A 44,820-nucleotide genomic window follows, 5' to 3' on the forward strand; every position below is an offset into this window, starting at 1 on the left:
ACCCCGCCACCGATCAGAGTGGAAGCGGCGCGACGGTCAGACTCGTCCCGGGAAAAGCCCATACCGTCATAGGCTGCGGCGATCTGCCATTCCGCGTAATCCAGATAGCTCTGCGCCTTGTCGCGGAACTTCGGATCAACCCAGTCCGGGATGCCCAGCGTGGTAGTGCCCACCCGCAGCGCGTGCGGGTCTGCGGGCTGCACCTCCGGCCCGGCCTCGGGCTGCTCGCCCTCGGGATGCTCGGTCTGGGGCTGCACCAGGGTGTCGGGCTGGGGGCTGGTCTGTTGACGCGGGCGCGGACGAGACGGCGGGGCAGGCGGATCCGGTACATAGTCCGCCAGGCTCGGCGCGGCGGGCGGCGACGGTGCGGTACTCAGTCCCGGCTGCCCGTCCCCGGGCACCGCCAGGCCGGGCTGCCCCGGCGCTGCGACGGCCGCACCTTGACCAGCGGCCAGCATCAACGGAAGTAGCGACAGGGCAGCGTATCTGCGCGGCATTCTCTATCCCCCGGATCGGATTGCGCGATGATCACATGCCCGCCGATCCTACGGCCGCCAACCGTCGCCCGGGTGGCCGGCGGTCCCCGTGATCGATCTATCCGGGTAGTAGATCCGCGGTAGCCCTTCGCAACTCGCGCGCGGGCACCCTCCCCTCTCTGTGCAGGCCAGGCCTCGCCGAGAGCAGGGGTCCGGGGGCAGCGCCCCCGTGTGCGGCCGACCGGCCGCAGTCATCCCGGAGAGGAAACCCCACCACGACGGCCGTGCGGAACAACGGCGCGAGCTTCGCTCGCGGAACAACGCGCGATCTCCTGCACTCGCACAGCATTTCGGTTCGCACTGGAAATCGCGCACCACAGACTGGCCGTCGGCCGCGTCAGGAACCGATCGCGGCACACGAGTCAGGCGCCAAACCGCCGCGGCCATGCACGTCGTGCCCAGCAAGCCGGAGGTGACCCAACTTAGGGCCGCTGGCAACAGCGTGGCGAACGAAGGCCGCTCGCGGCCGACTTCGACACGCTAGCCCGGCCCGGAACCACCTACCCAACGCAACATAACCACCCAACCCAACCACCTACACAACTCATCGATTCTCCCCGGATACCTACCCTCACCTACCACCAAAAGAGTCCCCACCACCACCCAATGGAGAGCACATGCACACGCAGTGGGTATGTGCTCTCCATTGGGTGGTGGTGGGGACGGACACCCCCGAAACCCCAGCTCAGGGTAGGTATCCGGGGAGAATCGATGTCGAAATAAGTCGTGAACTGCGTTCACGACTTATTTCGATCTTCTTTCTAGGTCCTCATCGATGACTTGTTGAAGATCTTTTGATGTCAGCTGATCGCCATGAGCTTGCCGCTCTAGGCCCTCGGAAGCCGTCCCACGGGGCCGCCGGCCCGCTCCCTCAGCGGAGATTGTGGCCGATTGTCCGGGTGCCTCAAGGGCGCGTACGCGTCGGCTACGCCGATGCCCTTCGAGCACCCTTGACCCACCCGGACAATCGGCCAGAACGCTTTCGGAGGGAGCGGGCGAAGAACAAGCTAACAGCAGTTGGCACGATATATGAGGACACGAAACAGCCCCCGACCGGTCAGGTCGGGGGCTGTTTCGCTGCGGACTATGGCTAATCAGTCCGGCGGTACCGATCGAAGTGATGCGATCCGATCGGACGGGAAGACTCGGTAGTTGAGAAAGAACGAGCAAGGGGCCTGGCATCGACGACCGTACCGACGCCGGACCGGCTCACCGCTGCCGAACGCGCACAGTTCGAGCAGGTACATGCCCGAGGCGAGGTGCTGGAGACAACGCATACTTCGACTCGAAGAACGTAATCGACGGCGACATGCCCGGCCAGGTCCAGAGATGGCGGACACACCGCGCGACCGGCAGACCGGACAACTCGACCTACGGCACAATCAATCGCGACAGGGTGACGCATAATGTTTCGCCCCCTCCTCAGGGGCCGCTGTAGCCGGGGGGACCACGATCTGAACCCGGAGGTAAAAATGGCTGACTACAACAATGTCGTTTCATTATCCCGCGAGGAATTCGAGCGTTTAGGGCCGAGCGTAGCGGAGCTGAGAGATCAGACGAAGTTCACGAAATCAGACGATGAGGATATAGCGAAGATGGAGCGCCTTCTCGACTTGAGAGAGGGCGTTCTGGCCAATGATGAGTACTATCTTGAAAGGGTTATATCCAGGTGTGGTCGCATCCTTACCATGTACGACTTCGTATTCACCGCCCTGGTGGATGCGGGCCACTCGAAGTCGTTGATAGTACATACGTTCATCGGAAATAAGCTTGTTGTGAACGAGCCGCGGCTCATCAGATGTTCGGTATGCGCCGAAAAATGCCCGAGTCCCGTTTGGTACCGGATGCCCCAAAGTTATGGTTGCAGGCCGCTCGAGTGAGCGCCGAATATTAGTCCGTACGACACAAAGGACCCCCGGCTCAAGGGAATTGAACCGGGGGTCCTTGCTGTGGCGGGTTACGCGGAGGGTGGGATGTACTTCCCGTCGCCGTAGACGCGACCGGCGCCGCCGGTGGCCTTGCCCTTGAAGGTGAACCCTTCCAGGCGGCCACCCATGGCCACGGTCTTGACGCCGGCGGCTGCCAGTGCGGCGTTGAGCGCGGCCTTCACGTCGCGGTCCAGGCGCAGGAACCGTTGCCCGTCGTCGTTCTCGTCCTCCTCGGCGGCGGTCTGGAAGACCAGCACCGAATCGATGACCGCGGGCCCGGCCTCGACGGTCGACGGCTTGCGGTCCACCCAGAACAGCGGCTTGCCGTCCACCATGCGGTGACGGCGCTCGGCACCGATGATTTCCCCGGTCAGCTCGTCGCCCGGCTTCGCGTCACGGCCGAAAGCGTTGCGAGGGCCGACCGGCCCGGCCAACTCGGCGTTGATCGTGTCGAAATCCGACATGGTCATGATGTCCTCCAAAGGTAGTGAGAAATGCTGTGGCGTAAGGGAATTGAGGGGGCAGGCTCGCCGCCTGCCCCGTGGGCATTCGGTCAGCGAACGAGCTGGATCACCACCTCCGCCCCGTCGCCGCCCGACGCGTCGTTGTTCTCGGCTTTCAGGCGGGCCAGGATCTTGCCGACGTAGCCCTTCGACAGATCCATGGTCTCGGCGATCTCACGAAGGGGCTTGCCCTCCAGATGCATCGCCCAGATGCTCGCGTCGCGGTCCTCAGGGCGCACGATCGTCTCCTGCGAGACGGGTTCGGCGTCTCCTCGGTCATCTCCTGGAGACGAGCAGGAGACGGGCCGCGTCTCCTCGGCGTCTCCTCGCGGGCCTTCAGGAGACGGCCAGGAGGCGACAGGAGACGCAACAGCATCTCCAGGAGCCGCAACAGGAGACAGCTCCTGGATGGTGCCGAGATGCGGTGTGCGCGTGGTTCGCTCGGCGTTGACCGTCTGGGTGATCGGCTCGGGTTTGCGCGGCACCTCGATCAGGATCGTGAATCCGTGCATGACCGCCATCGCCGCGACCGGAGCCGCACCCGCGATCACAGCCGCGATGGTCGGCGTGACGGGGACCTTCGCGGCGTGCGCACCGTTGCCGATCAGGCTGACCAGCTCCGACGCGGCCAGCGTCCACCAGAAGAACCGCCGGAACCGCGGCTCCACGTGGACGCGGTTCTTGGCGCGGCGCTTGAGCACGACCAGCGCGATGGCCGACTGAAACAAGGGCCCGTCCACGATGATCGGGGCACCCCACGCCAGCCAGGAGGTGGTCCCGGCCTGCTGCGCCAGCCCGTGCAGAGCGATAGCGGACCACCCGCACGCGGCGGTCAGCACCCCGATCACCAAGATGACCGCTGCGGTCTCGACCCCGTCCCATCCCGAGGTTGTCTCCTCAGGCGTCTCCTGGGGTGTCTCCTCGGAACGTTCCACTGTCTCCTCCAACCATTCGGTTGTGTCCTGATGGGCTCGCCGCGTCTTCTCTGCCGCCTCGAACGAGGCGACAGGAGACGACGGTTGGTCGGTGTCTCCCGTGGGAGACAAAGTGGGCAGCAGGCCGGGCTCGGTCATCGCTCGAACCCGTCCCATCCGTTGTGGCCGCTGGGGATCGGCTCGAACTCGGGCGGCTCCGGCGGCTCGGGAATCCCGGACCAATCGGGAACCGGCTCCGCCTTGGTCATGTCCGACCGGTCATAGGCGGGCTGCTCGTCGCGATCGTGCGGCAAATCCTCACGATCGGGCTGCGCGGGAGCCTCCGGGCCTTCGGGAGTCTCGGGCCGCTCGGCCGCGCGGCGCTCCGGGCTGCCGTAGCGCTGTTCGGGCGGGGTGCGCCGGACCAGCTTGGCGACCGCTTCGTCACGCTGTCCCCGCGCGGTATTGCGCTCCCGCTCCGCACGCTCGGCCCGCTCCCGCATCTCCGCCAGGTCGCGCTCCAGCTTGTCGAGAACCTCCGACTGCACGATCACGACCGACCCGTCCGGGGCTTCGGGAGCCTCGGGCGCCTGCGGCAGATCCGGCGCTTCGGGCTGCTCGGGGACCGCGGGCTGCGGTGTCCCGTCCGCCCAGTAGAAGACCGGGATATCCGGGGCCGCCGGCGTCTGCGGTGCTTCGATCCGTTCGGGCAGTCCGCGGTCTTTGCGCTCGGCGGCGTACTCGGCGTGGCCGCCATTCAGATACCACTGCGAGAACACCGCCCGGCCCAGCGCCCGATCGTCGTGCCCGTCCATCGAGGCCATCACGTTGCGCTGGATCAGCGGCGAATTCACGTCCCGCAGCACCGCGTCGATACGGTCGGCGACCATTCGATGGTTGTCCAGCAGCCCCTCGCGCCGATCGTGAGCGAGCCATTCCGGGCGGTCCGGCTCGGCCACGTGCTGCTCCACGAAGTCGCGCCACGCCCGATCATCCGACCGCAGACGAGCGCGCTCGTCAGCGTCGAGGACATACGGCACCTTCTGATCCGGCCGCTGCGCGGCCAGCAGGTCCGCCGCCCTGGCGGCCCGCCGCAGCTGCTCGCGCGTATCGCGGGCCTCCTCGGGCGTGTGCCGGGCCTCGGCCCGTTCCACCCGCGCGGCGGCATTGCGCAGCTGCTCCTGCATGCTGCGGGCCTGCGCGACCGGATCGGTCCGCGACGGTTCGGGCCGATACTCGTATTCGGTGTCCCAGGGCGGGGTTTCGACCGACGGCCCATAACCCTCGTCGGTCCAGTCCAGTGCTTCTGGCTGCTGCGGAGCCTCGGGCGCCTGCGGACGATCCGGGGTGCCCGGGATTTCCAGGCCGCTCCACCGGTCGAACTCGGCGCGATCGACCACGGCCGCCCACAGGTCCCGGTCCGGCTGCTGGCCGAGCTTGGCCTCGGTCTCGGTGACGGTCAGGATTTCGCGGGCACGGGCGCGTTCATCGTCGTTCAGCGCCTCGTAGTGGTCGAGATCGAAGCGGACCCGCTCGGCCTCATCGCTCCAGCCGTCGTTGTCGCTCCAAGGCAGGGCGTTGCGCTGGATGTGGTCGAACCCTGCGTGCAGCTGCTCGCGGGTCAGTGCCCGCCCGCCGTAGTAGCGAGCCTCGTCCATGGTCCACACGCGCCCGGATTCACCGACCGAGTGGATCCTGCGGAAGCCTTCGCCAACGTTGCTGGCGCGCACCGACGCCCACGACCGCTGCCGGTCCTGGTTGAGATCTTCCAGACCCGGCACGGACAGGTCAGCGGGAATGCTGCGATCACGGGCGCGAGTCATCGACAGGTCGCGGAAGTACTCGAACCGGCGGTCCAGATCGGCATCGAGGTTCGCGTAGAGACCCTGCAAACTGTCGATCGCGAACCCGCGCACCCGATCGTTGGCGTCGAGCGGGATAGCCCGATCCCACACGATGATGTTGACGTTGTCGTGCGGCTCGGCGATCCAGGACATCTTGCGCTGGACCCAGTCGTACCCGGACTGCGGATAACCGAAGGTCCGCACATGCGCGGGACCCTCGCTGTGCTCGGCGTCGACGAGGAACATGAACCGGTCAGTGGCATCGGGATCGACCGGCTCCCAGCCCGGCGGCGGGTTCAGGAACTCGCGCCGCTGCTGCTCCTCACGCTGGGGGAAGTCGTGATCCCAACGCCGCAACGAGTCCGGGCCTGTCACCCAGTCCACGTGACGATCCCAGGAGTTGATCCGGTAGCGGTTCTCCAGATCCCACGTGCTCTGGCGCTCCAGCCACCGCTGGCCGGCCTGCCGCTCCGGGGCGTTCGGCTCGCGCAGCTGGAACTGAACCTCCAGCCAATCCTCCACGGGCATACCGGATCCGATGATCCGGTCGGAGATCTCGCGATCGAGCGCCGCGAGGTTGCGGCGGTGACCCTCGGCCATCTGCGCGGCATCGGGAGCGAACGACTCGATGCTGGCGCCGCGCTCACGCAGCCGCCGCGCCAGCAGATCCGCGTTCATCTCCATCTCATGGCGATCGGCGATCAGGTGCCGAAGCTCCCCCATGACCTGCTGGCGGGTCTTCGGCACCGCGGGCCGGTCCAGTTGCGGGCGGTGACCGGTCCGGCCGCGCTCGATGAGCCCGAGCCGGATCCGGGAGAGTCGCTCGACCGCACGTGCTTTGAGCGCCGCGACACCCGACAGCGGGCCGCTGGTCCGCACCCCGACCGGCTTGACCTTGGGCTGCCACGCCTGATGCGCGGAGGTCAGCGCCCGCACGGCCTGGCCGCGCTCGGCGGCCGAGAACAGGGGCGAGGCGGTGATGCTGCGCTCGATCTCGGCGCGGTCGCGCAGCAGTTCCCACTGCCGGCGCATGTGCTGGTCGTAGCTGGCGGCCGGGTTGTTGTGCCAGCTCAGCACGTCGCGGCGATGCTGGCCGACCCGCGCTTCGAGGTCCTTGTACAGGGCCTCGCGGTCGATCTTGCGCTGTTCACCCTCGGCGCGGACCTGTTGGCGCAGACGGATTTTCGCGTTCCACCGCTGGTCACGGTCGGCCAGATCCATCTGCTTCCACACCCCGCGCGGCACCTTCGTGGCGTTCGGGTTCGCGCGCCGCCACTGCTGGAACGCGTACGCGGCGGCGCTGCCGAACTTGGACAGCTCGCGGGTGATCTCGTCAACGGTCTTGTCGGACATGGGTTTCCACTCCTCGCGGGTCAGAAGTCGGTGGCGTTGCGGGCGGCGCGGCGGTCGGCGATCTCGGCGGCCGAGTCGTCCAGGAACCCGGACAGGCCGCCGCCCCAGAGCCGATCGACCGCGACGACCACCAGCGAGGGCGCGAGGGCAGCCAGCTCGTGGGCGGTGACGTCAGGCCATTCGCCGAAGTCGTTTTTGCAGATCAGCAGCCATTCGCGGGCGACTTCCACGACTGCGGGGTCAGCTGCGGCGCTGGCCCGTTCGATGCTGTTGGCGGACATAGGGATTCCTTCCAATCGGTGTTACTGAAATACGGAAATACGGAGGTCAGGCGGTAGCGGGACGCTGGTCAGTGCCCTGCTCGGGCTCGGCGCGGTGCAGCAGGCGCGACAGCATCGACCAGGCGGTGGACAGCAAGCCCCACACGGCCACCGCACGGCGGGCCGCCAGGGCGGCGGAGTCGCGGACTCCGGGGCGGCCGAGGGTGGTCCACAGGCCGAACACCGCCCAGCCCAGGGCGTAGACGATCAGCGGGCCGGTCATCGGGGCCGGGGAGAACAGCAGGACCAGGAAGATCACGGTCCCGGCCAGCGCCGGCGTCCAGGCCCGCAGCCGGTCACGCCAGGTGGTAACCGTTTCGAGGGTGTCTTTCACCCGGGCCTCGTGGCGTCCGCCGGTCGGCACACGCGGGGTGCGCATGGCGGCGATGGCCTGGTCGGCGTCGGTGACCTGCTCCAGCTGGGAGGCGAAGCTGGCGACCAGGATCTCGTCGTCGTGGGTTTCGTTCGGATCGATGCTCATGACGGGTCACGCAACTTCCTGGATGAGGCCCTTGTCGGGCTCGGGGGTGGTGGATTCGGCCAGCCCGGGCAGCGGGCGGACGGAGTCGGGATCCAGCGGGCAGATGTGGCCGAAAGTGGCCCGTCCGCCGACGATGTGGACGATGTCGCCCTTCTCGAACGCGGCCAGGATCTTCGGCGGGACGAGGAACACGTCCTCGGGCTGGACGTTGCCCTCGTCGCCGTGACGCAGGCCGTTGATCAACTTGCGCGACTTGGCGAATGTCGTTCGGGTGCCGATCTTTTCGGCCAACTGCCCAGCGCTGTAGGAACGCATTACAAACACCCCGCCCGAGCAGGAATCCACCAGCCGGTGACGGGCGTCGTCGTTGGCTCCCAAGCCCATCCAGGACTGCGCGAACCACAACGACCCGCACCCGGCCGACCGGAGCAGCTCCACGATGCGGGCCGCGCCGTCGTTGCCGCAGACCTGCGCGAACTCGTCGCAGAACAGCTGCACCGTGCGGTTGTGGTCGGTCTGGGCCAGCCCAGCGACCAGGGCGACCATGGCCCGGAACTGGGCCGCGGCGACCTCGGGGGCGGTGGTGCCTTCCAGGCAGCAATACACGACGTCGTAGTCGGTGATGCTGCGCTCGCCGTCGAACGCAGGACCCATGTCACGGAACAGGTTCGCGCACATCGCGCGGTCCGCCGGCAGCACCGGATTCTTCCCGCCGGTCACCGCCTCGATGTCGGACAGCTCGGCGTCGTGGCCCTTCCATCCCCGCCGCAGCGCGGCCTCGGTCATGCGGGCCAGGAACTCGGTGGAGGTGCGCGGCGGGTTCTCGCCCGGCCCAAGCCCTTTCGCGGGATCGGGCATGTCGACCACCAGGTGCGCGATGGTCTTGCGCATCTGCATGTAGTAGGCGGTCTCCGCCGACATGCCGTTGTCCGCGGACACGCCCAGCAGGGCCTCGAACCGCGGGCGCTGCTCGTCGGCGGTGCCGAAGAACAGGCTCAGCGTCTCGTCGGTGTTGTCGGGCCAGATCAAGATCCGCGATTCCGGGATGCCGAGGTTCTGGGCGGCTTTGCGGACGCGGGCGGCGGTGCTGCGCGCATCGCGAGCGCCCTTGAGGTCCAGGATCATCGCCATCGGACGGCCCGGCCGGTCCTTGCCCGAACGCCACCACTGCTGATGACGCCGCCACGCGGTCGCCCAGAACGAGATGATCGCCCGTTCCATCGCGGTGGTCTTGCCCGAGCCCGGGTTACCGATCCACACGCCGTGCTCGCGGAACGCCAGCCACGGCACCGTGAACAAGCTGTAGTGACGGCCGATCAGACGGCCCGCGGTCGACTTCACCGGGGCCTGCGACGTGCTGTAGGCAACACGGCCCAACACGAACTCCGGGCTGAAACTGCCCGAGGTCAGCGGGATCTCGGCCCGGCAGGCGAGAGTCGCGGCACGCATCAGCTTCATGTGCCGCGCCCACACCGCCCGCTCGGTCCTGTCCGGAGACCGCCGGCCACGTGTGTCCAGCAGATGCTCGGTACGCGCGGCCAGAACGGCAGCAGCAACCAGCCCGGCCGGGACCAGCGCGACCGAAGCACTCGCGGCGCCGGTCACGGGCATTCCGGCCAGTACCTCGCTCACACCGCGCACGACTTCCTCACGCGGGCCCGGCAGCCCGTCCAATACGACGGCCGCACCGGGCAGCGACGCCGACCCGAACGCGAAGTTCCGCAGCCGGACCGGGGTCCACGCCCACATCCACGACGCCGCCAACGCCGCCGCGCCGACCCCGGCGATCGCTACGCCGAAGGTGCCCGCGACCTCCAGACCGGCGGTGACCTCGTGAAGCGACAACTGCGGGAAGTGCAGGAAGTCCAGGTGTTCGGCACCCGGCAGCGGCGGGGCCTGCGGGGTGATCTGCGGAATCTGGTGTCCCGCACCCGGATCCGGGCTGCCCTGAGCCAGCAAGGTCGGGCAGTCGTGGCTGGTGAACACCGGCGTGCAGTCCGCGACCGGGGCGGGAGCCGAGACCGGTGCGGGCGCATTGCACTCGGCGCGGAAATCCATCAGCGCCGCGCAATCCGCAGGCCGGTCGGTGAACAACGGATTCGCGCTCATCGCTGGCCCTCCTCGCTGATCGCGGGGGCGGGCTTCATCGTGATCCGGCTGGTGGTCCTGCGGACATCGGCGAGCAGCTCGTAGACGCCGCGCAGCTGCTTTGCGGCCGTGCCGTAGCAGTCCGCGATGGCGACGGCGGTTCCGATGGCCTCGATATCCGCCAGATCCGGGTGCTTGTCCTCCACGTGGTGGGGGTGCAGTCTCAGGGCCTCGTCACTGGAGAAGTCCTCGAACCGCTTACTGAGCGCTTCGCACAGACCGCCGAGGTCCGCGCAGATATCGGGCAGATCGAACGTCGCCTTCCACGTGCTTTCGCTTTCCAGCACGGGAAACATGACGCCGCGGTTATCGCTGTGCCCCGCCTGACGCAGGTATCCGGTCAGGTGAATGATCAAACTGACGGCCAGGGCGACGGCTTCGTCCGTGCTCGGCGTACGAAGCGGGTACGCAAGATCTCTCGCGTCGTTGATCCATTCACGCACCTCAGCAGCGGAAACGGGGATCGACAGATTTTCGGTCATGATGCTGCACCTCCGGCAGCGGTCTGCTCGTCGCCGGTGGCGGCGAGGGGATTGAGGATCAGTTCGGCGGTGGAGGAGAAACGCAGCTCAGGGCCGGTCTCGGTGTGCTCGATGTCGTTCCACGCGGCCTTGACTCGCGCCTTCACCTCCGAAGAGGCGCAGAAGTAGAAGAGCTGGTGCGCGCCCGCGACTTCGGCGGTGTCGTAAGCGGCCTGCAGAGTGGTGCGCGCGTCGGCGGAGCCCTTGCGGGTCAACTCGACCTCGACCGCGTGCAAGCGGCCCAGGTCATCGGTCCAATGCCCGTCGTGCAGATGCGGCATCGGCTCCCCGGGCTTGGTGAGATAGCCGTTGCGGTGGCGCAGCTCGCGCTCCGACACCCAGGTGTCATGGGTCTTTCCGGCCGCCAGGTGCAGGCGCACCCGCATCACGGCGATGTCGTGGGCCGCCTTCATCGGCGACGGCATCCACTCCGGGACACGGATATTCAGCAGCCCGCTGGCGGTCTCCTTGGTCGGGACCACCCAAGACCGGCCCGGGACCGGGCGCGTCGGGTCCAGAAGTTTCCCGGCGGCCCGCCACCGCTGCGACACCCGATAGGCGTTGATCTCGCTACCGGACGACGTCGACGACGTCAGGGCCTCGGAGCGCTTCAGCGGCCACAGCGCCAGCAGGGCGGCGACGATATCCATTGGCGCACCGCCCATCTGGGCCAGCCACCACAGCGCCCACATGTCACGCGGGCCCAATCGCACCCCGCTCATCGGCCGAACCCGTCCCACTCGATGCCCGGCGACCATGCCCCGGTGCTCTCCAGCTCGGGAGCCTGGGGACGCTCGGGCGCCGGCAGCGTCCGCGGGGAAGGGGGGAACTTCCAGCGGCGCACGATCTCCGCCACCCGGATCGTCTTGCCCGCTCCCGGGTTCGCGATGAACGCCATGTGCTGGTGGGGCTCGCGCGGGGTACCGCGCCGCTCCATCTCGGCGGCCGTGGTCAGCCGCTCCATGTCGGCGTCGTAGACGTGCATGGACTCGCGGTCGAGCACGTCATCGGTGAGCCGCTTCAGCTCGGCGTTCTCGCGGCGCAACTGCTCCAGCTCGGCGGTCAGGGCCTCGAACCGGGCGGCGGACAAGTCCGCGGCGGGCCCGGCCGGGCGTACATCCATGCTGGTCATCACGCCACCTCCAATGCGGCGGCGACGCGCTCACCGAGGAAGCGGGCAACGTTCACGCTGACCGCGTTACCGATCTGCACGCGGACCTCGTCGACGTAGCGGCGGCGGCCGTTCTTCACGACCGGGACGCTCTTGCCGCAGAAGGTGTAGCTGTCCGGAAAGCCCTGCGCGCGAGCCTTTTCCCGGTTGGTCAGCAGCCGCCGGTACACGCCGGCATCGGTGACGGTCGCGATCCCGTGGTGGTTGCCACCCGCAGTGACCGTGGCCAGCTGATGCTGATCAGCGCGGCGGGCCCGGCCGTGGTTGCGGTACACCGTCAGGTGCGGCACGTCCGGCACCGCGATCTCGGCGACCTGCCCGGCCACATAGCCGTGGCTGGTCTTGAGCTCACCCAGGTCGGGATCAAGGATCGCCGTGGCAGGTGTGCGCGGCCCGGCAGTGACCTCCAAGTTCACATCGCCATGACGAGTGAAGACCGCATAGAAGCGGATCCGGTTCTGCGCCACCGGGTTCGGGCCGACCTCGGCCGAGTTCAGGGTGACGACCTGGTGCTTGTAGCCCAAGGCAGTCATGCCGTCGAGCCACCAGCGGTACAGGCCCCAGGCGGTGAACTCCGGGACGTTCTCGACGATCACCGCGTCGTAGGCGTGGACCTCGGTCGCAGCGATCACCGCGAAAGCCGTGGCCCGATCGACCGATCCCTCAGCAGTGCGCGCCAGCTCGGCCTGCACCGGCGGCTGCTTGCGGCCACCGGAACGGGCATGCCACACACACGACGGCGAGATCCACGCGATATCGGTACGCGGGAAACTGCGGAAGTCGGTCTCCGACAGATTCGCCAGCTTGTGCTCGGTGTGAGGGTGGTTGGCCTGATGCGTGGAAACCGCCGTAGGCCAATGGTTCGCGGCGATCACGATGTCGTACCCAGCCTGGCGCAAGCCTTCCGAGCTACCACCACCGCCGGCGAACAGGTCGGTTGCTGTCAGTGTCATCGGTCGAACCCCTCCCAGGGCGCAGGTCGTTCGGGCGGATCGGTCAAGAACTCCCCCGACAGCAGCCACTGCCCGGGTACTCGATGGGGGGTCTGGAGCTCCTGCGGCTCGGGGCGGTCCACCCAGATCTGGCGATCGGTGTGGCCCAGTCGCTTCGCGGCCTCGGCCAGATGCGGCAACTCGGTGATCGGCGTCAAAACCGACTCCTCCGGTATGCCAGCCACCGACCGCTCCGAACGCGGTACATCCATCGCTGGTGTGCCCGACGGTTTGTGCGAATTACGGCCGGTCGCACGGGATTTCGAGGTCATCGGTCGAACCCCTCCCACCCTCTGGCGGGCCGCTCGGGCTCCCACGCGTCGGTCTCGCCGACCTCGGGAACCTCCGGCGTCGGATCGATCCCGCGCCGCTCCATCGCCGCTTCGGACTGGGTGCGATGTCCCCGGGCCAGTGATTCCAGCTCTGCGGGTGTGGCGGGGCGCTTCGGCACCGCGTCCTCGACCCGGTACAGGTAGGCGGCAAGCGGTTCCCGCGTGCCACCACGCGGCCGGATCACCTGCGCCGCAACGTCCTTGCGGTCACGGGGCCGCAGCGGCGGGTCATGCTTCTCCAACTGCCGAACCGTCTCGCCCAGCCCATCCGGTGCGGTGCCCCAGTAGTAGGTGGGCACGCCGAACTTGCTGCCATCCGGGTCCGGAAGATCCCGGGTCCGCGCGTCCTTCGGGCCGATCACCGGATCACCCCCGCAAGCTGTGTGGGATCTTGGGCGAGCTGTCCCCGCGGAATGCAGTCGGTGCGGACACCGACCTCATCGGCGCGACAGACGTTCGGCGAGGGCACATAGTGCTGCTGCTGGATCCAGGCACCGGTACATCCGGCCATCCCGACCAGCACTGCCCCGGTCAACACCGCCAGGCGCAGCCCCAGCGGCAACAGCGACAGGCCGTAGCCCAGGCTTCGGGCCATCGTCACTTCGGTGCGCCCGAATTCCTCGGTCATCGCCACACCCCCCGGCGACCGGGCCGACCGGCGGCGCGGAGGAACCACCGCACACCGAACACGACCAAGAACGTGCTGAGGAAGATGCTGAACACGAATCCCGGCGCGACGTAGACCGCGATCATGAGCCCGACCAGAATGAACGGGAGCAAGGTCAGCCGGTTCATGAGCGCTCCTCCTCGGCATCGACGGGACGATCGATGTAGAGGTGGCTCAACTTCGCGGCAGCCTCGTCAAGGTGACCGATCAGCGGGCTCAGATCCATCCCGGCGTTCCACAGCCCCATGGCGGCATGCCATGCGGTTCCCGCCGCCCCGGCCTCCCACTCGGTTTCCGCTGCTCCAGCGGATCGTTCACGGGGGAATTGGTCGGAGGCCAGGTCCGGATTGCGCTGCAGGTCGCCAGCCCACGAGTGAAGCTGGTCGAGCACCTGCGAAGCGCGGTAGAACGCAGTGCGGAGATTCCAGACCATGGTGTAGACGTCGGCCGGATCGGCCAGCGCCTCAGTCTTGCCGGATCGGGTCGCGTGACCCAGGTACCGCCACAACTCCGCGATGGCGTCCGTGGCACTGATGACGGACTCGGCAGTGTGCGGGCCGTACCCGGGCCACAACGCCTGCACCATGTCGGCGCGGTCGATCTTGCGCGGGTCGCTCATCGCGCCACCGCCTGCAAACCATCGGCCACAAACTCGGCGTAATCGTGCTGCGCCAGCACCGCGGGCAACGCCTCCAACAGCGCTTGAGCATCGGCGATCGTCAGCCCGATGCGGACATCACCGACCTTGAAAGTCACCCGGGCCGGGATATCCGACAAGTACTGCGCGCTCTCCCCGTACGTGTACACACTTGCGGGCTCGTACTTGATTCCGTGCAACCCACCGAAGGTGATCGAGGCATTCACGAAGGACGACATCAGGCCACCCCGTCCTGACGGTTGCGGCTTCGACGCCGACGTGCCTGGGCCGAGCGCAACGCCAATCGCGTGTAGTGCGCCTTTCGGGCGTGCTCAGCACGAAGGGCGCGTTCCGCGGGGGACAACACCCCATCCGGGTCGACTTCACGCTCGAATTTGCTCGCGAGGGCCTGCCGGGCCTTTGCAGTACGCGCTGCACGATCCTCGGTCTGCGCCCACGACACATGAGCCGCGATCCGGGCCTGGAGCACTCGATCTTCGTTCGTGCTCATGCCGCACCACCCGACGCGACCGGCCGCACCAACGAGACGACCTCCGCCTGACTGACGAACAGTGCGCGAGACGGGCGCTTCCGATACTCCTTCAGGAAGCCGCGGGAGATCCAACGGCGAACCGTGGTCGGATGAACCTCGCCGGCAAGGCGGGCCGCCTCCTTCAAACTGATCAGGTCAGTGGGAAGCGAGGCGTGTTCCGATACGTCAGAGACTGCATACATTCCACATCCGCCCTGGTCACTGACCGAAAGCGCTGGACGTGCAGGATCTACACTGAACATGCTTCAGGGACTCCTATCCATCTGAAGTGCAGAAATGCTGAAGCGGGACGCAACCCGCTTTGGACAGAGCTCCTCGGCGGCGGCAACCGCCGGGGAGCTTTTTTGTGTCGTCGCTGAGGGTCGAATTTCGTCCAGCAACAACACATCTCACTATATATACACAACTGTGTATGCACAAGGCCTGTACATACACAGGTGCCCACGATCGCCGAAGAGCGGCGATCCATCGACACAGAAAGGCGGCGTGACCTGCACCGGAATCCATCCTGTGCATACACAGTTGTGTATGCTAAGAATGGTTTTCAATAAGAGAACGGCCCTCGCTCGGAAGGACTCGGTTCATGGCAGAACCTGCTTACGTCGCCATCGCTGCGGAGTACGCACGGCAGATTCGTGCCGGCGCACTCACCGCCGGCACTCAGATGCGAAGCCTGAACGAACTGGTTGAGCGGCATGGCGTTTCGAAGATCGTCATCATCCAGGCCATTCAGCTGCTCGAACGCCAAGGCCTTGTGCGCACGGTTCCGCGGCGCGGCACCTTCGTTACTGATCATCCGAACCTTCGTCGGGTCGCTCCCGAACGTCAGATGGAAGATCCTGAGGACACCTTCGGTCACGAATCAGGCGATGACGTCCAGATTGAGCGGGAAAGCCAACGCCTTCCAGCGCCGGAAGACGTTGCCGGCGAGTTCGCGATCTCCACAGCGGACGAGGTGCTTCACATCGTCACCCGAGCAACCGCAGACGGCCGCCCGATCTCGATCTCCGACACCTACCAACCGATTGGGGCCCCCGACATTTCGCACGCCACGGTGCTTGAAGAGACAGTGGCGGACCGGATTCCGCAAGAATCGCATGCAGCGTGGCTCGGCACTCCAGCGGGAGACCTGGTCAAATCGGTTCGCCAGCGGTACCTCGGTCCCGACGACCGAGTGCTGATGTTGTCGGAAATCTCCTACCCCCGGGATCGCTACGACGCATTCGTGTTCCGGATGGAGCTCACACAACAGTTGAAGCAGTCCCCCACCGAGTAGAGCCTACGGAGGAAGGTCAGCGCCGAACCCACCCTTGGGCCACATCGGCGAGGTTCCACCACGAGACGTATTGCGGATCTTCGGATTCCAGAATCCAGCTGGCCACTAGTTCATCGAAGAAGGCATCGTCGCCGGTCTTACCGCCCTTGGGTTCACCGATGAAGACCAGCCGCTCACCTCCAGCGCGACCGAACTCATCGAGCGCTGCCGAGGCCATCGCATTGCCCCATCCGGGTGGCCAGCACAGAAACAACACGTGGTCGGACCGGCCGCGGACTCGATCGGTGAAATCCTTGAGGTCGCCTACATGGTGCCAAACATCGCGTTGCCCGGACGATCCAGGAAACGAGACGTTCTCGGTCACGTCTGGCGGTTCCGAATCGTAGGCGTCAACGGCCACACCCGCTGCCGCGAGTTGCGCAGCCCAGTAGCCGCGCCCAGCACCGAGTTCAACGATGCCCCTGCCAGCACAGAAGTCCGTCATCCAGCTGATGGTTTCCGGCGACGGAATGGCGTAGGCGTAGGCGGCCTGAAGGATCGTCTGGGCGAAGCCAAGCCGAGCGCTGCCCCCGGGTCGACCTCCGTCGACGACCCGGCAACCGCCGCGGGTCGAGACCGAGGGGGCAACTATGTCCCAGTAGGGATTTCGGCTCTCAGCGCTATCTCCTGTCAGATAGTTCAGAAATCGGAGATCGAAGGCAGCATCAGCCTGTTCGTCACCACTGCCGGGCATCATCGGCGCCGTGTCCAGGTAGTCGGCCACCTTTGGATACTCGGCTCGCAGTCGCTGCTCATCACCGAGCAATGCGGCCAACCGATCTCGGCGATCTGGGGTGAGAACGAACCCGGTCATAACTCCATATTGCCGGTACATCTGGCTCTGTGGCGTTGTATGCACAACGTCGCATCCAGCAAGATCGGTACGTCACAGCTTGTCGCCGAGCCTTGCTCTGCGGTGTGCAGACTTTGCCCGCTCATCCGCCACCGACTTGCCATAGCGATCCAGCATCTGCCGTGATCGCCAACCAGCCAGCATCATCAGGTCCTGCTCTTGGCCACCATTGGCGAGCCAGTTGTGAGCGAACCAGTGCCGGAGCATGTGCGGATGGATGTGTTCGATGCCGGCCGCCGCCGCGCGGCGTTCCAGCATCTGTCGGATGCCGTGGTCGGTCATTGGTCCTTGTCTGCCGAGCCACAGACGTTCGCTCTTCGTGGCGAACGGATGCTGCGCCCGGATCCGGAGATACCGGCGCAGAGCGATCCTCGTTTTGTCGCCGAACGGAGACGAGCGTGGCCGATTTCCTTTGCCGATGACCAGTGCGGTGTCTTCTTCGAAATCGAGATCATCAACGTCGAGGTTGGCGACTTCCCCACAGCGGCAACCAGTGTCGGCAAACAGCCGGATGATCGCGTTGTCTCGCCGCGAGATGAAGTCCGTTCCGGAGCACTCGTCGAGCAGCGTTTTCAGAGACTCGATGCTCGGGACCGGCACCAGCTTGTCGGGGGCGTCCGGAAGACTCAGCCTGTCGAACGGGTCGACTGCGATGATCTCCTCAGCGGTCAGGTATTTGAAGAACTGCTGGAGACTTCGGTACTGGCTGCGCGCATACTGCGGCGACAGCGGCTCGCCGGTCCGCCGGTTCGTCCGCGACAGCAACGTCTCGATGTACCCGCCGATGTGGTCGCGGGTGATGGCGGGCGCGTCGATCGGAAGTGTCTCGGAGAGTAGATAATCGGCGAAGTACCCGATGTGCACCAGGTAGACCTCGATCGTCTTCTTGGCCCGGTTCTTGCGCCTCAATTCGGTCGCGAAGTCGTCTTTCAACTCGCGGATGTCGTCCAGCGAAGCGGTCCCCATGCCGCGATGTTACGCCCATAATCTATTCGTGGAAGAGCTCTGTTCTAGATTGAAACCTCTCCAGAAACAACAAAACCCCCTGCTCAGAGGGGGTTTGTGGGGCGGGCGGGGCTCGAACCCGCGACCAATGGATTATGAGTCCACGGCTCTAACCGACTGAGCTACCGCCCCCGACCGCTTCAGATCACTACGGGCTCCGCGAGATGCTACCGCCTCGGGAGGGTCGATGCCCAGTTGGACTCGCTATGCGGCGTAGCGGTCGGCGATCTTGTTGAGTTCGAGCTGGTAGTAGAGGATGCCGAGGCCGAGGATCAGGTTCAGGACGAAGCCGAGGATGGGGTTGCAGGTGCCTTCGAGGCCGGCGGCTTCCTGGGATTGGCGGATTCGGGTGCCGGTGCGCCAGAAGCTGATGATGGCGGCGATGCCGGTCCAGGAGAGGAAGAGCATGACCAGGAGGGGGCCCGCGACCGGAGCCTCGGGGTCGCGGCGGAGTTCGGCCATCTCCTTGTGGATCTTGTAGTACCAGACGAAGAAGTAGATGCCGAGGGTGACGAGCGGCCAGACCAGCCACACCAGCACCGGGTTGCGGGGCTTGATCGGCGTGGCGAGGGTGGTGGTCATGCGATGAATCCTTTTGTCGTCGTGCAGTTTTCGTAATCCCGGGTGAACCGGCTCGGGAAACGTATCCACAAGATCGTGACCGGATCGTGAAGCGTTAATCTGGGGCAGTCCACGACCGCAGGGAGGAACACGATGGCGAGTCTGTTCGCGAACGTGCTGAAGGCACATCAGTGGATCTATGAGAACAGCAACGGCCTGGTCGGGCACAAGCTGCTGTTCGGGAACCCGACGCTGCTGCTGCGCACCGTCGGCCGCAAGACCGGCCAGGAGCGCACCAATGCGCTCACCTACGCGCAGGACGGCAAGGACTACCTGGTCACCGCGTCCAATGGCGGGTCGCCCAGGCCGCCGGGCTGGCTGGCCAATGTGAAGGCCAAGGCGGACTGTGACATTCAGATCGGTACCAAGCGGATTCCGGTCACCGCACAGGCCACCTATCCGGACGATCCGGAGTACGCGCGCCGCTTCCAGCTGGTCGACAAGGTGAACCAAGGCCGCTACACCCAGTACCAGACGATGACCTCGCGGCCGATCGCCGTAGTGGTGCTCACACCGCGCTGACACCAGCGCCGGGTGGACCTCGTGGGTAAGGGTCGACTATCCTTCCTGACCTGAGGGGAGTACTTCCCAAGAATCACTCCGGTCAGTACGGGCCGCGCCGACGCGTCCCCCGGATGGTTGCCTGCGGCTGTGGCACTCGAAGACGCAGGTGAAGGAGACCTCGGCTGGTTTACCCTGCCCGAGGAGGTCCCATGAGTCCTACCCTGTCCGTTCTCGCGAGTTCCACCACCATCAACAGCGTCGGTACGCCCTGGCTGTGGGGCGGGACGATCGCCGCGGTGCTGGCGCTGCTGATCCTCGATTTCGCGCTCACCCGCCGCCCGCACGAGGTGTCCATGCGCGAGGCCATCGCCTGGACCGTCTTCTACATCGCCCTGCCGATCGCCTTCGGCGTGTTCCTGTGGTTCAACAACGGCGGCACCCCGGCCGTGGAATTCTTCACCGGCTACCTGCTGGAGAAGTCGCTGTCGGTGGACAACCTGTTCATCTTCATGCTGCTGCTGTCCGCCTTCGCGGTCCCGGCGGCGCTGGCGCAGCGGGTGCTGCTGTACGGCATCGCGGGCGCGCTGGTGCTGCGCGGCATCTTCATCGCGCTCGGTGCGGCCGCCCTGGCCACCCTGGACTGGGCGTTCCTGCTGTTCGGCATGATCCTGCTGGTGACCGCGGTGAAGCTGCTGGCCGACGCGGCCGGCGGGCACGAGCAGGAACTCGATGTCGCCACCATGAAGTCGGTGCGCGTGCTGCGCCGCATCTGGCCGGTCACCGACGACTACCGCAGCACCAAGATGGTGGTCCGCGAGGCGGATCCCGCCCAGCCCGGTAAGTTCCGCCGTGCCCTCACCCCGCTGGCGCTGGTGGTCGGCGCGGTCATGGCCACCGATATCGTCTTCGCCGTCGACTCGGTGCCCGCGGTGTACGGCGTCACCGGCGACCCGTTCCTGGTGTTCGCCACCAACGCCTTCGCGCTACTCGGTTTGCGCGCACTGTATTTCGTCCTGCACGCCGCGCTCTCCCGTCTGGTGCACCTGGCCTACGGCCTGGCCGCCATCCTCGCCTTCATCGGCGTGAAGCTGGTCCTGCACTGGGCGCACGGCATCTGGAGCGGCGTCCCCCAGATCCCCACGGCCGCCTCGCTACTGGTGATCGTGGTGGTGCTCGCGACGGTCACCTTGACCAGCCTGCGCGCCACCCGCGGCGACAAGGGACACGCTGAGGAGACCGCGGTCGACGTGCAGTGAGCCGCGCGGCAGGGACCGGCGAATATCGCTCGCGAACCGTGCCGATACCGACGTAGCGTGAAACCATGCTGCTGCACCGTTCCCGGCCGCCTCGGCTCGAGCAGGTCAATCGCGCCGTGGATGCGCTGGAACTTCCGGAGGCGGTGTTCAAGACCTGTCCGTGGCAGCCGCGCGAGCTGGTGGAAACCGGTCTGCGGCAATGGTTGCGCTGCTGCGGAGCGGCGATGCGCGACGATCGGGTGATCGGCATGCCCTCGCATGCGGTGGACGAGGCGTGGCACGGGCTCATCCTGTGCACGAAGCGGTATGCGCGGTTGTGCGACAGTGCGTATGGCCGGTTTCTGCATCACTTCCCCGACGGCGAGGGCACGGGTTCGGGTGACCCGATGGCGGAGCAGTTGGGACGCACGGTGGTCGCCTGGTCGTTCGTGGCGCGACCAGGCGAGAAATGCGTGCTCTGGGACCTGGACACCGTTGTAGGAGTGGACCATCCGTGGGGAATCCCATCGGAGCGGGTCCACTCCATCGAGACGGCGCTACGGGCGGGCTGACCGCCGATCGGGCCGGCGTCGCGGCGGCCGGCTAATTGCCGCCCCCGCCGCCGCAACCACCGCCGCCACAGCCGCTACCGCCGCCGCAGCCGCTGTGCCCACCGCCGCAACCATGGCCGTGGCCGTGGCCGCCGCCTCCGTCGGACCATCCGCCGCCGCCGTCGCTCGAACCGCCGCCCCAGTCGCCTCCTGTCGAGCCGTATCCCCAACTCCGGCTGCGACTTCCACGGCGGCGATCGGGCTCGCCGCGGGTGGCAACAACCGTCACGACAACCAGAGCGATCACAATGGCAACTACGATAATTCCGCCAACCATCGTCGGCCTCCTCCCCCACCTCACGGCCCCTCCGACCGCGAGATATAGCCGAAAACTACGCCGGGGAGAATCGGTCCGACAAACCCATTTTCTGGGGGGGCTCACCGCCGGTGTGAGCCCCCGCGACAGTGGGTACTCGCTACGTCAGCTTCACGCGGGCCGCGAAGAAGCGGGCGACGGCCGGGGCGAAGCGGTTGAAGCGGTACTGGAGCCAGGCCTCAGGGGTGACCGGGACGACGTCGCGGCCCTGCTCGACGGCCTTGACGATCTGGGCGGCGACCTTCTCCGGGCCGTAGCGGCGGGCAGCGTAGAGCTTGTCGTAGCGCTGCTGCTTGGCGGCCTCCTCCTCGGCGGAGACACCCGAGAAGCGAGTGGTGGCAACGATATTGGTATGGACGATGCCGGGGCAGATGGTGTGGACGCCGATGCCCTTGCCCGCCAGTTCGGCCCGCAGGCAGTCGGAGAACATGAAGACCGCCGACTTGGAGGTGGAGTAGGCGGCGAAACCGCGCTGGGGGGTGTAGGCGGCCATCGAGGAGAGGTTGACGATGCTGCCGCCGAGGCCGCGATCGGCCATGGCCTTGCCGAAGGCGCGGCACCCGTTGATGACGCCGTGCAGGTTGATCTTGAGGACCCGGTCGAATTCGGCTGCGGGAGTGTCGAAGAAGTCGCCCGCCGCGCCGACACCGGCATTGTTGATCAGGATGTCGGGCACACCGTGCGTGGCGATGACCGCGGCGGCGTGCTCGGCGACGGCTTCCTCGCTGGAGACGTCGAGCTGGTAGGCGTACGCGGTACCGCCCTCGGCGGCAATGAGATCCGCGGTCTCCTTGGCCGAGTCCACGTTGATGTCGGAGAGCACGACGTCCGCGCCCCTGCGGGCGAAGGCGAGCGCCGTCTCGCGCCCGATGCCGCTACCGCCGCCGGTGATCACCAGCAGCTGGTGCTCGAAAGGCCGCTGCTCCCGGCCGACTTCGGCACGGCGCAAAGTGCGCGGCGCATCCCCCGTCCGCAGCGAGTCGATGAGCTCGACGGTGGAGGTGGCCAGCAGTTCCGGGTGCGAGAACGGCAGCCAGTGCCCGCCGCCGACCTCGCGCCGGTACAGGTTGGGCGCCCAGTCCTTGGTGTCGTCGTAGCCGGCGGGCCGCACCGCGACATCGCGACGCGCGATGATCAGCTGCACCGGCACCTCGGTGCGGCGCTCGCGCGGATCGCCCAGGCGCTGCAGGATATTGGCGCGGTAGATGCGCATGCCGTCGAAGAAGTCGCGCCGGAATTCCGGTCCGAGCTTGATGTTCTCCGGCGAGGTCTCGTTCATCAGCCCGACGAAGCGCGACCACATCTTCTCGGTGCCCAGCGGCTTGAGCACCACCCGCGGCACACCCGGGGTCATGAACAGCCCGGTGTACATCGACGACAGCAGCTGCGTGAACGGCCCCCACACCTTGCCGCGCGACAGGCTCGACCGCACCCACGCGCCCAGGTGGTCCAGGTTGGGCCCGGACACCGAGGTGAACGAGGCGACCCGCCCGGCGGCCTGCGGCTCACAGACGGCCTCCCACATCTCCACCGAACCCCAGTCGTGGGCCAGGATGTGCACGGGCGCATCGGGACTCACCGCGTCGGCGACGGCGAAGAAGTCGGCCGCGAAATGCTCGAGCCGGTAGTCCTCGGTGCGGTCGGTGCGAGTCGAGCGACCGTGCCCGCGGGTGTCGTAGGTGACCACGTGGAAGCGGTCGGCCAGCAGCGGCACCACGCGGTCCCACAGATGGTTGTCGTCGGGCCAACCATGCACCAGCACGATGGTTTCCGCCGAGGGCTCACCGTATTCGTAGACGGCGATGTCGAATTCACCGCTGCGCACCAGGCGTTCGGCGGCGGGGATGACGGTGGGTTGATCGGTCACGATCTTCTCCTGGTTGAGAGACGGCGCTAGATGTCCAGCACCAAACGGTCCCCGCCGCAACGGGATACACAGATGAGCATGTCGCCGGCCGTACGCTCGGCATCGGTGAGCACGGTGTCGCGATGATCGACCTCGCCGGAGCGCACCCGCACCACACAGGTGCGGCAGAAGCCCTGCCGGCACGAATACGACGAGTCCGGACGGGCCTTCAGCACTTCCTCGAGCACCGACCTGTCGGCGGGCACGTCGAGGACCTCGCCGGTGCGGGCCAGCTCCACCTGGAAGGCGGTGCCGTTCACCACGGGCGGCGGCGAGAAACGCTCGGAATACAGTTCCACGCCGGGCATTTCGCGCACCGCGTCGGCGATGAGCTGGGTCATCACGACCGGCCCGCAGCAGTAGACGGAGGTGTCGGGACCGACGCCCGGCAGCAGCTCCGCGGCCGTGGGAATGCCGTGCTCGTCATCGGTGCGCACGGTCACCCGTGAGCCGGACGACTCCACCTCCGACAGGAACGGAATGGTGTCGCGGGACCGCCCGGCGTACACCATGCTCCACTCCACGCCCAGCCGGTCGGCCATCCGGATCATCGGCAGGATCGGCGTGATGCCGATGCCGCCCGCCACGAAATGCACTCGCGCGGCGGAGGATCCGTACCCGGGCAGCACGAACGGGAAGGCATTGCGCGGCCCCCGCACGGTGACCGGGGTACCGACCGCCAGCCCCTCGTGCACCTCGAGCGAACCGCCGTTGCCGTCCGGAATACGCCGCACCGCAACGCGATACGCGTGCCGGTCGGCCTGGTCGCCGCACAGCGAGTACTGCCGCACCTTTCCCGAGGGCAGTTCCAGATCCAGGTGCGCGCCCGGCCGCCACTCCGGCAGCTTGCCTCCGTCCGGCGCGGTCATCAGCAGGCTGATCACATCGGTGTCGTGCGCCTCCACCCGGCGCTGCACCACGACCAGCGGAATCCGCCAGTCGTCCACCCGCACGTCCGGCTCACGCCGGTTCACGAGCGTGGTCCAGCGCAAACGGCTCTCGGCGATGAAATCCAGCATCCGCGTGGTGCGATCGGCACGGCCCTTACCGAACAGATCCTGCGGCGGCGCGACCGGGACGGGACGAACCGCGCTCACGAGGCCAGCGCCCGGGCGGCCGGGGACTGCGCCAGGTAGGCCACGGCCTGCGCGGTCGAGCCGACGGTCTCCGGGGTGTAGCCGGGCTTGAAGGTGGACAGCGCACTGATCAGCAGCGACGGAATCCCCGGAATCGACCCCCGCCACATGCCCGCGAAGATCCGCCCGATCAACATCGGGTAGCGGTGGCTGGGCAGCGACGGATCGGCGTGCACCAGGAACTTGGTGCCGCGCAGGATGAGTGCGATGAAGATCGGGAACACCAGCACCATGAGCGCACCGCGGCGCACATAGCCGATCTCGAAGTACTCGGCCACATCGTGGGCGACCATACGGTGCTCGACCTCTTCGGCCCCGTGCCAGCGGAACAGGTCCAGCATCTGCGGATCGGTGTCGAACTGTTCGAGGTCGGCGTTGATGATCCAGTCGCCGAGGAAGGCGAAGAAGTGTTCCAGCGCGGCGATGACGCCGAGACGCTCGACCAATTGCTGCTGCCGCGCCGCCTCACTGGCCGCCGCCTTCGGGCCCAGCGTCTTGCGGAACAGGAATTCCGTCTGCCGCACATAGGGTTCGATATCGATCCCGTGCGCGGACAGCACGTCCTCGAGCGCCCCGTTGTGGCTCTCGGCGTGCATGGACTCCTGCCCGATGAAGCCGATCATGGCCTCCCGCAGCTTCTCGTCCTTGACCAGTTCGAGGGCTTCGCCGAAGGTCACCAGGAACATGCGCTCGCCTTCGGGCAGCAGCATGCTCAGGGCATTGAGGACGTGAGAGGCGATCGGTTCGTGCTTCATCCAGACCGGTTCGGTCCGGGACCAATCGAACTGCACATTCCGGGCGTGCAGGGCTACCTCTCCGGGTTCGGTCACCGGTCGGCGGCCCAGCTTCGGAAGTAGCTTCATCGGTACTCCTGGTCTCATATCGCGTTTGCTGCGTGAGCGTAGCAATATTCTACCTATGTATGAAACCAGGAGTTACACCTAGATTTTTCGGCGCAGGTCAGCTATCGACGTGCACGTGCGGCCGCTGCGACCGCCGCGGGATCGCCCGGCGCAGGATCTCGCGGGTCACCGGCGCCACCTCGCCCTCACCGAAGAACATGAAGCGCACCAGGTTGACCAGCGGATTGCCCTCGGTCCATTCGAAGTACACGTGCGGGCACTCGCCGGTGCGGTCGCGGATCGCGATCAGGATGGACGCGATGCAGTTCGGCACGGCCGCCGCCTCGACGGTGAGGATGTGGTAGTCGTCCACGTCCACCTCGGTCACGTGCAGCGTGGTGCTGAACTCCGACGGGTCCTTCACGATGACCTCGAGGAAGAGGATGGGCTCCGACTCCGGGATGTGGCTCTCGCGCCGCTGGTCGGCCTCCTTCTCCGCGTACTCCTCGGGCGAGCGGCCATCGGTGATGTCGTGGGTGACGATGCGGATCTCGCCGCGCTCGGCCAGCTGGTCGATCATCTGGCAGGCCTTCTCGTCGAAGATCACCTCGACGGCCCGCAGCTCGAAGGCCCGGCGGATGCGCGAGGCGAAGGACACCACCATGATCGCGACCACGAACAGGATGGCCAGATGCAGACCGGCCGGCTTCTCGATGATGTTGTCGATGGTGGTGTAGACGAAGATGAGCGACACCACGCCGAAGCCCAGCACGCGCGAGTACTGCTGCTTACGCCAGGCAGAAATGGTCACCGCAACGGCCGCGGAGGTGATCAGCACCAACACACCGGTCGCGTACGCCGCGCCCTGCGCGTCGACGCTGGCGTCGAAATACCAGGTGATGCCGAAGGACACCAACGCGAAAACCAGGACCAGCGGCCGGATCTGGCGCGCCCATTCGGGAGCCATACCAAAGCGCGGCAGGTAGCGCGGCACCAGGTTGAGCAGGCCCGCCATGGCCGACGCACCCGCGAACCAGAGGATGGCGATGGTACTGACGTCGTAGACCGTGCCGAACGCATTGCCGAGGTACTCGTGCGCCAGGTAGGCCAGCGCGCGGCCGTTGGCCTGGCCGCCCTCCTCGAACTCCTTCTCCGGAATGAGGATGGTGGTGATGAAGCTGGTGACGATGAGGAACCCGCTCATGATGAGCGCGGCGGTGGTCAGCAGCTTGCGGGTGCCGTTGATCCGGGTGCGCGGGTATTCCTTGGAGTCGGCCGGATCGCCCTTGATCTGCGGCATGACCGCGACACCGGTCTCGAAGCCGGACAGACCCAGCGCCAGCTTCGGGAAAACCAGCAGCGCCACGCCGATCATGGCGAAGATATTGCCGTGCTTGGCCGTGAGCAGATGCGACCAGTCGGTCACCAGGTGCGGTGCCTGCAGCACCTTGACGATGCCGACCGCGGCGACCACCAGATTCAGCGCCAGATACGCGCCGACGAGACCGACCGCGATGCCGATGGCCTCACTGAAGCCCTTGAGGAACACCGCCGCCAGCAGTGCCAGCAGGACCAGGGTGATGGTCATGTTCTGGTCCTGCAGGAACCCGGGCACGTACGGGTTCTCGACGATGTGGGCCGCACCGTCGGCGGCCGACAGCGTCATGGTGATGGTGAAGTCGGTGGCCGCGAAGCCCAGCAGCACCAGGATGAAGATCTTGCCCCACCAGTTCGGCAGGAAGTTGGCGAACATGGCGATCGAACCGCCGCCGTTGTGGCTCTCCTTGGCCACCCGGCGATACACCGGGAGCGCGCCGAGCAGCGTGAGCGCGACCAGCACGATGGTCGCCAGCGGGGACAGCACGCCGGCGGCCAGGGCCGCGATGCCGGGCTGGTAACCGAGTGTCGAGAAGTAGTCGACACCCGTCAGGCACATGACCTTCCACCAGGAATGCTGATGCTCCTTGGGAGCCTTCTTGGCCATCGGCCCCTGAATCTGCGAGTGATGCTCACCCGCGTCCTCTAGTAGCCAGTTCGCAAAGCGCGAGCGCGGCTGTGCCTCGGTCGTGGTCAAGGAGTCCTCCCCGGAACTCTGTGGGTCCGGTTTCCCGAAATCGGTCGGTAAATGACGTGACGAATGTACTCACGGCAAATCGGGCACAGACAGTGCCCGCGCCATGAGCCGTTCAGTCCGGTGTGCTAGCCCAGATAGGCCGCGATGGCGGTGGCGATGGCCTGCGCGAATCGCGCGCGGCCATCCGGTGATTCGATGACCGCGGCGTCGCCGGGATCTCGCATGTTCCCGCACTCGACGAGGGCGGTCGGGCGCTCGGAGAAATTCAGCCCGGCCAGATCGGCCCGCGGGTTCAGCCCGTCCGAGCCGACGTAGGTGGAGGTGGTGAAGCCCGCGCCGACCATGGTGTCGCGCAGGGTGGTGGCCAGCTGCACCGACGGCCCGGACTGGGCGTCGTTCAGCGCGGGCGAGGAGTATGCGACGTGGAAGCCGTGGGCGCCCGCGGGCGCGCCGTCGGCGTGGATGGAGACCACGGCCGCCGCGCCGACCCGATTGCCGAGGGTGCCGCGGTCGTTCACGCACGGGCCGACGCCGGTGTCGCTGTCGCGGCTCATGATCACCTGGTAGCCGCGGGCGCTGAGCAGGTCGCGGACGCGCTGGGCCACATCCCAATTGAATTCGTGCTCGGTGTAGCCGTCGTCGCCGCTGGTGCCGGTGGTGTTGCAGGGCTTCATGCCGCCGCGGCCGTCGGGCACCTGGGCATTGATCTCGTCGGTGTGGGCCGCGCCGCCGCCGTTGTGGCCGGGATCGAGGACCACGGTCTGGCCGGCTATCGGAAACAGCGGGCGGGCAGGAGCTTCCGGCGCCGGGCGCGCGAGCGACCCCGAAACCGGTGCGGCGGCGAGGCTTTGGCCGGTGCCCGCGATCAACAGGGCGCCGCAGAGGGCCGCGAGGGACTTCCAGGTTCGGTGTCGCACGGGACAAACGATAACGGTTGAATCACGAACGGGTAAGTCAGTGTTCGAGTTTGCGCAGGAGTCCGTGGAGTGTGCGCAGGTCGGCCGGGGTCAGGGCGGCCAATTCGGCGGGCGCCGGGTCCGGCGTGGCGAGGGCCTCGGCCACCACCTCCTGGCCCGCGCGGGTGAGCGAGATGAGCTTGCAGCGCCGATTGGTCGGGTCGATCTCGCGGATCACCAGACCGCGCTCCTCGAGATCATTGACCACGACCGTGGTGGCGGGGGCATCCATGGTGGCCGCCCGCGCCAGCTCCTTGGCGGTGAGCGGGCCGGGCAGCAGCCGGCGCAGGATGCGAATCCGGCTGAACGGCATGCCGGTTCGCTCCACCACCGCGCGCTTCCAGGTATCACGGGTGTCCATCACCAGGTGGGTGAGCTGCCGCCAGACCTCGTCGGTCGTGGGCGTGTCATCCGGCATGAGCGGGGACCTTCTGTTCGAGCAGGGGGGGCGACGCGATCTCGCGAACGGTACGCCCAGTCGGTATTGGCGGCCACGCCCAGCGCGGTGACCGCGGCGGCGAAACCGGCGATGGTCCACCACAATCCCGCGCCCGTGAGCGCACCACACAGTGCCACACCGAGACTCACGCCGACCTGGCGGCTGGTGGAGGCGACCGCGGCCGCCGCGCCCGCGCGATCGAGCGGCATGCCGCTCACCGCGGTGGTGGTGATGGGCGCGTTCACCATGCCGAAGCCGATGCCGAACAGCGCGAAGGTGATGACCAGCTGCCAGATCGGGGTGTCCGGGTGCAGCAGGGTGAGGCCGATCGCGGCCACCGACATCAGGATGCCGGAGGCCAGCAGCGACGGGCGGGTGCCATAGCGGCCCACCAGCCGCCCCGACAACGGCGAGAAGAACAGCATGCCCAGCGCCATCGGCAGGTACAGCAGACCGGTGTGCACGGCCGAGAAGTGCCGGGTCCCTTGCAGATACAGTGACATGTCGAACAGGAACGCGCCCAGCCCGGCGAACGAGCAGACCGCGATGACGGTGGCCGAGGAGAACGGGAAGCTGCGGAAGAAGCGCAGATCGATGAACGGCGACGGGTGGCGCGCCTCGTGCCAGACGAATCCGGCCAGCGCCAGGGCGGACACCACGAAGACCGCCGGCTCCCGCTCGATCAGGCCGTACACCAGGGTGAACAGGACCGCGATCGCCAGCGCCTGCCCGATCGGATCCATGCCGCGCGGTCTGGCCGACTTCGATTCCGGCACATAGGCGGTGGTGAGCGCCAGCGCGACCGCCACGATCGGCAGATTGATCCAGAACACCGACTGCCAGCCCAGGCTGTCGATGAGCACGCCACCGACCATGGGCCCCAGCGCGGTCGAGATGCCGACCACCGCGCCCCACACGCCGACCGCCCGGGCCCGCTCGATCCGGCCGGTGAAAGTGGTCGTAATGATCGACATGGCAACGGGATTCAGCATGGAACCGCCGACGGCCTGCACGAACCGCGCGCCGATCAGGACCTCGATGGTCGGTGCGACGCTGCACAGCAGCGAGCCGAGCGCGAAAGTGAGCAGCCCGATGCGGAACACCCGCTTGCGCCCGAAGCGGTCGGCGGCCGCGCCGGAGAGCATGAGCAGGCTGGCGAGGGTGAGCGTGTAGACGTCGACGATCCACTGCAGCCGCGACAGCGGCGCGCCCAGGTCGTCGCGGATGGCGGGGATGGCGACATTCACGATGGTCGCGTCCATGGACGAGATCAGCAAGCTCAAACAGCAGGTGATCAGGATGATCGTCTTCCGGCGCGAGCTCAGCTCGTCGACAGTTGTAAGCACACAACAATTGTGAATACACAACTGTTCCGAGCGCAAGTGGCCGCACCGATGGCACAGGTCACACGTCGGCGCCCAGAAAGCTGGCGTAGACCACGGACTTCACTCCCGCCCGTTGCGCCCCTCCTGGAGGGCGTTGAGGTGGTGGCGCAGGCGGCGCGCGGGGTCGAGGTCGGGCGAGGATCTTCGAGATCCGGCGCTAGGCACAGCAAATCGGGAGCTAGCGGCCAATTCGTCAACGCGTGGCGCGCAAGGTGTCCTTCACCCCGGTGCGGAATTCTGTGAACATTCCCTCCACCATGGCTTTCGTCGCCGGCGGGGCGGTATCGGGAGAGCCTGCGTCGAACGGTGGCCGTGGTGCGTATTCGGCCATCAGTTGCACCGTTTCCGCGTAGCGCTGGTCGCGCAGCAGCGACAGGATGACGTAGCCGAGGTCCAATCCGGCGCTGACGCCGGCGCCGGTGACCCGATTGCGGTCGACGACGACGCGCGAATCAGTGGGTATCGCGCCCGCTTCGGCCAGTAGATCACGTGCGACCCAATGTGATGTCGCCCGGTAACCGCGCAACAGCCCCGCCGCGCCCAGCAGCAGCGAACCGGTGCAGACACTGGTGACCCATCTCGCTCTTCCACCGCGCTCGGCAACGAACCGGACCACGCTGTCGTCGCGCATCGCCGCCAGCGTTCCATTCGTTCCGCCCGGCACGAACAGCACATCGACATCACGCGGGCATTGATCGAAGGTTGCTGTCGGCATCAGGGTCACTCCGGTATCGGTGGTCACGGGGTCCATGGTGATCGCAACCTGGTGCACGGTGGCCCCCGACAGGCATGCGAACGCGTACTGGGGACCGATGAAGTCCAGTGCCGTGCACTGCGGGTAGAGCACCATGGCGATCTGCTCGTTTCCGTTGAGCAGAGGTTCATCGACCGACTGAACGTGCGTTGAGGTATCGCCCGGTGATCCGGTCCGCCCACGCAGCCATGGCACACCGGCCAAAGCCGCGGTTGCACCCATCAAAAAGTCTCGGCGACCAGCAAACATCTCTGTCATAACTTCTCTGCCTTCCCATGACAGTCGTCTCGAAGTGTTGCGGTGCAACAGATTTCGCTGGAGCCACGCATCCACATTTCTACTACAGGATGTAGGAGATCCCGGCGGGGATGCTCCGCGCTCGATCTCTCACGGACTCGGCGCGGGAAGGATCTCCGGGGCCGCGCCCTTCCCTCCGATACGTTGATTCACGCCATGATCCAGCAGTCGCCTACCACGATGTCCCCGGTGCAGCGGGTCGCCACAGCCCTTCGCGAGGGCCTGATCCGGATCTACGCCACCGAGCGGGACGTCCTGCTCATCCGCAACCAGTTGGTCGCAGCGAATCCGTCACTGCGGGCCCGGCTTTCGGAGATGCAAGCCGAGTCGCAACAGGTGTTCATCGATGCGCTCACAAACCTGGGCGACGATCCAGCGGCGCGTTTCCGTACGTCAGTGATCGCGGCGGCCTGTCAGGCAGCCGCCACCGTCGCGGTACTGACCTGGGCCGAGCGCGACGGCAACCCCGAACTGCTCGACCTGCTCGACGAAGCCTTCAGTGCGCTCATCGACACCGGGCAGCCGACGAACGACAGAGAGAACCACACATGAGTACAAACAACGCGACGACCCACGGGTTCATTTACCACGGCGTCAACGATCCTTGGATTCCCGTGTCGGAGGCCGAGCAGCTGTGGCGCGAGCAATGTGCGCTGGGGGTGGCGGCGACGAAGAATATCGTCGGCGGTGAACATCTGACGGCCTACGTCAGTTCCTATGGCGCGACCATGGATTGGGTGGATCAACGATTGCGCGGTGTGCCGGTGGACGGAACATCTGCCGCGACACCCGGCGGACGGTGACACCGCCGGCACAACGCGGATTGTCAGTGTCTGGGAGTCACCGGGTCCGTCACCGCCGACCACGCGCCGAGCACATCCTCGGTCTGCTGCTCGGCGGTGCCGTAGGTGTGGGCGGCGACGGTGAATCCGGGGCCGAAGGACACCGAGGCCACTTCCGGAGCGCCGGCATCGGACCAGCCCCACTTGGTTCCGTACACCTGCGGCAGTCGCGCGGTGCCCCAGTCCTGGCGGGTGCCGTCGGCCGCCCGCTCGCTGGGCTGTTCCATCCAGGCCAGGATCAGGCTGTCGGGTTCGTCGCGGAGTTTCGCGGCCAGGAAGTCGGCCACGTCGGCGACGCTGGTGGTCGACAGTTCCCACCCGCCGCCGCCGTGGGTGGCGCGCAGGCCGTACTCCTGGGCGACCGCGTCGATGGCGTACGGATATTTCGCTGCGATCCGGTCGGCGGCCGCGTCGTCGGACTTGCAGACCATGCGCTCGCCCAGCTCGCGATCCTCGGCCGAGCCGTCGCCGTGCCGCAGGGCGAAATCCGCCATGAACAGCTTGGCGATGGACAGGGCCGCACGCTCCTGGGTCTCGTTGTCGGTGCCCCAGCCCGCGCCCGGCACCAGCGTGCGCACCGAGAGCGCGGTGCGCGGCGGGATGTGAACGGGCTGCAGGATGTCCGGGTCGAAGCCCGGTTGTGCGCACGCGGCGCCCGCCACGACCATCCAGACCCCCGCCACCATGGCCGCGACCGCACCGGCTCTCGTACCCATCACCACCTCCGCGTCGTGTTCCGCCCGATGCCACCTTGCTCTCCGAGGCCGGGCGGAGGTTCACGACACGCCGATGACTCTCAGACCGTGAGGATGGTCCGGCCGACGGCGGCGCGGGAGCCGATGGCGGTGTGCGCGGCGGCGGCCTGATCCAGGGGGAAGGTCTGGCCGATGACGACCTCGAGGCGACCGGCGGCGACCTCGGCCTGGGCGCGGTCGTGGAGGGTGAGCCAGTCGGTCTCGGGAGTCGCGATCTCGAACAGGGAGACGATGGTAATACCCTGGGCGGCAGCGGATTCCGCGTCGACCGCGGCGAATCCACCGGCCGAGTTGCCGTAGGCGATGAGCAGCCCGCCGGGAGCGGTGGCGGCCAGGGCCGCGCGGCCGATGTCGCCGCCCGCGCCGTCGAGCACCACCTGCACGCCGCCGGTCCGTTCCCGGACCTGCTCGGCCCAGCCGGGTTTCGAGTAGTCGACCACCTCGTGCGCGCCGAGCCGTTGCGCCAGAGCAAGTTTCGCCTCCCCGCGCGCGGCGGCGATGACCTGCGCGCCGGCCGCGCGGGCCAGCTGGATGAGCAGGGTGCCCAGACCGCCCGCGGCGGCAGTGATCAGCACCCACTGACCCGGTTGGATCGCGGCCCGATCAGCGACCGCGAGCACGGTGCGTCCGTCGTGTACGAGAGCGGCGGCCTGCTCGAAGCTCAGCTCGTCGGGGATGACGGCCAGGGTGCCGGCCTTGGCCAGGGCCAGTTCGGCATAACCGCCGACGGGCAGGCCGCCACCGATGCCGCTGGCCGCCGTCGGGGTGGCGACCCGCTTGCCGACCCACGCGGGGTCCACGTCGGGCCCGACCGATTCGACCGTGCCCGTGACCGCGCCGCCCGGCACGAACGGGGGCTCGACGGGGAAGAAGTTGCGCGCCCACCCGCTGCGCAGTGTCGTGTCCAGGAACATGACGTCGGCGGCCGCGACCCGCACCACCACTTCGCCCGGACCGGCGACCGGATCCGCGACCTGCCGCACGGTCAGCACCTCGGGTCCACCGAACTCCTCGGCCTGCACTACACGCATCTCGTTGCCTCCCTTTCGCTTTCGACGGGGTGTCGATGACTCCAGCATCGAACCTCTACTTATGTTGAGGTCAAGTGGGCGGGCCGCGATTCCGCTCTGGGCGAACCGTGGGTGATCCATGGGCATACCGAAACCGGGGCTGCGTCATGTCCCGGAGCCGGGGTGAGCGCGTGCGAGAATCGAGCGGTGGCGGGATCATCACCGAGGCCGAGGCGCAGCGCGCCGGATCGGGCAACGCCATCCCGCAGCGCACCACATGGCAACTGCGTGAGGCCGTTCCGGTGAACACCGTCGTGCCCCTGCTGGCCGCGCTGCTGGCGCTCGCCGCGGCGGGGGCCCGGCTGCGGCGCCGGCGGGCTCGCGACTCGCGGCCGTTCACCATCGCCATGGTGTTGCTGGCGGTGTGGGCGCTGCTGCGCACCCCGGCCATCAATGGCTCGGCCAATGAATTGGCGCTGCCGAGCGGGCATTTCGAGGGCTTTCCGGGTTTGGTCGCCGATCTGGCGCTGGTCGGCGCGGGCGCGTTGATCGGGGTGACGGTGGCCGGCGTGTGGGGAAAGGCGCTGTTGAAGCGGGCGTTCTATCTGGGGCTCGTGACGATGGAGGCGGGGCTGCTGCTGACCTATGACCCGCTGCATCCGTCGTATATGACCATCGAGACCCACCAGTGGATCCTGGCGCTGTCGGGCCTCGCGGTGAACGGCGCGGTGGTGATCGCGGCGGCGCCGAGTTATCGCATCGTTCCGGCGCGGTTCCGGCTGCCGTTGTCGCTGTTCATGTTCGGCGGGCTGAGCGGGATGACGCTGGCGGCGATCCGGGTGGTGACGCTGCTGCGACCGGCGGGGCCGCAGGTGAATTCGTGGTCGCCGATCGTCGCCGTTCCGATTTTCGGGTTCGCGCTGGGCTCGCTCATTGCCGGTGCGCGCATACGCGAACAAGAACTCGAGGACATCGAACCCGGCACGCGCACTCGATAATGACCGCATGCAGTACCCCGAATCGCGGCTTTCCGATACCACCCGCGTGGAAGCCTTCAGCGACGGCGTCATGGCCATCGCGATCACCCTGCTCGTGCTCGAGATTCGCATTCCTGAGACCGATGACGGCTCGCTGTGGCATGAGCTGACCGGGCTGTGGCCCAGCTACCTCGCCTACGCCGGATCGTTTCTCACCATCGGTGTGATCTGGCTGTGCCATCACCGCTTCTTCGGCCGGGTCCGGCGGATGGACGGACTGCTGCACTGCGGCAATCTGCTGCTGCTCCTGGCGGTGGCTTTCCTGCCGTTTCCGACGACCGTGCTGGCCCATCATCTGGAGGACGGGGGCTGGAATGCCAAGGTGGCGACCGCCTTCTACGGTGTGGTGGGTGCGGTGCAGGCGGCGGCCTGGTTCGTGATGTGGATTGCCCTGCGCCGCAACCCGGATCTGTTCGAGCCGGGCTACGATGCCGACTACGCGCGGCGGGAGGGCAGGCAGGCGGTGATCGGCTTCGTCGGCTTCGACCTGATCGCGGCGATCGGACTGGTGCTGCCCGCGGCGGCGTTGCTGCTGTATCTGGTGGCGGTGCTGGGCTACGGGTACCTGAGTACGCGCCCCCAGGTCTTCGCCCGCGCCTGAATCGCCGTCCCGCCCACCGGGACTCGTGATCGCCAGCGGGTTCGCGCTCGGGTAGCGCGGCCCGCCCGGTGCGCTTATGCTGCGTCCGGCAGATCCGAATCCGCTTGCCGGTCCGGGCATTTGGCACCGGTCCCGCATGCGGGTGCGGTTGGGGGCATCGGGGCGTTCGCCCTGGTGGACGTCGGTTCGGAAGTGCGGAGCGTGTCGGAATCAGTGAATCCGCCGGGCGGGGAGCAGCAACCCGTCCTGCGACAGCGACCGCCTTTGTCCACACTGGCGGGCTCCCTGACGCTCAGTGCGGCCGCAGTGACGGTCGCGGTCTTCAACTCCCCCAGCGATTTCCGGCTGCCGCTGGCCATCGGCGCGAGCGTGGCGGCGCTGTTGCTGACCGCCGCCGTCACGGCCGCCGCCTACTACCGGGGCCGGGTGCAGGCGGTGCGGCAGGAGGCGCTGGCATACACCGCGCAGGCCGATGCCCATGTGGCCGCGACTGTTTCCGCATCTCAGGCGCGAATAACCGAGTCCGAGGCGAGGATTCACGGCATCCGCGAACAGGTCGCGGCGGAGGCCCGGGCGGCCAAGGAGAGCGAGGGCCGCCGTGCCGCCGCCATGGCCGCGTTCGCCGGCGCGGCGGGGCGCATGCAGGCCATGAGCACCAGCATGCTGGCGGAGCTGCGCGAGATGGAGCACCGGCACGCCGACCCGAAGGTACTGGCCGACCTGCTGGAACTGGACCACCGCACCGCGCAGGCGGGCCGGCTGGCCGACAGCATCGCGGTACTCAGCGGTGCGCGCTCGGGCCGCCGGTGGGCGAAACCCATTGCCATGGAATCGATCCTGCGGGGCGCCATGGGCCGGGTGGCGGGCTACCAGCGCGTGCGCCTGCGCGCGATCACCGAGATCGCCATCGCGGGCCATGCCGCCGAGGGCGTCATGCACGCCCTGGCCGAGCTGCTCGACAACGCCTGCAACTTCTCCCCGCCCACCACCGAGGTCCACGTCTACGCCGCCGAGGTCCCCGCCGGTGTGGTGATCACCATCGAGGACTCCGGTCTCGTCATGAGCGAATCCGCCCTCCGGCGAGCCGAATCCGCCGTCTCCGGCCCCGGCGCCGGCTCCGACCTCTCCACCCTTTCCGGCACCCGCCTCGGCCTGGCCGTGGTCGGTCACCTGGCCCGCAAACACGACCTCACCGTCAGCTACCGCCCCTCCGCCATCGGCGGCACCGCCGTGGTCGTCGTCATCCCCCGCGAACTCACCACCCGCCTGGAACGCCAATCCGGCACCTTCGGCCGCCTCACCCCGGTCACCACCCGTCCGCACCCCGGCACTCCGGCAAGGGATGTCCCCACCGCGCCCGAAACGGCCCCGTCGCCGAAACCCGCCTTCGCCTCCACCGCCCAGCACCTTCTTCCGGCCCAGCCCGAAATCGACCAGCACACGGCGACTTCCAGCGGTCTGCCGAAGCGCCGTCGCGGCAGCACCCTGGCCGCCGTCCACCCGGACGGCCTGTCCGGCCCGGCGCAACCCGAGGCGCCACGCGCGCCGTCCGCGCCCTCGGCCATGGCCGCCTTCCAACGCGCCTTCACCACGAACTCGTTCCCCGCCCCTACGACCCCATCGGAGACCGATCGATGACACCGTCCGCGACACATCTGGGTTGGCTGCTGGAGCAGTTGCTGGCGCGTACGCCGCGGGCACGGCATGCGCTGCTGCTGTCCGGCGACGGGTTGAAGATCTGTCATACGGCCGGGTTGGGGAACGACAGCGCGGATCAGCTGGCCGCGATCGCCGCTGGGATCCAGAGTCTTTCGCACGGGGCCTCGGTGGAGTTCGGGGACGGGCGGGGCGGGGTGCGCCAGTCGATGACCGAGTTCTACGGGGGCATCCTGTTCATCGTGGAGGCCGGTGTGGGGGCGCACATCGCGGTGGTGGCCGCGGAGGACGCCGATGCCGGGCTGGTCGGCCACACGATGCGGGAGCTGGTCGAGCAGCTCGGTGAGCATCTGGCCGCCGCCCCGCGGGTGCCGGGGGCGAGCGTGTCGTGACCAGGCCAGACGAGGATCCGGATCGGCTGTACACGCTGACCGGCGGTCGCAGCCAACCGGATTCGGACGCGTTCGATCTGGTGACCCTGGTGGTCAGCGAATGCGATCCGGTGCGCGGCATGCAGTCCGAGCATGCCGCCATCCTCGACATGTGCCACGCGCCGACGGCGGTGGTGGAGATATCGGCCGAGCTGCGGCTGCCGGTCGGCATCACCGTCGTCCTGCTGTCGGACCTGTTGCACGCCGGCAAGATCACGGTGCGTCATCCGGATCATGCCGCGCGGCAATGGAATTCGCTTCCCGATACCGACATGCTGGAAAAGGTGCTCGTTGGACTCCGTAAGCTCTGACATCCGGTGCGCCGGCACCGAGGACCCGCGTCCGGCCCGCGCCGACGCCCCGCTGCACGCCGATGCCCGGCAGGGCCTGAAGATCGTGATCGTGGGCGGCTTCGGCGTCGGCAAGACCACCATGGTCCGCTCGATCAGCGAGATCCGCCCGCTGGACACCGAGGCCACCATGACCCAGGCCGGCCAGGGCGTCGACGATCTCGCGGGCGTACCCGGAAAGACCACCACCACGGTGGCTTTCGACTTCGGCCGCATCACCATCGACACCGAGCACGTGCTGTACCTGTTCGGCGCGCCCGGCCAGGAGCGCTTCTGGTTCCTGTGGGACCGCCTGTTCGCGGGCGCGCTGGGCGCCATCGTGCTGGTGGATCAGCGGCGGATCGCCGACTCCTGGTACGCCATCGACCGGCTCGAGCACCAGCGCACCCCGTTCATCGTGGCGTGCAACAACTTCGGACCCGGCCCGGCCCTGCCCGCGCTGCGCGAGGCGCTGGATCTGGACCCGCACATCCCGCTGCTCGACTGCGACGCCCGCGACCGCGACTCCTGCAAGAACGTCCTGATCGCCCTGGTCGAATACCTCTCTCTTCCGGAGACCACGCTGTGGAGGAATCCCGCATGACATCGCCCGCGCCGGGCTCCTGCCCCGTGCCCCACGAGCCCGGCGTGGTGCCGTTGAGCGGCCCCCGCTTCCACACCGACCCGCATTCGCTCTACCGGGAGATGCGCCGCGACCACGGGCCGGTGGCCGCGGTCGAGCTGCCCGGCGGGATCCCGGCCTGGCTGGTGCTGGGGTATCGGGAGATGCACCAGGTCACCAGCTCTCCCGAACTGTTCCCCCGCGATGTCAGCCTGTGGAATCAGTGGCCGAACATCCCGCCGGACTGGCCGCTGCTGCCCATGGTCGGCTCGCCCATGCCGTCGATCTATTTCACGGCGGGCGCGGAGCATCGGCGGCACCTGGCCATGGTCGAGCCCGCGCTGGAATCGGTGGATCCGTTCGAATTGCGCCGGATCTGTGAGGGTTTGGCCGATCGGCTGATCGACTCCTTCTGCGGTCGCGGCCAGGCCGATCTGGTGGGCGAGTTCGCCGAGCCACTGCCCGTGCTCGTCCTGGCCTGGCTGCTGGGCATTCCCGACGCCGAGGGCCCGGGGCTCGCGCGGGCCATGAAGGTGCTGGCCGACGGCGGCGCGGACGCGCAGGCGGCGCACCTGCAGTTCATGCAGTACATCCAGCATCTGGTGGCGGTGAAGAAGACCGCGCCGGGCGATGATCTGGTCTCGCGCATGCTGGCCTTCCCGGCGCCGTTCACCGACGAGGAGTACGTCAACGACCTGATGGCCGTGACGGCCGCGGGACACCTGCCGACCGCGGACTGGCTGGTCAATTCGGTGCGCCTGATGCTCACCGACGACCGGTTCGCGGCCGCGCTGGGCGGCGGGCGGCGCAGTGTGGACCAGGCGATGAACGAGGTGCTGTGGGAGGACTCCCCCACCTCGATCCTGGCCGGGCGCTGGGCCGCGCGCGATACGCGCCTGGCGGACCGGACGATTCGCGCGGGCGACCTGCTGCTGCTCGGGCTGGCCGCCGCGAACAGCGACCCGCACGTGCGCCAGGCGGTCGGCGAGGCCGCCACCCACGCCGGCAACAACGCGCACTTCGCGTTCAGCCACGGCGAGTACCGCTGCCCGTTCCCGGCGCAGCAGATCGCGGAGGTGGTGGCGCGCACCGGCATCGAGGTGCTGCTGGACCGGCTGCCCGACATCGATCTGGCGGTGCCCGCGCAGAACCTGGTGCGGCGGCCGTCGCCGTTCCTGCGCGGAATGACTTCCCTTCCTGTTGTTTTCACTCCTGTTCGTGCTCTCGGAGGTTTCCAGTGAGTTCCCCCTGCCCGCATGCGATTTCGATAGATCCGATGGTCGGTGATCTCGCCGGCGAGACCACCCGCCTGCGCGCCGCCGGGGCGGTCACCCGGATCGATCTGCTCGGCGCCCCCGCCTGGACGATCACCGACCACACCATCGCCCGCCAGCTGCTCACCGACATCAGGCTGGTCAAGGACATCAATGCCTGGACGCTGTGGCGGGACGGCGTCGTCACCCGGCAGTGGCCGCTGATCGGCATGATCGACGCCGGCCGCTCCATGTTCACCGTGGACGGCCCGGAGCACCGCCGCCTGCGCATCAAGACCACCCAGGCGCTGACCCCGCGCCGCCTGGAAGCCTTGCGCCCCACCATCGAACGGCTCACCAAGGAACTGCTCGACGATCTGGACGAGGCGGGCCACGACGGCGCAGCGGTGGATCTCAAACAGGTCGTCGCCTATCCGCTACCCATGCGGGTGATCTCCGAACTCATGGGGGTGCCGCGCGCGGACCACCCGATGCTGCTGGACTGGTACAAGAAATTCTTCTCCATGGTCACCCCGCAGGACGAACGCCTGCAGATCATCGAGGACATGGACGTCTACTTCACCGAGATGGTCCGCCGCAAGACCGCTCAGCCCGGCGACGATCTCACCAGCGCGCTGATCCTGGCCGACGAGGGCGGCGAACCGCTCACCGAGGAGGAAGTGGTCGGCAACCTGAAGGCACTGGTCGCCGCCGGGCACGAGACCACCGTGAGCCTGATCCTGAACGCGGTGCGCGCCTTGCTGACCCGGCCCGAACAGCTGGCCCGGGTGCGCTCGGCGGAGGTGGAGTGGAAGCAGGTCATCGAGGAGACGCTGCGCTGGGACGGCCCGGTCACCCATCTGCTCATGCGCTTCGCCACCGAGGACATCACCGTCGGCGACACCGTGATCGAGCAGGGTGAGGGCGTGGTCATGTCCTACCGTGCCATCGGCCGCGACACCGCGGTCTTCGGCGAGGACGCCGACGATTTCGACATCACCCGGCCGAGCGCGCACCGCAATATCTCCTTCGGATACGGCCCGCACATCTGCCCGGGCGCGGCGCTGGCCCGCCTCGAAGCCGGCATCGCGCTGCCCGCCCTGTTCGACCGCTTCCCGGAGCTGCGGCTGGCCACCCCGGTCGAGGAGATCGTCAACCTTCCGGTCATGACCCAGAACGACATCGCCGCCATGCCGATCCACGTGAGCTGAGCCGGGATTCGGCGCGCGGACGACTGTCCGGGCCGCACGATCACGACTCGGTGATCGCGGCCCGGGCGGGTCACGGGCGCATGCCGGACTCGGTCCACCTCCTGAAGACGTCCACCTTCTCCGCCGACCAGGCGCCATCGCAGGGCATGGTGCCGGCGGCCAGGCGGTCGAGGATCTCGGCGGCGTGCTTGGTGACGTCGTCGAGGGACCACAGGTCGAAAACGAAGCTCATGGAGCGCTGATCCTTGTCCCGGAACAGGGGTTTGATATGGGCGGCGAAGCCGACGGCCTCCTCGGGTCGGGGCAGGGCAGGGTCGGATGATTCGGCGGACGGCTGCGGTGCTACGTAGGACGGCGGTCCGGCGGGGCCCCAATCCCAGTCGGGCGCACGGCCTTCGGCGGTGACGGCCCATGCCACGAAAGCGGCGAAGGCGGAACGGAATTCGGGATCATCCGGGAGTCCGGACTCGCGCGCGGCACGCAGGATCAGCTGCACCCAGCGCTCCTGCTGCTCCTCGGACAGGTGGGGCCTGGACCGCGGTTCGTCCGACTCCCGGGGCGCGCCGAAGGCGATTGCCAGCCAATCCGCTTCCCGGCGTGCGTGATCGGTGTCGGGATCGCTGAAAGCCGCTGCCAGGACGGCATCGTCGGGAATCAGCTGTTCGTAGAGCAGCGCAGTCATCCGCCGCAGTGCCGGATAACCGCCCGCCCATTCGAACAGCGTCGGCTCCCGGCCTGGCGCGGGCACCGGATCCTGGAAGCCGACATACCAGTGCATGCCGCTGCAGAACGGCTTGTTGCGGGACTGCCCGCACCGGCACAGCGAGTAGTGCTCGGCGGAAGCGCCCGTGGCACGGTCGATATCGCCCCCTTCGGGGCCGGTCAGCGGGATCCCGCCGCGAATCCGGTAGGGCCCGTCCTTGGTCACCTCGATGACCGGCTCCCGGGTGTCGTGCCAATCGGTGACCTCGCGTGCCTCGACACCGTCGAAGGCCATGCCGAGCGCGCCCGACGGACAGGCGCGCACGGCACGCACGATCTCATCCATGCGGCTGCCGTTCGGCGCGACGAAAGGTTCAGCGCCGGTGCGGAATACCGTGGCGAGGCGGTCGGTGCAGAGTCCGGAGTGCTGACAGATGCCGCGGTTGTCGAAAACGGTGACTTGCTCCCCGGTATAGGTGTCACGCCGGTCCGCCACCCGCGCCGGATCTTTCGCGTCATTGAAGCCGATGCGCGTGTGGCTGCCGTCGCACAGCGGTTTGAGCGCGGACGCGCCGCACCGGCACAGCGCGGCCGTCGGGCCGAGCTCGATGGGCAGACCGAGGTGATCGATCAGAGTCGCGTTCGTGGCCAGGTAGGGGCCGTTCTTCGCCGTACGGATCGAGCGAGGCACCCCGGACTGCAGTTGCGCGAATTCCGCACGCAGCCTGGGTCGTTCGCCGACGGCGGCGACGGCGCAGGCGAGATCCTGGAGCGCAGCCGTGGCCTCGAGGAGCTCCGGCAGGTCGGCCCCGACCCGCAACCGGGTTGCCGAGAGGGCCAGCGCGCACAGCCGCTCCTGCACCCCTGAATCAGGCTCGGGCTCAGCGCTTTTACCCGCAGCCGCACCGACATCAGTCACGCTACCGGGTGCCGTCTCCACCGCGTCGCTCGATATTGGCTCCGCCGCGCCATCGAGACCGGTCGCGCTCGGGCCGAGGCCGTGGCGAATCAGCGCCTCCGACAAGGGACGCAGCACGCTGTCGGCCAATCGCGGCAGTATCAACGCCGGAGCGGGCTCCCCGGTCACGGCGTACACCGCGTGGAACAGCTCGGCGAGCTCCCCGCCGCCCCCGATTCCGGCCACCCGACCGGCGAATTCGTCGGCGCGCTGCCGTGCCGCGGCCTGCACGGCGGGATCGATGCCCAGGATCTCGGGCTGCGCGTGGGCGTTCCAACTCGGGAAGTGCGCAGCGAGCGTGTCCCGGATATCCCCGAACGCCTTGGCCACCGGGACCAGCCCGTCCCCCACCGCCCCGGGAATATCGGCGCGAATGGCCTCGGACAGGGCGACCGCCTCGCCGAGACGCTCGGCCAGCAGCGTCCACGCCGCCTCCCGGTGGGGCATCAAATAGTCGGTCTCGTAGAACAATTCGAAGCTGGGGCCGACGGTGCGGCCGGGGTGGTCCGGGCCGGCGGGCAGGGTGGTGATGAGCTCGCCGAGGGGGCGGATGACGCCGAACATGAGCGAGACCGTGGCGTCGGCGAGGGTTTGCAGCTGGGCGTCGGTCTCCTCGGTGTGGGCGAAGAACCGCTCGAAGATCTGCAGCAGGATCTCGTAGCCGACATTGAACAGGTCGGTGACGCGCGCCGTGCCAGGGTCGCTGATCAGCGGGACCGGGATATCGCGTTCGGGCGCACGGACATTGGCGGCCAGCACCGGCCGCACCGGGTCGAAGTCGGGGTTCTCGCGCAGGCACTGCTCGTACTCGTCGAGGATCTTGACGAACTGACCGAAGTGGGCGTCGCGCCAGTCGCCGCGCGCGCCCTCGCCCTGTTCGAGAATGGTGTCGATGGCCCGCTTGGCCGAGGCCACATCGGTCACCGCCACCAATTCCGGCCAGCGGAAATGCTTTTCGGTGGCCTGGGCGCGGCGGGGTCCGACGAACAGCCAGCGCTCGCCGTACTTCTCGGCCAGATGCTCGATGCCGTGTTCGATGGAGCGGTACAGGTGGCCGACGGTCGCGAAGTCCTGCAGTCGCGGCACGATCTCGCCCTGCTCCATGTGCGCGGCGGCGCGCCCGGCCATGGTGATGCCCTCGGCGTCGTCGAGGGCCATGCCCTCCGGGCGTTCCAGGAACATGAAGTGCCGCAGCGCCTGCTCCCCGAACGGCAGCAGCGCCAGCTGCACCCCGGCCGGATAGTGGGCGGCGGGCAGCGGCAGGTTGGGCCGGGTCATGTGGGGCGCCGCGCCGATGGCGGAGAGCAGGTTGTGCACCAGCGACAGGTGCAGCATCTCCTGGGTGGCCACGTGCGACACCAGTTTCCGCCAGCGCGTGACCTTCTCGACCTCGGCGGCGCTCAGGCCCTCCGCGGCGGAGGTCTTGAGCGAGAAGGCCGCGAACAGGTACTGGCACATGATGCCGTGTTCGAGTTCCGCGGCCTGGCAGAGCATGTAGATGAGCGCTTCGCGGTGTTCGATGACGAACGGCGCCTCCGGGGCCGCCAGTCCGCCGCGGGCGGCGATGGTCCGGGCCAGGGCGCCCCGGCCGGTGAGAGAGGGAGTTTCGGGCGCATTCGCACTCATGCGCATGCCTTTCGGAATCGGCGGACCCGCCGCGCGGCCACGCTGCCGTCGTGCAGGAGCCACTGCCGTCATGACGTCGTCGGCCTCCATCATGGCCCGGAAAACCCAGCTTCGACGAGGGTTTCGCTGCCCGAGAACGCCGGTCCGGCCGCCGCTCACGGGACGAAACGCGCACGCCGGTGTATTGCGACACGCTCATTTCGGGCATCGGCCCTGCTACCTTCGAATGCGCCACCTCGAGGCAAGGAGCATGCCATGGGCATCATCACGATGATCATCATCGGCCTCATCGCGGGCGCGATCGCCCGCCTTCTGGTTCCGGGCAAGGAGGATTTCGGCATCATCTGGACCGTCGTTCTCGGCATCATCGGCGGTTACGTCGGCGGCACCCTGGGCAGTCTGGTCTTCGCCCCGCACAAGTTCAGCGTCCATCCCCCGGTCCAGCACACCTTCCTCGGCGCCATCATCGGCGCCATCGTGGTGCTGGTCGTCTACAAGTGGATCAGAGCCCGCGTCTGACCTGCCGCACAACCGAATACGACCGAGGGGCGGGGAGGGCGTTGAAGCGCGCCCCCCCGACATGGGGGGACTTAATTGGCTGGCTTGTGGGTGGGGCACCAAAAGCCTGCCCCACCCCC

The 44,820-nt window shown here is 67.6% G+C and carries 48 protein-coding genes and 1 tRNA gene (1 of these 49 only partly in view); 17 read left to right on the top strand and 32 right to left on the bottom strand.

The window, feature by feature from the left end:
- Positions 1-497, bottom strand: partial view of a hypothetical protein gene (locus tag ACFXHE_RS01125; RefSeq protein ID WP_379378592.1) — the 5' portion only. Its footprint begins 469 nt before the window's first position; only the first 497 of its 966 coding nucleotides appear in the window; it begins with the start codon at positions 495-497; its stop codon lies off the left edge, out of view.
- Between the two features lie 1,511 nt (positions 498-2,008).
- Between ACFXHE_RS01125 and ACFXHE_RS01130 the strand changes: the two genes are divergently transcribed.
- Entirely contained in the window at positions 2,009-2,416 is a 408-nt protein-coding gene (locus tag ACFXHE_RS01130) for a hypothetical protein (RefSeq protein ID WP_379378594.1), read from the top strand.
- Positions 2,417-2,493: 77 nt separating this feature from the next.
- On the opposite strand, the gene ACFXHE_RS01135 is transcribed toward ACFXHE_RS01130, so the two are convergent.
- The 16 genes from ACFXHE_RS01135 to ACFXHE_RS01210 all read right to left on the bottom strand — a co-directional run bounded on the left by ACFXHE_RS01135 (position 2,494) and on the right by ACFXHE_RS01210 (position 14,586).
- A complete protein-coding gene (locus ACFXHE_RS01135; protein WP_379378596.1) occupies positions 2,494-2,934 on the bottom strand; it encodes a hypothetical protein in 441 nt (146 codons plus the stop codon).
- A gap of 83 nt (positions 2,935-3,017) precedes the next feature.
- Positions 3,018-3,902, bottom strand: a complete 885-nt coding sequence (locus ACFXHE_RS01140; protein WP_379378598.1) for a DUF2637 domain-containing protein — start codon at positions 3,900-3,902, stop codon at positions 3,018-3,020.
- 134 nt (positions 3,903-4,036) lie between these two features.
- On the bottom strand, positions 4,037-7,078 hold the full coding sequence (locus ACFXHE_RS01145; RefSeq protein ID WP_379378599.1) for a hypothetical protein: 3,042 nt from the start codon (positions 7,076-7,078) through the stop codon (positions 4,037-4,039).
- Positions 7,079-7,098: 20 nt separating this feature from the next.
- A complete protein-coding gene (locus tag ACFXHE_RS01150; RefSeq protein ID WP_379378601.1) occupies positions 7,099-7,359 on the bottom strand; it encodes a hypothetical protein in 261 nt (86 codons plus the stop codon).
- 46 nt (positions 7,360-7,405) lie between these two features.
- The gene (locus ACFXHE_RS01155; RefSeq protein WP_379378603.1) at positions 7,406-7,879 is read right to left on the bottom strand and encodes a hypothetical protein; all 474 of its coding nucleotides are present in this window, start codon (positions 7,877-7,879) and stop codon (positions 7,406-7,408) included.
- 6 nt (positions 7,880-7,885) lie between these two features.
- A complete protein-coding gene (locus ACFXHE_RS01160; RefSeq protein WP_379378604.1) occupies positions 7,886-9,988 on the bottom strand; it encodes a hypothetical protein in 2,103 nt (700 codons plus the stop codon).
- Positions 9,985-10,509 (bottom strand): hypothetical protein, encoded by a 525-nt coding sequence (locus ACFXHE_RS01165; RefSeq protein ID WP_379378606.1) that lies wholly within the window; start codon positions 10,507-10,509, stop codon positions 9,985-9,987. The genes ACFXHE_RS01160 and ACFXHE_RS01165 overlap by 4 nt, the downstream gene beginning before the upstream one ends.
- On the bottom strand, positions 10,506-11,270 hold the full coding sequence (locus tag ACFXHE_RS01170) for a hypothetical protein (protein ID WP_379378608.1): 765 nt from the start codon (positions 11,268-11,270) through the stop codon (positions 10,506-10,508). Before ACFXHE_RS01170 ends, ACFXHE_RS01165 begins: the two co-directional genes overlap by 4 nt.
- Complete coding sequence (locus ACFXHE_RS01175) at positions 11,267-11,680, bottom strand: hypothetical protein (protein ID WP_379378610.1); 414 nt, start codon at positions 11,678-11,680, stop codon at positions 11,267-11,269. The genes ACFXHE_RS01170 and ACFXHE_RS01175 overlap by 4 nt, the downstream gene beginning before the upstream one ends.
- A complete protein-coding gene (locus tag ACFXHE_RS01180; RefSeq protein WP_379378611.1) occupies positions 11,680-12,672 on the bottom strand; it encodes a DNA cytosine methyltransferase in 993 nt (330 codons plus the stop codon). Before ACFXHE_RS01180 ends, ACFXHE_RS01175 begins: the two co-directional genes overlap by 1 nt.
- The gene (locus tag ACFXHE_RS01185; RefSeq protein ID WP_379378613.1) at positions 12,669-12,869 is read right to left on the bottom strand and encodes a hypothetical protein; all 201 of its coding nucleotides are present in this window, start codon (positions 12,867-12,869) and stop codon (positions 12,669-12,671) included. Before ACFXHE_RS01185 ends, ACFXHE_RS01180 begins: the two co-directional genes overlap by 4 nt.
- Before the next feature lie 110 nt (positions 12,870-12,979).
- On the bottom strand, positions 12,980-13,405 hold the full coding sequence (locus ACFXHE_RS01190) for a hypothetical protein (RefSeq protein WP_379378614.1): 426 nt from the start codon (positions 13,403-13,405) through the stop codon (positions 12,980-12,982).
- On the bottom strand, positions 13,402-13,671 hold the full coding sequence (locus ACFXHE_RS01195) for a hypothetical protein (RefSeq protein ID WP_379378616.1): 270 nt from the start codon (positions 13,669-13,671) through the stop codon (positions 13,402-13,404). Before ACFXHE_RS01195 ends, ACFXHE_RS01190 begins: the two co-directional genes overlap by 4 nt.
- Positions 13,668-13,838 (bottom strand): hypothetical protein, encoded by a 171-nt coding sequence (locus tag ACFXHE_RS01200; protein ID WP_379378618.1) that lies wholly within the window; start codon positions 13,836-13,838, stop codon positions 13,668-13,670. Before ACFXHE_RS01200 ends, ACFXHE_RS01195 begins: the two co-directional genes overlap by 4 nt.
- Positions 13,835-14,329: a hypothetical protein gene (locus ACFXHE_RS01205; protein ID WP_379378620.1), complete on the bottom strand. Its 495-nt coding sequence runs from the start codon at positions 14,327-14,329 to the stop codon at positions 13,835-13,837. Before ACFXHE_RS01205 ends, ACFXHE_RS01200 begins: the two co-directional genes overlap by 4 nt.
- Positions 14,326-14,586, bottom strand: a complete 261-nt coding sequence (locus ACFXHE_RS01210) for a hypothetical protein (RefSeq protein WP_379378621.1) — start codon at positions 14,584-14,586, stop codon at positions 14,326-14,328. Before ACFXHE_RS01210 ends, ACFXHE_RS01205 begins: the two co-directional genes overlap by 4 nt.
- An 89-nt stretch (positions 14,587-14,675) precedes the next feature.
- Between ACFXHE_RS01210 and ACFXHE_RS01215 the strand changes: the two genes are divergently transcribed.
- Both ACFXHE_RS01215 and ACFXHE_RS01220 read left to right on the top strand, forming a co-directional pair.
- On the top strand, positions 14,676-14,909 hold the full coding sequence (locus tag ACFXHE_RS01215; protein ID WP_379378623.1) for a hypothetical protein: 234 nt from the start codon (positions 14,676-14,678) through the stop codon (positions 14,907-14,909).
- Positions 14,910-15,483: 574 nt separating this feature from the next.
- Positions 15,484-16,176 (top strand): GntR family transcriptional regulator, encoded by a 693-nt coding sequence (locus tag ACFXHE_RS01220; protein WP_379378624.1) that lies wholly within the window; start codon positions 15,484-15,486, stop codon positions 16,174-16,176.
- Positions 16,177-16,192: 16 nt separating this feature from the next.
- Here the strand turns inward: ACFXHE_RS01220 and ACFXHE_RS01225 are convergent, their stop codons facing one another.
- The 4 genes from ACFXHE_RS01225 to ACFXHE_RS01240 form a co-directional block, all read right to left on the bottom strand.
- Positions 16,193-16,939, bottom strand: a complete 747-nt coding sequence (locus tag ACFXHE_RS01225; protein WP_379378626.1) for a hypothetical protein — start codon at positions 16,937-16,939, stop codon at positions 16,193-16,195.
- A 162-nt stretch (positions 16,940-17,101) separates the two neighbouring features.
- Positions 17,102-18,034, bottom strand: a complete 933-nt coding sequence (locus ACFXHE_RS01230; protein ID WP_379378628.1) for a tyrosine-type recombinase/integrase — start codon at positions 18,032-18,034, stop codon at positions 17,102-17,104.
- A 97-nt stretch (positions 18,035-18,131) separates the two neighbouring features.
- A tRNA-Ile gene (locus ACFXHE_RS01235) sits at positions 18,132-18,205 on the bottom strand.
- Between the two features lie 72 nt (positions 18,206-18,277).
- On the bottom strand, positions 18,278-18,655 hold the full coding sequence (locus ACFXHE_RS01240) for a DUF4234 domain-containing protein (protein ID WP_379378630.1): 378 nt from the start codon (positions 18,653-18,655) through the stop codon (positions 18,278-18,280).
- 132 nt (positions 18,656-18,787) lie between these two features.
- Here ACFXHE_RS01240 and ACFXHE_RS01245 point away from each other — a divergent pair, with 132 nt between their 5' ends.
- From ACFXHE_RS01245 to ACFXHE_RS01255, 3 genes are all read left to right on the top strand, one after another.
- The gene (locus tag ACFXHE_RS01245) at positions 18,788-19,216 is read left to right on the top strand and encodes a nitroreductase family deazaflavin-dependent oxidoreductase (RefSeq protein WP_354838026.1); all 429 of its coding nucleotides are present in this window, start codon (positions 18,788-18,790) and stop codon (positions 19,214-19,216) included.
- Positions 19,217-19,407: 191 nt separating this feature from the next.
- Positions 19,408-20,454: a TerC/Alx family metal homeostasis membrane protein gene (locus tag ACFXHE_RS01250; protein ID WP_379378632.1), complete on the top strand. Its 1,047-nt coding sequence runs from the start codon at positions 19,408-19,410 to the stop codon at positions 20,452-20,454.
- A gap of 65 nt (positions 20,455-20,519) precedes the next feature.
- Complete coding sequence (locus tag ACFXHE_RS01255; RefSeq protein ID WP_354838022.1) at positions 20,520-21,005, top strand: hypothetical protein; 486 nt, start codon at positions 20,520-20,522, stop codon at positions 21,003-21,005.
- Positions 21,006-21,460: 455 nt separating this feature from the next.
- Here ACFXHE_RS01255 and ACFXHE_RS01260 read toward each other — a convergent pair whose 3' ends face one another.
- The 8 genes from ACFXHE_RS01260 to ACFXHE_RS01295 form a co-directional block, all read right to left on the bottom strand.
- The gene (locus ACFXHE_RS01260; protein ID WP_379380324.1) at positions 21,461-23,230 is read right to left on the bottom strand and encodes an SDR family oxidoreductase; all 1,770 of its coding nucleotides are present in this window, start codon (positions 23,228-23,230) and stop codon (positions 21,461-21,463) included.
- A 23-nt stretch (positions 23,231-23,253) separates the two neighbouring features.
- Positions 23,254-24,363: a PDR/VanB family oxidoreductase gene (locus tag ACFXHE_RS01265; RefSeq protein WP_379378635.1), complete on the bottom strand. Its 1,110-nt coding sequence runs from the start codon at positions 24,361-24,363 to the stop codon at positions 23,254-23,256.
- Positions 24,360-25,265 (bottom strand): metal-dependent hydrolase, encoded by a 906-nt coding sequence (locus tag ACFXHE_RS01270; protein ID WP_379378636.1) that lies wholly within the window; start codon positions 25,263-25,265, stop codon positions 24,360-24,362. Before ACFXHE_RS01270 ends, ACFXHE_RS01265 begins: the two co-directional genes overlap by 4 nt.
- 97 nt (positions 25,266-25,362) lie before the next feature.
- Positions 25,363-27,318 (bottom strand): amino acid transporter, encoded by a 1,956-nt coding sequence (locus ACFXHE_RS01275; protein ID WP_379378638.1) that lies wholly within the window; start codon positions 27,316-27,318, stop codon positions 25,363-25,365.
- Positions 27,319-27,443: 125 nt separating this feature from the next.
- Positions 27,444-28,235: an N-acetylmuramoyl-L-alanine amidase gene (locus tag ACFXHE_RS01280; protein ID WP_379378640.1), complete on the bottom strand. Its 792-nt coding sequence runs from the start codon at positions 28,233-28,235 to the stop codon at positions 27,444-27,446.
- A 37-nt stretch (positions 28,236-28,272) separates the two neighbouring features.
- The gene (locus tag ACFXHE_RS01285; RefSeq protein WP_354838014.1) at positions 28,273-28,692 is read right to left on the bottom strand and encodes a MarR family transcriptional regulator; all 420 of its coding nucleotides are present in this window, start codon (positions 28,690-28,692) and stop codon (positions 28,273-28,275) included.
- Positions 28,635-30,059: an MFS transporter gene (locus tag ACFXHE_RS01290; protein WP_379378642.1), complete on the bottom strand. Its 1,425-nt coding sequence runs from the start codon at positions 30,057-30,059 to the stop codon at positions 28,635-28,637. Before ACFXHE_RS01290 ends, ACFXHE_RS01285 begins: the two co-directional genes overlap by 58 nt.
- Before the next feature lie 232 nt (positions 30,060-30,291).
- On the bottom strand, positions 30,292-31,110 hold the full coding sequence (locus tag ACFXHE_RS01295) for a DJ-1/PfpI family protein (RefSeq protein WP_379378644.1): 819 nt from the start codon (positions 31,108-31,110) through the stop codon (positions 30,292-30,294).
- A gap of 219 nt (positions 31,111-31,329) precedes the next feature.
- Here ACFXHE_RS01295 and ACFXHE_RS01300 point away from each other — a divergent pair, with 219 nt between their 5' ends.
- A complete protein-coding gene (locus ACFXHE_RS01300; RefSeq protein WP_379378646.1) occupies positions 31,330-31,701 on the top strand; it encodes a hypothetical protein in 372 nt (123 codons plus the stop codon).
- Entirely contained in the window at positions 31,698-31,952 is a 255-nt protein-coding gene (locus ACFXHE_RS01305) for a lipase family protein (protein ID WP_379378648.1), read from the top strand. Before ACFXHE_RS01300 ends, ACFXHE_RS01305 begins: the two co-directional genes overlap by 4 nt.
- Before the next feature lie 23 nt (positions 31,953-31,975).
- On the opposite strand, the gene ACFXHE_RS01310 is transcribed toward ACFXHE_RS01305, so the two are convergent.
- Both ACFXHE_RS01310 and ACFXHE_RS01315 read right to left on the bottom strand, forming a co-directional pair.
- A complete protein-coding gene (locus ACFXHE_RS01310; protein ID WP_379378650.1) occupies positions 31,976-32,707 on the bottom strand; it encodes a hypothetical protein in 732 nt (243 codons plus the stop codon).
- Positions 32,708-32,787: 80 nt separating this feature from the next.
- Positions 32,788-33,777: a zinc-binding dehydrogenase gene (locus ACFXHE_RS01315; protein ID WP_379378652.1), complete on the bottom strand. Its 990-nt coding sequence runs from the start codon at positions 33,775-33,777 to the stop codon at positions 32,788-32,790.
- Between the two features lie 170 nt (positions 33,778-33,947).
- Between ACFXHE_RS01315 and ACFXHE_RS01320 the strand changes: the two genes are divergently transcribed.
- From ACFXHE_RS01320 to ACFXHE_RS01355, 8 genes are all read left to right on the top strand, one after another.
- Positions 33,948-34,754, top strand: a complete 807-nt coding sequence (locus ACFXHE_RS01320) for a hypothetical protein (RefSeq protein ID WP_379378654.1) — start codon at positions 33,948-33,950, stop codon at positions 34,752-34,754.
- 7 nt (positions 34,755-34,761) lie between these two features.
- The gene (locus ACFXHE_RS01325; protein WP_379378656.1) at positions 34,762-35,394 is read left to right on the top strand and encodes a TMEM175 family protein; all 633 of its coding nucleotides are present in this window, start codon (positions 34,762-34,764) and stop codon (positions 35,392-35,394) included.
- A gap of 264 nt (positions 35,395-35,658) precedes the next feature.
- The gene (locus ACFXHE_RS01330) at positions 35,659-37,032 is read left to right on the top strand and encodes a sensor histidine kinase (protein ID WP_379378658.1); all 1,374 of its coding nucleotides are present in this window, start codon (positions 35,659-35,661) and stop codon (positions 37,030-37,032) included.
- A complete protein-coding gene (locus ACFXHE_RS01335; RefSeq protein WP_354838000.1) occupies positions 37,029-37,442 on the top strand; it encodes a roadblock/LC7 domain-containing protein in 414 nt (137 codons plus the stop codon). Before ACFXHE_RS01330 ends, ACFXHE_RS01335 begins: the two co-directional genes overlap by 4 nt.
- Positions 37,439-37,792, top strand: coding sequence for a DUF742 domain-containing protein (locus tag ACFXHE_RS01340; protein ID WP_379378661.1), 354 nt, complete (start codon positions 37,439-37,441; stop codon positions 37,790-37,792). Before ACFXHE_RS01335 ends, ACFXHE_RS01340 begins: the two co-directional genes overlap by 4 nt.
- Positions 37,793-37,868: 76 nt before the next feature.
- Positions 37,869-38,414 (top strand): ATP/GTP-binding protein, encoded by a 546-nt coding sequence (locus ACFXHE_RS01345; protein WP_379380326.1) that lies wholly within the window; start codon positions 37,869-37,871, stop codon positions 38,412-38,414.
- Positions 38,411-39,673: a cytochrome P450 gene (locus ACFXHE_RS01350; protein ID WP_379378663.1), complete on the top strand. Its 1,263-nt coding sequence runs from the start codon at positions 38,411-38,413 to the stop codon at positions 39,671-39,673. The genes ACFXHE_RS01345 and ACFXHE_RS01350 overlap by 4 nt, the downstream gene beginning before the upstream one ends.
- 35 nt (positions 39,674-39,708) lie before the next feature.
- The gene (locus tag ACFXHE_RS01355; RefSeq protein ID WP_379378665.1) at positions 39,709-40,896 is read left to right on the top strand and encodes a cytochrome P450; all 1,188 of its coding nucleotides are present in this window, start codon (positions 39,709-39,711) and stop codon (positions 40,894-40,896) included.
- A gap of 70 nt (positions 40,897-40,966) precedes the next feature.
- On the opposite strand, the gene ACFXHE_RS01360 is transcribed toward ACFXHE_RS01355, so the two are convergent.
- Positions 40,967-44,182, bottom strand: coding sequence for a ferritin-like domain-containing protein (locus tag ACFXHE_RS01360; RefSeq protein ID WP_379378667.1), 3,216 nt, complete (start codon positions 44,180-44,182; stop codon positions 40,967-40,969).
- 255 nt (positions 44,183-44,437) lie between these two features.
- Between ACFXHE_RS01360 and ACFXHE_RS01365 the strand changes: the two genes are divergently transcribed.
- Complete coding sequence (locus ACFXHE_RS01365; RefSeq protein WP_354837990.1) at positions 44,438-44,701, top strand: GlsB/YeaQ/YmgE family stress response membrane protein; 264 nt, start codon at positions 44,438-44,440, stop codon at positions 44,699-44,701.
- Positions 44,702-44,820: the final 119 nt, after the last annotated feature.

It is taken from the genome of Nocardia sp. NPDC059229, from assembly GCF_042754165.1.
In the GTDB taxonomy this organism is placed as follows: Bacteria; Actinomycetota; Actinomycetes; order Mycobacteriales; family Mycobacteriaceae; genus Nocardia.

What these genes read in the sequence shown, in the direction of transcription:
- ACFXHE_RS01295 (WP_379378644.1), bottom strand. Translation starts at nt 31,110, where the DNA reads ATGACAGAGATGTTTGCTGGTCGCCGAGACTTTTTGATGGGTGCAACC.
- ACFXHE_RS01230 (WP_379378628.1), bottom strand. Translation starts at nt 18,034, where the DNA reads ATGGGGACCGCTTCGCTGGACGACATCCGCGAGTTGAAAGACGACTTC.
- ACFXHE_RS01205 (WP_379378620.1), bottom strand. Translation starts at nt 14,329, where the DNA reads ATGAGCGACCCGCGCAAGATCGACCGCGCCGACATGGTGCAGGCGTTG.
- ACFXHE_RS01250 (WP_379378632.1), top strand. Translation starts at nt 19,408, where the DNA reads ATGAGTCCTACCCTGTCCGTTCTCGCGAGTTCCACCACCATCAACAGC.
- ACFXHE_RS01350 (WP_379378663.1), top strand. Translation starts at nt 38,411, where the DNA reads ATGACATCGCCCGCGCCGGGCTCCTGCCCCGTGCCCCACGAGCCCGGC.
- ACFXHE_RS01165 (WP_379378606.1), bottom strand. Translation starts at nt 10,509, where the DNA reads ATGACCGAAAATCTGTCGATCCCCGTTTCCGCTGCTGAGGTGCGTGAA.
- ACFXHE_RS01325 (WP_379378656.1), top strand. Translation starts at nt 34,762, where the DNA reads ATGCAGTACCCCGAATCGCGGCTTTCCGATACCACCCGCGTGGAAGCC.
- ACFXHE_RS01150 (WP_379378601.1), bottom strand. Translation starts at nt 7,359, where the DNA reads ATGTCCGCCAACAGCATCGAACGGGCCAGCGCCGCAGCTGACCCCGCA.
- ACFXHE_RS01210 (WP_379378621.1), bottom strand. Translation starts at nt 14,586, where the DNA reads ATGTCGTCCTTCGTGAATGCCTCGATCACCTTCGGTGGGTTGCACGGA.
- ACFXHE_RS01200 (WP_379378618.1), bottom strand. Translation starts at nt 13,838, where the DNA reads ATGAACCGGCTGACCTTGCTCCCGTTCATTCTGGTCGGGCTCATGATC.
- ACFXHE_RS01315 (WP_379378652.1), bottom strand. Translation starts at nt 33,777, where the DNA reads ATGCGTGTAGTGCAGGCCGAGGAGTTCGGTGGACCCGAGGTGCTGACC.
- ACFXHE_RS01360 (WP_379378667.1), bottom strand. Translation starts at nt 44,182, where the DNA reads ATGAGTGCGAATGCGCCCGAAACTCCCTCTCTCACCGGCCGGGGCGCC.
- ACFXHE_RS01195 (WP_379378616.1), bottom strand. Translation starts at nt 13,671, where the DNA reads ATGACCGAGGAATTCGGGCGCACCGAAGTGACGATGGCCCGAAGCCTG.
- ACFXHE_RS01255 (WP_354838022.1), top strand. Translation starts at nt 20,520, where the DNA reads ATGCTGCTGCACCGTTCCCGGCCGCCTCGGCTCGAGCAGGTCAATCGC.
- ACFXHE_RS01240 (WP_379378630.1), bottom strand. Translation starts at nt 18,655, where the DNA reads ATGACCACCACCCTCGCCACGCCGATCAAGCCCCGCAACCCGGTGCTG.
- ACFXHE_RS01160 (WP_379378604.1), bottom strand. Translation starts at nt 9,988, where the DNA reads ATGAGCGCGAATCCGTTGTTCACCGACCGGCCTGCGGATTGCGCGGCG.
- ACFXHE_RS01310 (WP_379378650.1), bottom strand. Translation starts at nt 32,707, where the DNA reads ATGGGTACGAGAGCCGGTGCGGTCGCGGCCATGGTGGCGGGGGTCTGG.
- ACFXHE_RS01365 (WP_354837990.1), top strand. Translation starts at nt 44,438, where the DNA reads ATGGGCATCATCACGATGATCATCATCGGCCTCATCGCGGGCGCGATC.
- ACFXHE_RS01335 (WP_354838000.1), top strand. Translation starts at nt 37,029, where the DNA reads ATGACACCGTCCGCGACACATCTGGGTTGGCTGCTGGAGCAGTTGCTG.
- ACFXHE_RS01285 (WP_354838014.1), bottom strand. Translation starts at nt 28,692, where the DNA reads ATGCCGGATGACACGCCCACGACCGACGAGGTCTGGCGGCAGCTCACC.
- ACFXHE_RS01130 (WP_379378594.1), top strand. Translation starts at nt 2,009, where the DNA reads ATGGCTGACTACAACAATGTCGTTTCATTATCCCGCGAGGAATTCGAG.
- ACFXHE_RS01170 (WP_379378608.1), bottom strand. Translation starts at nt 11,270, where the DNA reads ATGAGCGGGGTGCGATTGGGCCCGCGTGACATGTGGGCGCTGTGGTGG.
- ACFXHE_RS01220 (WP_379378624.1), top strand. Translation starts at nt 15,484, where the DNA reads ATGGCAGAACCTGCTTACGTCGCCATCGCTGCGGAGTACGCACGGCAG.
- ACFXHE_RS01155 (WP_379378603.1), bottom strand. Translation starts at nt 7,879, where the DNA reads ATGAGCATCGATCCGAACGAAACCCACGACGACGAGATCCTGGTCGCC.
- ACFXHE_RS01305 (WP_379378648.1), top strand. Translation starts at nt 31,698, where the DNA reads ATGAGTACAAACAACGCGACGACCCACGGGTTCATTTACCACGGCGTC.
- ACFXHE_RS01245 (WP_354838026.1), top strand. Translation starts at nt 18,788, where the DNA reads ATGGCGAGTCTGTTCGCGAACGTGCTGAAGGCACATCAGTGGATCTAT.
- ACFXHE_RS01355 (WP_379378665.1), top strand. Translation starts at nt 39,709, where the DNA reads ATGGTCGGTGATCTCGCCGGCGAGACCACCCGCCTGCGCGCCGCCGGG.
- ACFXHE_RS01300 (WP_379378646.1), top strand. Translation starts at nt 31,330, where the DNA reads ATGTCCCCGGTGCAGCGGGTCGCCACAGCCCTTCGCGAGGGCCTGATC.
- ACFXHE_RS01180 (WP_379378611.1), bottom strand. Translation starts at nt 12,672, where the DNA reads ATGACACTGACAGCAACCGACCTGTTCGCCGGCGGTGGTGGTAGCTCG.
- ACFXHE_RS01175 (WP_379378610.1), bottom strand. Translation starts at nt 11,680, where the DNA reads ATGACCAGCATGGATGTACGCCCGGCCGGGCCCGCCGCGGACTTGTCC.
- ACFXHE_RS01270 (WP_379378636.1), bottom strand. Translation starts at nt 25,265, where the DNA reads ATGAAGCTACTTCCGAAGCTGGGCCGCCGACCGGTGACCGAACCCGGA.
- ACFXHE_RS01145 (WP_379378599.1), bottom strand. Translation starts at nt 7,078, where the DNA reads ATGTCCGACAAGACCGTTGACGAGATCACCCGCGAGCTGTCCAAGTTC.
- ACFXHE_RS01135 (WP_379378596.1), bottom strand. Translation starts at nt 2,934, where the DNA reads ATGACCATGTCGGATTTCGACACGATCAACGCCGAGTTGGCCGGGCCG.